The organism is Paenibacillus sp. FSL P4-0184 (assembly GCF_038004625.1).
Lineage (GTDB): Bacteria > Bacillota > Bacilli > Paenibacillales > Paenibacillaceae > Paenibacillus_AQ.
On record NZ_JBBORN010000002.1, the window covers coordinates 346030 to 403700 of the forward strand.

Annotated in this window: 35 protein-coding genes (2 of these 35 only partly in view); 26 read left to right on the plus strand and 9 right to left on the minus strand. The window is 45.5% G+C overall.

What is annotated here, in order from left to right:
* From MKY52_RS23290 to MKY52_RS23320, 7 genes are all read left to right on the plus strand, one after another.
* Positions 1-1533, plus strand: the 3' portion of a protein-coding gene (locus MKY52_RS23290; RefSeq protein ID WP_341053783.1) for an AraC family transcriptional regulator. Its footprint begins 768 nt before the window's first position; only the last 1533 of its 2301 coding nucleotides appear in the window; its start codon lies beyond the left edge, outside the window; the stop codon is at positions 1531-1533.
* Between the two features lie 227 nt (positions 1534-1760).
* Positions 1761-2681: an ABC transporter permease gene (locus MKY52_RS23295; RefSeq protein WP_341053786.1), complete on the plus strand. Its 921-nt coding sequence runs from the start codon at positions 1761-1763 to the stop codon at positions 2679-2681.
* A 15-nt stretch (positions 2682-2696) separates the two neighbouring features.
* Positions 2697-3632: a carbohydrate ABC transporter permease gene (locus MKY52_RS23300; RefSeq protein WP_341053788.1), complete on the plus strand. Its 936-nt coding sequence runs from the start codon at positions 2697-2699 to the stop codon at positions 3630-3632.
* Between the two features lie 99 nt (positions 3633-3731).
* Complete coding sequence (locus MKY52_RS23305; RefSeq protein ID WP_341053791.1) at positions 3732-5315, plus strand: extracellular solute-binding protein; 1584 nt, start codon at positions 3732-3734, stop codon at positions 5313-5315.
* A gap of 11 nt (positions 5316-5326) precedes the next feature.
* Positions 5327-5644: a glycoside hydrolase family 30 beta sandwich domain-containing protein gene (locus MKY52_RS23310; RefSeq protein ID WP_341053793.1), complete on the plus strand. Its 318-nt coding sequence runs from the start codon at positions 5327-5329 to the stop codon at positions 5642-5644.
* Between the two features lie 81 nt (positions 5645-5725).
* The gene (locus tag MKY52_RS23315) at positions 5726-7621 is read left to right on the plus strand and encodes an RICIN domain-containing protein (protein ID WP_341053797.1); all 1896 of its coding nucleotides are present in this window, start codon (positions 5726-5728) and stop codon (positions 7619-7621) included.
* Between the two features lie 435 nt (positions 7622-8056).
* Positions 8057-8539: a DinB family protein gene (locus MKY52_RS23320; RefSeq protein ID WP_341053800.1), complete on the plus strand. Its 483-nt coding sequence runs from the start codon at positions 8057-8059 to the stop codon at positions 8537-8539.
* A 131-nt stretch (positions 8540-8670) separates the two neighbouring features.
* Here MKY52_RS23320 and MKY52_RS23325 read toward each other — a convergent pair whose 3' ends face one another.
* Both MKY52_RS23325 and MKY52_RS23330 read right to left on the minus strand, forming a co-directional pair.
* Positions 8671-10281, minus strand: coding sequence for a response regulator (locus MKY52_RS23325; RefSeq protein ID WP_341053803.1), 1611 nt, complete (start codon positions 10279-10281; stop codon positions 8671-8673).
* Between the two features lie 30 nt (positions 10282-10311).
* The gene (locus tag MKY52_RS23330; protein WP_341053806.1) at positions 10312-12090 is read right to left on the minus strand and encodes a sensor histidine kinase; all 1779 of its coding nucleotides are present in this window, start codon (positions 12088-12090) and stop codon (positions 10312-10314) included.
* Positions 12091-12441: 351 nt separating this feature from the next.
* Here MKY52_RS23330 and MKY52_RS23335 point away from each other — a divergent pair, with 351 nt between their 5' ends.
* The 4 genes from MKY52_RS23335 to MKY52_RS23350 all read left to right on the plus strand — a co-directional run bounded on the left by MKY52_RS23335 (position 12442) and on the right by MKY52_RS23350 (position 22465).
* Complete coding sequence (locus MKY52_RS23335) at positions 12442-13785, plus strand: ABC transporter substrate-binding protein (RefSeq protein ID WP_340968788.1); 1344 nt, start codon at positions 12442-12444, stop codon at positions 13783-13785.
* A 72-nt stretch (positions 13786-13857) separates the two neighbouring features.
* Positions 13858-14796, plus strand: a complete 939-nt coding sequence (locus MKY52_RS23340; RefSeq protein WP_341053808.1) for a carbohydrate ABC transporter permease — start codon at positions 13858-13860, stop codon at positions 14794-14796.
* Between the two features lie 15 nt (positions 14797-14811).
* Entirely contained in the window at positions 14812-15651 is an 840-nt protein-coding gene (locus tag MKY52_RS23345) for a carbohydrate ABC transporter permease (RefSeq protein WP_081392974.1), read from the plus strand.
* A 157-nt stretch (positions 15652-15808) separates the two neighbouring features.
* Positions 15809-22465: an S-layer homology domain-containing protein gene (locus MKY52_RS23350; RefSeq protein ID WP_341053811.1), complete on the plus strand. Its 6657-nt coding sequence runs from the start codon at positions 15809-15811 to the stop codon at positions 22463-22465.
* A gap of 104 nt (positions 22466-22569) precedes the next feature.
* On the opposite strand, the gene MKY52_RS23355 is transcribed toward MKY52_RS23350, so the two are convergent.
* Positions 22570-23406, minus strand: coding sequence for a helix-turn-helix domain-containing protein (locus tag MKY52_RS23355; protein ID WP_081392972.1), 837 nt, complete (start codon positions 23404-23406; stop codon positions 22570-22572).
* Positions 23407-23595: 189 nt separating this feature from the next.
* On the opposite strand from MKY52_RS23355, the gene MKY52_RS23360 reads away from it, so the two are divergent.
* The 5 genes from MKY52_RS23360 to cls all read left to right on the plus strand — a co-directional run bounded on the left by MKY52_RS23360 (position 23596) and on the right by cls (position 31403).
* Positions 23596-24741, plus strand: coding sequence for a DUF2264 domain-containing protein (locus tag MKY52_RS23360; RefSeq protein ID WP_341053814.1), 1146 nt, complete (start codon positions 23596-23598; stop codon positions 24739-24741).
* A gap of 38 nt (positions 24742-24779) precedes the next feature.
* Complete coding sequence (locus tag MKY52_RS23365; RefSeq protein ID WP_341053817.1) at positions 24780-26597, plus strand: heparinase II/III family protein; 1818 nt, start codon at positions 24780-24782, stop codon at positions 26595-26597.
* 45 nt (positions 26598-26642) lie between these two features.
* Positions 26643-27779: a glycoside hydrolase family 88 protein gene (locus MKY52_RS23370; protein ID WP_341053818.1), complete on the plus strand. Its 1137-nt coding sequence runs from the start codon at positions 26643-26645 to the stop codon at positions 27777-27779.
* Positions 27780-27787: 8 nt separating this feature from the next.
* A complete protein-coding gene (locus MKY52_RS23375) occupies positions 27788-29668 on the plus strand; it encodes a DUF2264 domain-containing protein (protein ID WP_341053819.1) in 1881 nt (626 codons plus the stop codon).
* A gap of 280 nt (positions 29669-29948) precedes the next feature.
* Positions 29949-31403 carry a cardiolipin synthase gene (gene cls, locus MKY52_RS23380; protein WP_341053820.1) on the plus strand — a complete coding sequence of 485 codons (1455 nt, stop codon included), beginning with the start codon at positions 29949-29951 and terminating at the stop codon, positions 31401-31403.
* An 86-nt stretch (positions 31404-31489) separates the two neighbouring features.
* Here cls and MKY52_RS23385 read toward each other — a convergent pair whose 3' ends face one another.
* Complete coding sequence (locus MKY52_RS23385) at positions 31490-32278, minus strand: YheC/YheD family protein (protein WP_341053821.1); 789 nt, start codon at positions 32276-32278, stop codon at positions 31490-31492.
* A gap of 164 nt (positions 32279-32442) precedes the next feature.
* Here MKY52_RS23385 and sbnA point away from each other — a divergent pair, with 164 nt between their 5' ends.
* A complete protein-coding gene (sbnA, locus tag MKY52_RS23390; protein WP_341053822.1) occupies positions 32443-34656 on the plus strand; it encodes a 2,3-diaminopropionate biosynthesis protein SbnA in 2214 nt (737 codons plus the stop codon).
* Positions 34657-34687: 31 nt separating this feature from the next.
* Positions 34688-35653, plus strand: a complete 966-nt coding sequence (locus tag MKY52_RS23395) for a 2,3-diaminopropionate biosynthesis protein SbnB (protein WP_341053823.1) — start codon at positions 34688-34690, stop codon at positions 35651-35653.
* 265 nt (positions 35654-35918) lie between these two features.
* On the opposite strand, the gene MKY52_RS23400 is transcribed toward MKY52_RS23395, so the two are convergent.
* Positions 35919-37661, minus strand: a complete 1743-nt coding sequence (locus tag MKY52_RS23400) for an SGNH/GDSL hydrolase family protein (protein ID WP_341053825.1) — start codon at positions 37659-37661, stop codon at positions 35919-35921.
* A gap of 238 nt (positions 37662-37899) precedes the next feature.
* Here MKY52_RS23400 and MKY52_RS23405 point away from each other — a divergent pair, with 238 nt between their 5' ends.
* Positions 37900-40755, plus strand: coding sequence for a glycosyl hydrolase 115 family protein (locus tag MKY52_RS23405; protein ID WP_341053827.1), 2856 nt, complete (start codon positions 37900-37902; stop codon positions 40753-40755).
* Positions 40756-40810: 55 nt separating this feature from the next.
* Here MKY52_RS23405 and MKY52_RS23410 read toward each other — a convergent pair whose 3' ends face one another.
* The 4 genes from MKY52_RS23410 to MKY52_RS23425 form a co-directional block, all read right to left on the minus strand.
* Positions 40811-41590 (minus strand): helix-turn-helix domain-containing protein, encoded by a 780-nt coding sequence (locus tag MKY52_RS23410; RefSeq protein ID WP_341053829.1) that lies wholly within the window; start codon positions 41588-41590, stop codon positions 40811-40813.
* A 94-nt stretch (positions 41591-41684) separates the two neighbouring features.
* Positions 41685-42305: a TetR/AcrR family transcriptional regulator gene (locus MKY52_RS23415; protein ID WP_052404243.1), complete on the minus strand. Its 621-nt coding sequence runs from the start codon at positions 42303-42305 to the stop codon at positions 41685-41687.
* A gap of 44 nt (positions 42306-42349) precedes the next feature.
* Complete coding sequence (locus tag MKY52_RS23420; protein WP_341053831.1) at positions 42350-43540, minus strand: pectin acetylesterase-family hydrolase; 1191 nt, start codon at positions 43538-43540, stop codon at positions 42350-42352.
* Positions 43541-43708: 168 nt separating this feature from the next.
* The gene (locus MKY52_RS23425) at positions 43709-46840 is read right to left on the minus strand and encodes an alpha-mannosidase (protein ID WP_341053834.1); all 3132 of its coding nucleotides are present in this window, start codon (positions 46838-46840) and stop codon (positions 43709-43711) included.
* 247 nt (positions 46841-47087) lie between these two features.
* On the opposite strand from MKY52_RS23425, the gene MKY52_RS23430 reads away from it, so the two are divergent.
* The 7 genes from MKY52_RS23430 to MKY52_RS23460 form a co-directional block, all read left to right on the plus strand.
* Entirely contained in the window at positions 47088-48902 is a 1815-nt protein-coding gene (locus MKY52_RS23430; RefSeq protein ID WP_341053836.1) for a sensor histidine kinase, read from the plus strand.
* Positions 48902-50470 carry a response regulator transcription factor gene (locus MKY52_RS23435; RefSeq protein WP_341053837.1) on the plus strand — a complete coding sequence of 523 codons (1569 nt, stop codon included), beginning with the start codon at positions 48902-48904 and terminating at the stop codon, positions 50468-50470. Before MKY52_RS23430 ends, MKY52_RS23435 begins: the two co-directional genes overlap by 1 nt.
* A gap of 327 nt (positions 50471-50797) precedes the next feature.
* The gene (locus tag MKY52_RS23440) at positions 50798-51679 is read left to right on the plus strand and encodes an ABC transporter permease (protein ID WP_445667164.1); all 882 of its coding nucleotides are present in this window, start codon (positions 50798-50800) and stop codon (positions 51677-51679) included.
* 19 nt (positions 51680-51698) lie between these two features.
* Positions 51699-52622 (plus strand): carbohydrate ABC transporter permease, encoded by a 924-nt coding sequence (locus MKY52_RS23445; RefSeq protein ID WP_341053840.1) that lies wholly within the window; start codon positions 51699-51701, stop codon positions 52620-52622.
* A gap of 85 nt (positions 52623-52707) precedes the next feature.
* Positions 52708-54225 carry an ABC transporter substrate-binding protein gene (locus MKY52_RS23450; protein ID WP_341053842.1) on the plus strand — a complete coding sequence of 506 codons (1518 nt, stop codon included), beginning with the start codon at positions 52708-52710 and terminating at the stop codon, positions 54223-54225.
* A gap of 123 nt (positions 54226-54348) precedes the next feature.
* Entirely contained in the window at positions 54349-55668 is a 1320-nt protein-coding gene (locus MKY52_RS23455; RefSeq protein WP_341053844.1) for a glycoside hydrolase family 125 protein, read from the plus strand.
* A protein-coding gene (locus MKY52_RS23460; protein ID WP_341053846.1) for a beta-galactosidase crosses the window boundary here: on the plus strand, positions 55665-57671 show its 5' portion. It continues 1143 nt past the right edge of the window; 2007 of the gene's 3150 nt are visible here — the first part of the coding sequence; it begins with the start codon at positions 55665-55667; its stop codon lies off the right edge, out of view. The genes MKY52_RS23455 and MKY52_RS23460 overlap by 4 nt, the downstream gene beginning before the upstream one ends.

Genomic DNA, 57671 nt, shown 5'->3' on the forward strand with positions numbered 1-57671 from the left:
TTGCGAGATCCGGAGGGTTCCGGGTATTTTGCTGCTGAGGTCGATCATGTCAAATCTCTGATCACCTACAGCAGGTCTGACTATCTAGGCTGGAGGTATATACGCATTGTGCCTTATTCGGTAATCAGCCAGAATATCGACAGTATGCGGACCAAGACAATGATCGTTGCCGGAGGCATCCTGCTCGCCGGACTTGCGCTGTCTTCTCTGCTGTCCCGTCGGATTTTCAGCGGGCTGAACCACAAGCTCTCCCGGCTAGGTAAGCTGGAGACAGAGCAGCGGGAGAGTGTCCAGGCCATGCGCATGGATTATCTTCGCAGCCTGTTGAAGGGATATACACAGATGACCGCCCCGCATGCAGCCGACCGGTTTGAACGGTACAGCATTCCGCTGGATCCTTTACAGCCTGTCCGTGTCCTGCTGATCATGGTAGACGATCACCTGCTGTTCGTGAACCGATACAAAGAGGAGGACCGCAAGCTGCTGATCTACGGAGTGCTCAACATTGCCCAAGAGCTGTTCGCTGCCGCTGGCATTCCCGCCACCGCGGCGGATATCGGAGATGAACAGGCGGCGGTGCTGCTTCAGATGTCCGGCGATGCCGAAGGTGACCGGGAGCGGTGCAAGGAGTTTGCTTCCTGGATTCAGACGGCAGTCAGCAAATATTTAAAGCTGTCAGTCACTGTTTCCTCGAGCCTGAGCGGCCCGGGTATTGAAGCGGTGCACGGCTTGTATCAGCAGGCGGTGGAAGCCTCATACAGCTGGGTGTTCAGCGGAGCCGGCAGCCATATCGAAGCCGAGGAAGTGGAACAGAACAAGACCAAACGTTATGAATATCCACTGCATAAGGAGAAGCAGATGATTGATGAGCTAATGCTGGGGCGGATAGCTGATGTAAGGCAGCTGTTCCGCGAGATCATTGTAGATACGGCTGCTTATACCTATATTTCCTACCAGTTTGCCGTTTCACATCTGACCTTTGCGCTGCAGAACGCGCTGCGGATTATCCGGTCACATTCACTGTCGAACGAGGACTGGGAGTTCATTAATCTGCAGCTGTATATGCCGCACTCCCGGACGGAGACGATGGAGCAGTTCATTGAACGTTGTATGTTACTATTTGATCAGTTGGAGAATCAGATGAATGAACGGAAGAAGAGCCGGCAGGATGAATTGCCGGGCCGGATCAAAAAAATTCTCGATGAACGTTATGCCGATCCGGATCTGTCTCTGGACATGCTGGCAGAGGAGCTTGGCATGTCCGCCACCTATATCGGGCGCGTGTTCAAACAGCATACGCTGCAGACGATACTAGGTTATATCCAGAAGGTGCGGATGAGCAGAGTGCGCGAGCTGCTGCTGCATACGGATGCTCCCGTCGGAGAAATCGCAGAACGCGCCGGCTTCTCGAACAGCCCGTACTTTTTCAAAGCGTTCAAGAAGTACAACGGTGTAACGCCTGCGGAATACCGCAGAACGGGCCGAGGGCGAACAGATGATGACGGCGTAGAAGCAGGCATTGCAGCAGATTAGAAGAGAAGGCGATCCACGGCGATAAAATCGCGTAGGATCGCCTTTTTTAACATACAGAGGTAGCAAATAAGCAGTCAGTTCGGAAAAAATTAGTCTGCTTTTTAAGCAAAAAGTGAGTCATATCGCATATGGTAAGTTGCCCGGAAAGAGGCTGTCTCCTAGTATTGACCTTGAAGCCGGAAGTACCGGCGGAATATTCCAAACAGAAGGAGAAGGAGGCTGATTCGATGTCCGGAAAGGGCGGGATCATCCGGGAACTGCGTCAGAGCAAGACGCTTCTGCTGATGATTGCACCAACAATTGTGTTTTTCATTGTGTTTAGTTACATCCCGATGATTGGCGTGTATTACGCCTTTACGAAGTTTGATTTTGACGGGGGGCTGTTTGAAAGCCAGTTTGTCGGGATGGAGAATTTCAATTTCCTGTTTAAGACAGGAGTACTGTGGAATTTGACCAAGAATACCGTACTGTATAATCTGGCGTTCATTATACTGGGCAATATCATGCAGATTATTTGTGCTGTATTCCTTGCTCAGCTGTCCGGCAAGCTGTTTAAGAAGACGGCCCAGTCGCTGATGTTTCTTCCCTATTTTCTGTCCTGGGTGCTGGTAGGCGCGTTCGTCTACAACCTGTTCTCAGACCTCGGAGTAGTCAACAGCGTACTTAAGCAGATTGGACTTCATCCCTATGATTTCTACCTACATACGGCGCCTTGGAAGTTCATTATTGTGTTCTTTAATATCTGGAAAGGGCTCGGCTACGGCACCGTCATTTATTTGGCAGCCATTATGGCGATCAGCGATGAATATTACGAGGCGGCGAAAATCGACGGGGCGACTATTTTTCAGCAAATCCGCAATATCACGCTGCCGTTACTGAAACCTACCTTCATCCTGCTGATTCTGTTCAGCCTAGGCGGCATTATGAAGGGGCAATTCGATCTGTTTTATCAGATTATCGGCAGCAACGGTATGCTGTACGATGCCACAGACATTATCGACACGTATGTGTTCCGTTCCCTGACGGTCAATTTTGACATCGGTATGGGTACGGCAGCCGGCCTGTATCAATCCTTTTTCGGCTTCGCCTTGATCATGATCGTCAATTTCATCATCCGTAAGACGAACAAGGACTACTCCTTGTTTTAGAAAGGAGGTATACGCTTGAGTACTCAAGTCAATCAACTGGCCAAAGCGGATGCCTTCAAGGGCAGCCGGATCAAGCAGGATAAGGAAACCATCGTTTTTAATATCATCGGCTACACACTGTTGACATTCGTTTCCCTGATCTGTCTCATCCCCTTCTGGCTGATCGTTGCCGGTTCTTTTACCGATGAGCTGGAAATTATCTCAAAAGGCTTTCAATTTTTCCCGAACACGCTCTCGTTTGAGGCTTATAAGTCCGTATTCAGTACGCCGGAGCAAATTTACCGGGCTTACGGTGTAACGATCGGTGTGACCATCGCCGGCTCACTGCTGGGCATTTTCCTAACCTCGATGGCTGGATATGTCCTCTCCCGCAAGGATTTCGCAATGCGTAACGGCATTTCGTTCTTTATTTACTTCACGACTTTGTTCAGCGGCGGCCTAATTCCCTGGTATATTCTCATGACCAAAAATTTGGGGCTCAAAGACAGCTATTGGGCGCTGATTCTACCTCCGCTGCTGAGTGCCTGGAACATTATCCTGATGCGCAGCTTCATGAAGTCGATCCCTGAATCCATTGTAGAGTTCGCCAAAATTGATGGCGCCGGTGATTTCAAGATCTACCAGAGGCTGATTCTGCCGCTGTCGACGCCTGGACTCGCCACAATCGGGCTGTTTCTCGCACTCGGCTACTGGAACGACTGGTTCAATGCCAATATGTTCATTACATCGGATAGTAAATATCCGCTGCAATTCCTGCTCTATAAAATCCTGTCCAGCGCAGCGGTGCTGCAGACGAACAACGGAGCCTACCTGGCCGCTAATGTCGTGCCGCCAACGGAAACACTCAAAATGGCCGTTGCTGTGGTGGCGACTGGGCCAATTATCCTGCTGTATCCTTTCGTCCAGCGCTACTTCGTGAAAGGGCTTACTGTTGGAGCGGTCAAAGGTTAGAACCGGCTTGCCGGCTAACATAGTGTTTTTTTATAAGTAATAAAGGGCAAGGTCAGACAGGCTCGAAGCATTTAGCACATTAATAGAGGAGGAATCAAGTTGGGAAAAATCAAAAAAAGATGGACACTGCTCGTCTCGCTCTCCATGCTGGCATCGTTGCTGGCAGGCTGCGGCGGATCGAATAACGGTGCGGCGGAAAAGAACAATCCGGCTACGTCCGGAGGCAATGCCAGTCCATCGGCAAGTGAGGCCACATCGTCGAAGGAACCGCTCGAAAAGGTAAAGTTAACCTGGTATCTGGTCGGCGATACGCATAAGGATATGGACAAGGTGTTGGCCGAATGGAACAAAATGCTGGAAAAAGACCTGAACACTACGGTCGATCTCAAGTTTACCACTTGGAACGACTGGCAGACTAAATATAATCTGCTGCTAACCTCCGGTGAGAAGATCGACATGATCTTCGCATCGAGCTGGGCAGATTTCTACAAGCTGTCCAAGCAGGGGGCGTTCCTGGATCTGACGAATCTGCTCCCTGAATATGCACCGGAAACTTGGGGCAATGTGCCGAAGGATGACTGGGGCTCCGTCACGGTCGGCGGCGGTATTTACGCGGTGCCGAATACGGTTCCGGAATACACGCCAGCCGGCTACGTCTACCGGGAGGACTGGCGCAAGGAATTGGGCCTGCCGGAGTTCACCGACCTGAATTCGATTGAGGCTTACATGGATGCCGTGAAGACGAAGAAGCATGTTACCCCGATCAATGGCTTGGTCTATGATAACGTGAAATTCCTATCCCAATACTGGAATGATTTCCAGATGATTGGCGGAAGTGAGGTGATCGCGGCCACTTCTTACGATACTCCGCGGGACATTCAAATCGTACCGTTTACCGACAAGTACGAAGCTTGGGTCAAGAAGATGAAGGAGTGGGCAGACAAGGGCTACTGGAACAAAAACTCGCTGTCCTCAAAGCAGGAAGCCGGCGATTTTATCAAGACCGGACAAGGATCGATCTACTGGCGCAACCCGTCCAGCGCCGGAGGCTTTATTAATGAGGTGAAGTCCAAAAAACTGAATATGGAAATCAGCTACTTCCCATTCACCCGGTTCCACAATTATGTACTTCCGACGCTGCCAAGCTCGAACGCGATGGCTGTTCCGAAGAGCTCGAAGAATCCGGAGCGCTCGCTGATGGTGCTCGATAAGCTTCGCAACGACCCTGTTTACTTTGATCTGATGACCTACGGGATCGAAGGCAAGCACTGGGCCAAGGGCAAGGACGCCAAAATGATTGTCATTCCGGCACCGGGTGTCGATCTCAATGTGACGCCGCGTTTCGATATCGCAAGCTGGGGCTGGCGCTATGAGCCCAACATGCTGAAAGAAGAAGGAGGCTGGGATGGCCTCGATAAGCTGAAGGAAGAATTCAAGCCGATCAGCAAACCGGATATTTTCGGACCGATTTATATGGATTATGATCCGGTTAAAACCGAGCTTGCAGCGGTCAACCAGGTGTTTGAGCAATACGGTAAGCCGCTGATGCTCGGGCTGATGCCTGATGTGGACGCTGCACTCAAGACCTACCGCGACAAGCTGAAAAGTGCCGGTATCGAAAAACTGCTGACTTATGTGCAGGAACAATCGAATAAATATTTTGACGAAAAAGGTATCCAATAGAGCTTGAAATTATGAGGAAAAGCGGCGGAGGCAATTTCGCCGCTGTTCCAGTTCCTATTCAGAAAAGAAAGGGGAATGTGGCAAAGCAGATTACGGGATCTGCTCTGGACCGAGTCGAAGTCCGGCGAGGCGCGGTAAGAATCGCCAGCAGCGGAGGTATGGACAGCGTGACCCCTATCGTCTTCCGCAAGCCGGATGGCGGGTACATGGCGGTAGTGGTCAACTGTACTGACCACCGTGATCAGGACTTCCGACTGCTCTGCGAAGGAATGCAGTTCACAGCCTCTCTGTCAGCTGGGACCTATTGCTGGGTGGTTGTACTGGACTAATCCCACGTTTTCGTTACGTTTGTTGTTAGCTCTATAAGGGAATTTTGAAAAGTTCATATAATATCGGGAGAGTGAACTGTTATGGCAATCAAAAAAATGCTGACTTTGGCAGTTGTTCTAGCCATTGCCGTGCCTATTGGGTCGGTGTCCGCACCGCAACAGGCGCAGGCTACAGGGGAAATCGTACAGGTATGGCTGTCCAACCCGAACACAAATACTTGGCTGGCAAGACAATCGGATGTCAATTTTTCTGCATCCGGCGGAGGTGCCGACTATACGATTACTGTCAATGAAGGAAGCACCTATCAGACGATGGACGGTTTTGGAGCTTCACTCACTGATTCATCCAGCTGGCTGCTGCAAAACAAACTGTCTGCAGCCAAAAGAACCGAGATCATGAATCAGCTGTTCAGCGCCAGCGGCATCAACATCAGCGCCCTCCGCCAGCCGATCGGCGCGAGTGACTTCAACTGGGAAATGTGGACCTATGGTGATACGAGCGGGAATAGTGATGATATGAATCTGAACGCTTTCTCGTTATGGCGGGAAGATGCCTACATCCGTCCGATGCTTAATCAGGCCTATAAGGTTAATCCGGGCCGGATCAAGCTGTTCGCCGCCCCGTGGAGTCCGCCAGCCTGGATGAAGACGCAAAAAAGCCTCTACGGCGACACGGGCGGCACACTACGTACCGATAGCTATGATGCCTATGCTAATTATTTGGTGAAATATCTGCAGCAGTATGCCGCACTTGGAACACCGGTCTATGCCCTCTCCCTGCAGAATGAACCGAAATTTGCCCCACACTATCCCGGATTGCAAATGTCTGCCAGTGAACAAATCAATCTGATCAATGTGCTGGGTCCGAAGCTGGCACAGAACGGACTTAACACTCAAATTATGGCCTATGACCACAACTATGACGATATCAGCTATGCCTCGTCGGTGCTGGGATCCAGCGCATCTGCCTATACGCAGGGCAGTGCTTTTCATTATTATTCGGCCCTCAGCCATTCCAATCTGACTACGCTGCATAACGAGTATCCGGCCAAACGGATCTGGTTCACGGAAGGCGGCAGCGGAACGTGGATTGGCGGCGGCACGAACATGGGAATGTTCCAGGATCTGATGATGCATACGATCCGATTTCCCAGAAACTGGGCAAAGTCCTATATCATGTGGAATGTCGCGCTGGATCAGAACGGCGGTCCTGCTCTCGCCGGAGTTGATGCTGCCAACCGCGGCTTGCTGACCATCCGCTCTGACACTATGGACTCAGTGACCTACAACCCGCAATTTTACGGTCTGGGGCACAGCAGCAAATTTGTCGACCTGAATGCGTCCCGCATCGATTCGAACACGTTTCAGGACAGCATGGAGGACGTAGCCTATAAAAATCCGGACGGCACCATTGCTCTTGTGCTGTCCAACCGGCTCTCCAGCGCTAAGACCGTCAAGATTCAGTGGAATTCGCAGTCATTCACGTACATGGTTCCTGCCGGAGGCGCGATCACGTTCAAATGGTCGTCCACCTCGGCACCGGTGACCGGCGGCACTTATAAGATCTTGAGCAAAGTTAGTGAAATGGCTCTGGATGTGACTGACGTTTCTACGGCGGATGGAGCGCTTGTCCAGCAATGGGAGTATACAGGCGGAAATAACCAGCGATGGACGATCCGCGATGCAGGAAATGGGTATGTCAATATCGTTAACGCAGCCAGCGGCAAAGCCCTGGATGTGATAAACGGCTCCACCACGGACGGTGCGGGCGTTCAGCAGTGGGCACTTACCGGTACGGGAGGAAATAATCAGCAGTGGAAGCTTGAAGCGGCAGGTGGGGGCTATTATAAGGTTGTGAATAAGAATAGCGGTAAAGTGCTGGATATTCCAGGCGCTTCAACCATGAACGGTACCAAAATCCAGCAGTGGTCCTATACCGGAGCGGACAATCAGTTATTCTTCTTTGTGGCACCGTGAGGTTTGATTTGTACACCAAAAAGCCCGCACAATTGCGGGCTTTTTGGTGTGTATGAAGACTGGATGCTCAGTTTAAGGCAGCCATCCCTCAGACTTGTGCTCATCAGGATTTCCGGCTGCTGTGCGAAGGACAGATTGGCCTTTCTCTATCAGCGCCTGAAGTGCATTCTGTATATAACTTCCATTGGCAATGAATAGCTTATGGTTGCAGGTGCTCAACAAACAGATAAAGCAAGATCGCCTTGATTTTACTTGTGTCTTGATGTTTCGAACTAAGACCTTCCATTCATGGTGCAGCAACTTAAACTGATATTTTATTATAGAGGTTTTATGTCATCCATTTTCAGACTATTTGTAACAGGCCCTGTGACAGGTTATAATTTAATTGGTATGACTAAGTAATCGTTATTTAACGACCAATAAAGGGGATTTCAAATGTACAGAACAGTTCAAGATTTTCTAGGAGAATGGGCAAGCGCTTCTGCTGGGACAATTCGCGTTCTTGAATCACTTACCGATGACAAATTAGATCAGGTAATTGTTGAAGGTCACAACTCATTGGGATGGTTAGGTTGGCACTTGGCAACCTGTCCGATGTTTTTTGGTGGTCAGGTAGGGTTAACACTTACTCCAGTAGGCAATCCGAAGGATGTTCCGGCTCATGCGGCTGTGATTGTTGAAGCGTATAAGAATATCGCGGCTAATATTGCTTCTGAGGTTGAGAAATTAACGGACGAGCAAATGGTTGAGAGTGTACAGACCTTTGCTGGATTAATGCCTCGTGGTGCAATGCTTAGATCGCTTATAGATCACCAGACACATCATCGTGGTCAAATGACTGTTCTCTTACGTCAAGCAGGTCTTCGTGTACCTGGCGTAATTGGTCCTACTAGAGAAGAACAAGCTCAAATGAAATAGTTACTTGTATTTACGAAAAAAATCTCGTTTCCTAGACATTTGTCTTGGAAACGAGATTTTTTTTGTCGGACGGAGTGTCACTATTATCGCTAAAGAATGCTGTTGCTTTTTGGAGGGGCCGGCGATCACTATCAGCCTGCTTCAATTTGTTGCATATATTCTCTGGGTGAGATCCCCGTCACTTTCTTGAAGACCTTACTGAAATAGAAGGCACTTTCATAACCGAGTTTTTGGGAAATTTCGTAAATACGACCTTCACCGCGCATCATCATTTCCTTGGCCACAGTGATTTTAGTCTCCGTGATATATTCTACATAATTGACCTTAGCGACTTTGGAGAACAGATGGCTTAAATAGTTTGGACTGAAATTGAAGACATCTGCTACTTGATTCAGTGAAAGCTTAGTGCCGAGATTTCTTTTGATATATTCCTGGACATTTTTGACGATTTGTTCTTTATAGCTTTGTCTTCGAGTAGAGAGAATTTCCGAGCAGCCATCACGGAACTGAATCAACCAGCCGGCGATCTCTTCAATCGTATGCATCTGATAGATGGCCCGGTATCCTTCCGGCTCATTTTCGAAGATATGCTCTACAATGTTTTCTCCATCCGCAAGAAGCGAAGTGGCCATATACAGAATATTGCAGGCAGCATCGGTGGCGGGCACCAGTAAGTCAGGTCGGTCTTCGAAGATTTCAATCATTTTGGAGATGATGGTGTATAAAGCAAGGGTATCTAGTTCTTCAAAAGCACGGCGGATCTCCGAACGAGATTCAGAGAAATCAAACAACGGATGTTCCTGCTCTAGAGGTTCATTCTCATCGAAGAAAACAAAAGACCGTTCTTGCAGGGCAACTGGCAATGCCTTTCGAGCTGCTAGGTAGCTCTCCCGCATTAAATAAGGGTCCTCGACGGCAAACCCTATGGCACCAATAATCGTTACATTGAAATAGTTATGTAATACGGATGCCATGTCGGTAAGTTGCTTCTCAATGTCAGACATCCAGTGACGGGGATCGACTTCGGGGACAGGTAGAGCAACGGCGAAATTACGTAAGTCAAGACTGGTTACATAACAGGGTTGTATAGAAGTAAGCGTATCCTTTGCCATTTGCACAGTGCTTGAGCATAAGGCAACCAGCTTATCTCCACGGGGAGGAACAGTGTCTGGGCCCAGAATGCGGCAAGTACAGACTAGGTAGGCGGGCTCGGAAAACTCTAACGCCAAATCCTCTTTCTGCAGGAGATACTGGTTCTTATTCTCGAACAGGTTATTGAACAGACGAATGAAGAATTTATCACGCTGCGCCTGAAGGTTGCCACGGTGAACCAGCTTTGGGTAGCTTTCCATCGTCTGGTAACTCTCTAGAAAGGAAATAGCCTTTCGGATGGATTCGGCCAGTGCTTCCGGAGTGAGTTCCAGCTTTACTAGATAATCCGTGGCCTGCACCTCTATAGCTGCGCGTGCGTATTGAAATTCTTCATAACTAGTCAACATAATGAATAGCGGAAGTCGACCATATTTTTGGCGTATCGAAGCGGCAACCTCTAAACCGCTCTTGATTGGCATTTTGATATCGCTGATTACGATGTCCGGGCGGAGAGTGTCAATCATCTCTTCTTCTTGAGCACCGTTGTGCGCGATACCGACAATCTCTATATTATATTGCTCCCATTTCAGCATAGACTGCAAGCCGATACAGACAAGAGCTTCGTCGTCGGCAATTAATAATTTAATCAATTTGACCACATCCTTGCTAGATTTGCCATTCTACTCTTTTTGTATAAATGGTAGAAGGATTTTCATTAGAGTATACTGCCCCATTTCACTCTCAATCGAAAGACCGTAATTCTCCCCAAAGGCTAGCCGTAAACGCTCATTTACACTATGGAGTCCAACGTTCTCGAAAACTCCCCTAGTTCCATCCTCCGAATCACACAGAATGGTGGAGATTTGTTCTTCCTTCATGCCTACACCGTTGTCTTCAATCGTGACCAGGATATCGGCAAAGCCGCTTTTTTTCACCGTGATGAGAATATCTCCTCTACCTTTGGGCTCGATGCCATGGAAGATAGCATTCTCAACCAGAGGTTGTAACGTGAAACGGGGAATCAGGCCGGAGAGCAGTTCCTCATCTTCAATTTCCTTCACCATCGAGACTGTACTGCCATACCGGTATTTCTGAATCAGAAAATAGTCATCGAGCAGGCTTAACTCATCATTCAGTGGCATTAGTCTCCGGTTGTCTTTGGCGATGCTCCGCAGCAGTCTGGAGAGTGAAGTAGTCATTTCTGCAATGCCGGTAGCATTCTGAATCGTAGCCATCCATTTGATCGAATTCAGTGTGTTGTACAAGAAGTGGGGATTGATCTGACTTTGCAGCATCCTGTACTCTAGCTCCTGTTTCTGCTTCTCGTCAGCGAGCCGGCTATCCATGAGCGCAACAATGTCCTGTGATAGACGGTTGATACCTCGACCAACATCACCTAGTTCACTGTTCCATTCGATATTGCGGTCCAGCAAGAAGTTGCCCTGGGCAATCTTATCAATTCGCTTCTTTAATTTCTCTACCGGGAGACTGATGTTACGGGTTAAGTACAAAGTAATAATGCCGCTTAAGACGATGACTAGTAAACAAACGCCAAGCATTACCAGAATCCATAGATTTGCTTTGGGAGCGAATTGATCATTGGATAAGGTCTGCGACAGAATCACTCCACTCCGCACGGGATAAGAGACCACAATTTGGCTTTCTTCATCCTCCAGCTTGATCATGGACAGCTCGGTTTGTGGACCGACAGGCTTATCATCGGTATAGGCCACAGGTTCATACGGCGTAGTCATTGCAGTCACTTTATCGCCAATGAGCTGATAATGATGATTGCCGAGCGTCAACAGCATTCGGGAGTTCTTTGGCAGGGAATACCCCTTCAACTTGTCGGTAATTAAGGAAGTATTGGCGAGTAAGTAGACCGTTCCAATCCGGGCAGCCCCATCTCCGTAAATAGGTAGAACAAAAGGAATTCCGTTCGTGGTGGAGAGCGGGTCCTTAATTACTTGTTCCCACTGCTCCACAGCATCTTTATTTAGTCCGGGAATTTGACCGATATTGTGTACAGTAAGTGGAATTGAAGTGCTGACGGAATTATCCACCTGCAGGAACTTTCCGTTGTTACCCGTAACAATCAAGCGGCGGACATAGCTATTGGACCGATTGATCCGAAAGTCCTCCTGCATGGAGTTAAATACATTAACAGCATCCTTGGCGCTTGCCTTCGGAGATACAAAATAATCAGTGAGTAATGTATTGGTGGACGAGTTGGTGCTATTGGTCATCGCTAATGAGGAGAGATTAATCAAATCTTGTTCAATAATATGGGAAACTAGCTGCAGGTTGAACTCAGTCGCCTGGATGGTTGTTTTACGCTGATAATAGGTAATCAATTCATAGCTGAAAAAGGATAGCAGAGCGGCGATTAGTAGCGCAAAGATGGTCATGATCAGAATAATGCGGCTCTTAATGGTTGATTTTCTTACCGTATTGAACACTCCTCTACAAAATGCAGAAAAATATAAAGCGGTTTCAAAAATATCTTTCAATTAATGCATATTCAAAGTTAATCTTCTATTTATAATATGCTTAACTAGTTTACCGATATCCATATTAACACCATAGCATATTCCTGTGATTCCATACAGTGGAAGGCAGAGGAGCTGAGAAATTTACATGTTTTAAATAGGATTTTACAGGTTTGAAGCAAGGAGGAAGAGAAGAACAAAGAAAAGTGAATGAACTGAGTTTGAAAATACATGCCATTCTAGATGGGAAAGTCTTAAACTTTGAAATAGATCGGATGAGCCGATCAGTGTAAACAATCAGAAGGAAAAGGGGATTTTTATATGAAATTGAAAAGATTCTATGGCATGACTTTTGCCACAATACTCTCCCTAAGTGCGCTAGCCGGATGTTCCGGTAATAACAACAACGAAGGCAGTGCTGCAACAGCTGCTCCAGAAACGGGCAATACTGCAAACGCTTCCGCTGAACCGAAACAGGACCCTGTGACCTTGAAATGGGCATTGTGGGATTGGGAAGCCACAGCATACTATCAGCCGTTGATCGATGCCTATAAAGCTGAGCATCCGAATGTAACGATCGAATATGTCGATCTTGGTTCCACTGACTATATGACAATGCTAAGTACACAGTTGTCCGGTGGTGCAGATCTGGATGTTCTTACGATTAAGGATATTCCTGGATACTCAAACCTTGTGAAACAAAATCACTTGGAGCCGCTCAAGGGATTCATGGGAGACAAAAACATTGATCCATCCGTCTATGGCGGTACTGTAGAACAGATCGAAGTGAACGACGAAGTGTATGCGCTTCCTTTCCGGAGTGATTTCTGGGTTGTCTACTATAATAAGGATTTGTTCGATAAAGCGGGAGTGGAGTATCCAAGTAATGATATGACATTCGACCAATATGATGAACTTGCTAGAAAAATGACCTCGGGCAGCGGTTCTGAAAAAGTATACGGAGCCCATTATCATACTTGGCGGAGCGCGGTTCAATTGTTCGGTATTCTTGACGGTAAGAACAACGTTGTCGGTGGAAACTACGATTTCCTGAAGCCAACCTATGAACGGATCTTGAAAGAACAGGAAGATGGTATCGTTATGGATTACGCCACACTAAAGACTTCAAGCACGCATTATTCCGGTGTGTTCTACAACAATTCCGTTGCGATGATGAACATGGGCAGCTGGTTTATAGCGACTCAAATTGAAAAGGTGAAGAGCGGCGAGTCTCAATCAACCAACTGGGGAATTGTGAAATATCCTCACCCGGATGGTGTGGAAGCCGGTACAACACTGGGTACAATTACTTCCCTGGCTGTAAATCAGAAATCCAAAAATAAAGAAGCGGCACTTGATTTCATGAACTTTGTGACTGGTGAAGAAGGTGCAAAAGTCATTGCTTCCACCGGAACCATTCCAGCGATTAAGAACGATGAAGTTATCAGTTCCATTACTTCGATTGACGGTTTCCCTACGGATGATAACAGCAAAGCGGCACTGACTACGGTTCAGACTTATTTGGAAATGCCAATGCATGAAAAGAGTGCGGACATTGAAGTAATTCTAAACGAAGCCCACGATAACATTATGACCAAAAACGCTTCGATCGACGAAGGCTTGAAGGATATGAATACGCGCGTACAGCAGCTCTTGAACAATTAACCTGAAGAGAGTTGGTGAATTCTAAGGGCGGGTGAAAGCCCGCCTTTTATAGAAAGGTTTGGAGGAGAAAGAATGCAGAACGAAACCATATTGGATACAAAAAAAATTTCTAAACGTCATTTGTCAAAAGGTGTCCGGGAAAACCTGGTAGCGTACAGCTTCATTGCGCCGAACTTTATCGGATTTGCCGTGTTTACACTTGTACCCATGTTTTTCGCCTTTATCCTAGCTTTTGTGAAATGGGATGGGGCCAATCCAATGAAATATATCGGATTGGACAATTTCACCCGGCTTATTAAAGATACAACATTTCATAAAGCATTATGGAATACCATTGTTTACACTATTGGCGTAGTACCGTTCACCATGATTGTTGCGCTGGCGCTGGCGATTTTGCTTAACCAGAAGATCATGGCCCGCAATTTCATGAGAACCGTATTCTTTTTCCCATATGTGGCATCCTTGGTAGCCGTTGCTGCCGTATGGAACTTTATCTTCAGCCCTACGATGGGGCCGATCAACAATATTTTGCATACCCTTACCGGTATCCCACTGGAGGATCTTCCTCGCTGGGCGGCGGATAAACACTGGGCGATGTTCACAGTAATACTGTTCACTGTGTGGAAAAACATGGGTTATTACATGGTCATTTACTTGGCGGGTCTACAGGGGATCAACCCTGAGTTGTATGAGGCTGCTGAACTTGATGGTGCTAACGCCTGGAGAAGATTCCGCAATGTGACGGTCCCTCAACTGGCGCCTACATCCTTCTTTGTGCTGATGATTCTAGTCATCAATTCGTTCAAAGTCTACGATATCTTTATCAACCTATTTGCCGGCGCTGATAACCAGTTGAACGATTCTACAAGGGTTATGGTTTATCAAATCTACAATACGGCGTTCCGTTCGCTTGATTACGGATATGCCAGCGCCATGGCCATTGTGTTGTTTCTGCTGGTACTTGGCATCACCATCGTCCAGTTCCGCGGCGAGAAGAAATACGGACAATAGGAGGATTCAAAAGATATGGTGGGTACAAATAAAGGAATTAGAATCGGCACGATGGTGCTAGTGTATATTTTGTTGTTTGCTACGGTGCTCTGTATGCTTGTTCCATATATATGGATGTTGTCTTCTTCGCTCAAGCTGAACAAGGATGTGTTCTCATTCCCGATGCAATGGATTCCGGCGAATCCGCGCTGGGGAAATTTCGTGGATATCTGGACCCGTATTCCACTGGACCGCTTCATTTATAACACGGCGAAATTATCAATTATCGTAACGATTTTGCAGCTATTGACTTCAAGTTTTGCTGCGTATGCATTCTCCAAACTGCAATTCAGAGGGAAAAATGTTTTATTCCTTGGATATATCGCTACGATTGCGATACCTTGGCAGGCATATATGGTGCCGCAATTTATCTTGATGCGTTACATGGGACTTAACAATACTCATCTGGCAATCATTCTATTGCAGGCATTCTCGGCTTTCGGAGTATTTCTGATGCGCCAGTTCTATCAGGGTGTCCCAGATGAATTATGTGAGGCGGCCCGAATCGATGGCTTGAGCGAATATGGGATTTGGGCGAGAATTATGCTGCCACTATCCAAGCCGGCTTTGTCCACCTTGACGATTTTTACCTTTGTTGCCACTTGGAATGACTTCTTGGGGCCGATGATTTATTTGACGGATACGAAACTCAAGACTATACAGATTGGACTACGAATGTTCATTTCGCAATATTCCGCCGAGTACGGTCTGATAATGGCTGCAAGTGTGGTTTCCATTATTCCGGTTGTGATTGTTTTCTTGGCACTTCAGAAGTACTTCGTTCAAGGCGTCGCAGCATCTGGTATTAAAGGCTAGACAGGTTTGAACTTGGCAGTTGCAGTTTTCGCATGCTGCCAGTTTTTTTTTAGCTTATCAATAAAATGAATGCGCTTTCTTTGTTTGCTGGGCGATAAAGTCAAATCAAGCATGAAACATGCCGAGAGACCATTTATAGCAAAAGGAGGATTAAAGAATGAGCAGAAAACACTCCGTTAGAAAAAAGCTATTCTCAATGATGATGACCACTGCGCTTGTAGTTGGAATGTTTCCGGCACTCCATATGCCATCTGTATCTGCGGCTACGGTGAATACTATTTTCGCAGCCGCCTTTATGGGGGCGAAGACATCTGCTGACACTACTTTGCCTGCTAGCATTGACATTGGAGGCCAGTCTGCGACTGTGAAATGGAATATAGGTGAAGATACCTTTGCCGTTCCTTATGACACAGTGACAGTCACGGGTACAGCGAATGGTGGTCCGGTTGTTGCCAATGTAGAAGTTATTCCACCTTCAAGGAATCCATTGGTTTACTTTGTGGATAGCGGCAGGGGGGGCGATTCCGTAGGTAATGGTCCTACTTCTTCGCCACTGTACGAAGCAGTCAATACGCTGTCCGGTAGCGCGTTGCTCAACCAGTCACCAGATCAGAAATATATCAGCGGAACGACTGCCTGGGGATTTGATGATTCTATAAACAAGGTGAAGAACTCCAAAGACGGAGGACTTACCGATCCTGCAACTGATCCATCCATATGGACAGTAGGACTTCGTGCCGACCCTACTAGCAGTCATATTGTATATAAATTAATGGCTCCAGAAGCTGGAACCTATACACTCAGTAGTGGTTTCCATGATTGGTATGGCAGCCGCACTCGAGTAATACAGCCTCAGATCGAATATAAGGATACAAATGGGGCAACAAAGACGATCTCGTTTGCACAACTCAATACTAATGTGACTCCGCTTATTTCCGGCGAATTCACTATTCCCGGTGATATCGACGCTAGTAGCCCTATGACATTGACCTATGCCTATGTTTCCGGTGAGAAACCAATCTTGAGCTGGTTCGCCGTTGCCAAGGGCGGGATTCAAAAAGAGATCGAAGATGCTCGGCAGAACGCAGCTTCCATGGTCAAGGTTCTACTCGACGGCAACGATATTAAAGCGGACAATGTCAACGGCCTAACGTTCAAGGGATTTGGCGTACTAAGTGCCAACAGCACCAGTGCACTGTTGATGGATTATAAGGCTGAGCATCCGGAAGCTTACGCAGAAATGTTGCGGATTCTGTTCGGTGGAGAGCATCCCATTATGACGCATGTAAAAATAGAGATGGGCAATGACCGTAACAACTCTACCGGCCCGGACCCGGCTACTATGCGTACGGCCGATGAAGAAGCCAATGTCACTAGGCATCCCGGATTCCAGCTTGCGGCTGACGCCAAGGCTACGAATCCGGATCTCAAGGTCAGCATCCTGCGATGGAGTGCTCCGGCCTGGGCAAGCAACAACGATAAAATCTATACCTGGTATAAAGATACAATTCTTGCTGCTTACCGTGAGTATGGCTATATGGTCGACTACGTCAATCCCCATATCAACGAACATACGCCGGATTTGACCTGGACCAAACAGTACGCTGAGCGTGTTAAAACAGATAACGAAGGTTTTACAAGCCCAGAAGAGCAAGCGCTCTATAACCAGATCAAAGTTGTGATCTCTGATGAAGTAGGGATTGGTTCATTTGGCGGCAGTATGGTAAGCGACGCTTCTCTAAGGGAGGCGGCTCCGATCGCCGGATATCACTATAACACTGACGACGACAGCGCAGGCAATTTCAAAAAGCTCGCGGAACAATATGATATTGAAGTATGGAACAGTGAGGCGCAGTCCACCTTCAGTAACTCTGCCTTCCGTCCCAACAATAATGTGAAGGACCCTACAGTGGAAGGAACCGGCATCGGCGGTGTTGGCAGTCCACTGGAGATGAGCAATACGATTATTAAAGGATTCGTCAATTCCCGCCGGACGCACTTTATTTATCAGCCGGCCATCGGCTCCTTCTACGAAGGTGGACAATATTCGTTTAAGGAACTACTTAGCGCACGTGATCCGTGGTCGGGATGGATTCATTATGATGCAGGTCTTGTTGCTCTGCAGCATTACAGCTGGTTCGCCAATGTGGGCTGGGAGAACGAAGATAATACGGTAGGGATTTGGAGAGCAGTTCCTAAGGCTAGCTCCACGGGTGCAACAGGCACTAACCCTGTTAGCGGTCGCAACGGTTCTCCTAGCTATATGACACTTGCTTCACCTGACAGAAGTGATTTTTCAACCGTTATCGTGAACGATAGCGAATATGCCAAAACCTATAAGCTTCAGACGGTAAATATGAACTTTGTGGGTAATCCATCATTGGAAGTATGGGAGACTCGTGCGGCAGACGCGGGTGAAGCTTTCAACAGCAATTATATGAAATATCTCGGGGATGTCGCTGTTGATGGCAGTGGGGTTTATACCATTCATGTCAAACCATATTCGACATTGACTGTGACCACTTTGAAGAACAAGGATAATGAGGTGTATCAAACACCGTTACCAGTAGAAGGCGACCGCATCGTGCTTGATACCGACGCCACAGGGAGGATTCAAAATACAGCGGACAATATCCTGTATGCCGATGATTTTGACTACTCCTATCAATCCGTTGTGAAGATCGGGGCAGGTGGGCAGAATGCTGGCACCCAAAGCTATATTGAATCCCGCGGCGGTTCCAAAAGTGTGATACCACGCTATACGCACGACCGCAACGGTGCATTTGAGGCGTATCTTCCGGACGGTTCTGACAACTATGTTCTGCGCCAACAGCTGGATACGGAAATTATGGGGCTGGGTGGCACTTGGAACGGTGGAGATCCCGTAACAGCTATAGGTGATAACCGGTGGACAAATTACAAGGCCAGTGTAGATGTTTCGTTCGAGACGAACAGTACGCAAGGCGGAGCCAATTATGCTGCGATTGGCGCACGGTATCAAGGAGGCGGCAGCTCTCACACTATAAACGGCACACCTTATGTACTGAAGTTCTGGTTTGACGGAGGTTGGCAGCTGCTGGTCAATAATAGCGCAGTAGCGAGTGGCAATGTAGTGAGCGGTTCCGGTGGAGTAAAGCTGGATGGATTTAACACCGCACATGATGCCTGGCATAACATTGCCATTCAGGTTGCAGGTGATAAAGTGATTGCCTATTTGGACGATGTGAAACTGGCTTCTTATACTGATCCGATCCCTGAATTGTCTGGTCGGGTAGATTTAGCCAGTGGATATTATCATGTTCGTTTCGATAATCTGAAGGTCGAGACGATTGACGGCTATACGCCATACTATTCCGAATTACTGGATAATCTTGAAATGTATGATCTGGCTGCTACACCAAACCCTAAATTAAAATACGGCGGTTTGTGGAGTCATCAAAACGGGGCTGGTATGTATATTTATCAGCGTTCCCTATCTACCAGTCAAGGTGCAGCTGCTACGATGGAATATTCTTTTGAAGGCACCGGGTTAGATATTCTGGGACCGAATAATGGATCGGCTAAGTTAGAAGTGACTGTTGATGATGAAATTGTCACACTGTCAGCCGATACGATGGCCTCCAAAGAACTCTACCAAACGTACACGCTTCGCGGACTTAAATATGGACAGCATAACGTTCAGATAAAGGTATTAAGCGGTACTTTGGTTGTTGACGCGGTGGCCGTTGTTTCCGGTGAAGTAAAAGGTGCAGCGGACACAGCTGCTCTTCAATCAGCGGTAATAGCGGCGAAAGAATTTACCAAACTGGATGAATATTCGGATAGAGACTGGCAGCTTTTTGCAGCTGCACAGAACACCGCCCAAGAAGCACTAGACAATGCTGCTGATTTCAGACTGGATCAGGAAGGAACTGTGCAACTCGCGGGACGTCTGACCTCTGCCCAGAACCAATTGACAACAGGGGATATACGGGAGCTTGCTGCTCCTCAGGATATTGCCACTTATGTCGGGAAACTGCCGAATCTTCCAGATAAGTTGGAGGCTACCCGAGAAGATGGATCCAAATTGCAGGTGTCTGTGAAGTGGAATTTAGACGCGGTCAGCTTCAACACACCCTATGAAAGAGTAGCTGTAACCGGCACTTATGGCAATCTAAAAACTACTGCTAATGTGGAAGTAGTGCCAGAAGGTCTTGTGTACTTTTTGGATGTCGGTGTTTCGGCGGATATCGTCACACCACCCTATACGGTGATCAAGAATTTCGTGGGCGACAGCCTTCTGAATAGCACCGCGGATCAACTATCAACAGGCGCTGTGTGGGGTCATATCAATACAGGGGCAAATTATAATCTCAAAGGGCTCGGCGGTGCCGTAGTTATCACGGATAAAACTCAGACAGGTGTCTACAGCTCGAATACAAAGAATACACCTCTGATCTACACCCTCCCTCTGAGCGCAGGAAAGTACACGATTACATCGTTCCATCGGGACTGGTGGAATATGAGCAACCGCACGATGGATATCGCGCTTAGCTACACTGATGCTGAAGGGAAGATAGTAAACGAAACGGTCAAGACCGGTGTACTCGCAGGTCCTAATGGCATCACGATCACTCATGACTTTACGCTGCCGGTGAGCGGCGTCGTGAAATATTCGATAAACAATACGAATAGTCAGGCATCTGTGATCAGTTACTTAGCAGTGGCGAAGGACAGGTTCAGCATTGTCAATGAGCAGGCTGTAAACGAGGCTAAAAGTATTATAGAAGGTGCTGCATATAGCGTGCAGAAGGAAACAGCTAACAGCGAAGACGGAGTCCGGACTTGGCTGCTCCAAACGATGAACGGTTTAATCGGGTTCAGTGATACGGGGGTTACGATGGGTGATATCACCCTATCTTCGTTCCAGGAAGCTACTGATGACACAGAAGGCAGCTTCAGCTTCACAGTATTACTGAACAAGGGCGAATCGAAGGCAGAAGCTGCGGCCAGCGGAACGATTAAGCTATCGGAGCCAGATATGAAGCAGCCGGAGATTACCTTGATAGGTGAAGCCATAGTCAATCTGCAGATCGGTTCTGAATATACGGATGCCGGAGCCACTGCGTATGACGACCAAGACGGTGATATCACAGACCGCATCAATACAACGGTCAGCAGTGAAGTGTATGGTCTGACTGAGTTAGATACAGCGCAAGCGGATATCTACACCTTCCATTACAATGTCAGCGATGCCGCAGGCAACACGGCTGCGGAAGTCACCCGAAAAGTAATCGTATCGGAAGATCCAGATGTACTGAAGCCGGTCATTACACTGCTTGGTGAACCATCTGTTCAACTGGACAATGGCGCAAGCTATACAGATGCCGGAGCCACCGCAATGGATAACCGCGATGGCGATATTACAGAACGTATTGTGGCGACGATTACGAAGGATGGAAATCATACGGAGACGCTAGATACCTCATCAGCAGGCACTTACATTTATCATTATAATGTGAGCGATTCCGCGGGCAATACGGCTGTTGAAGTTATAAGAATAGTTACAGTGGGAGAAGCACAGCAACCGCCGACTTCAACACCAACGGTAGAACCAACACCGACAGTTGAACCCACAGCAAATCCTACACCAACACCTGTACCTGAAGTAACCTCAGGGCCGGTGTCGACCACAGCACCGACGGTATCACCAACACCGCTGCCGCGGACCACGCGGATTCTTAACAGTGACGATTTCACGGCTCCAGTTGGAGGGGGAATAACAGTTCAGCTCACAGAAGCTACTGATTCTGTACTGCTTCCTGTGGGAGTGTCAAATATCATCGGAGTGAACACGCTGCGTCTCGTATGGAATACATTTGCTATCCAACTGACCCCAGAAGCGCTAAAGAGTATCCAGGAGAAAGCTGCAGGAGGTCAAGTGGATGGAGCACGAATCAAACTCTCGGCCGTGAAGGCATCCAGAGTTGCCGTGGAACAGCTTATGAATAACCCAGCTGTCAACGGCTCGGTTCAGTTATCTGCTGCAAGTGATGTAATTAACTTCAGTTTGGAAGTTATTAGTACGAATGGCACTGCCGTACCGGTAGCCCGTTTTGACAAGCCACTGACGCTTACCTTCATAGTAGATTCAGATTCCAATCCTAATTTGCTCGGCATCTACAATATAGCCGGGAACGGAGCTCTTGAATTTATGGGCGGAACGCTAGCTGATGGAAAATGGAGTACGGAAATACAGCATTTCAGCCAGTTTGCAGTCCTGGAATATGACAAGACATTCTTGGATGTCAGTACGGATAGCTGGGCTAGCGATGTTATTAAGATAATGGCGGCTAAACATATTATCCAAGGTATTTCCGATACTGAATTTAATCCGCAGGGGAAAGTGACAAGAGCACAATTCGCGACCATGATTGCAAGAGCGCTAGGCTTAGAGGCGGGAAGTCATTCAACGTTTGTTGATGTGGACTCCAGTGCTTGGTATGCCGAATCCATTGCAGCCGTAAGCGAAGCGGGTATTGTGCTCGGACGTAGTTCGGATTCATTCGCACCGGACCGCAGCATTACCCGCGAGGAAATGGCCGTAATGATCGTTAGAGCTTATGAATATTTACAAGGCAGCAAGGTAAGTGAAGTTTCCGCAGGCTCGTTCAGTGATTATTCCCTGATTCATGTCTGGGCACAGAAATCAGCAAGTTTCGCTGAGCAGGCAGGGCTGATAAAAGGACGAGGCAATATGCAATTCGCACCGCAAGAGATGATGACCCGTGCCGAAAGTGCGCAAGTCATCGCCAATCTGCTGGGATATTTGTAAGCCGCACTTCCATGAACCTGGCAGCTGCATTTAGCGGGTGCCAGGTTTTTTTATAAGTTCAAAGAAGGGTTTATACAATTGCGAGGCGTCGATAAGTGGCAATGTCAGCTTTTTTTGCCGTATTTTCCAGGTGGAATGCCCGTGATATTCTTGAAAGTACGTATGAAATTGGCATAGTCATTGAAGCCGGATAGATAACAGGTATCGGATACGGAGTTTCCGGCGGATAGGAGCTGTTTGGATAAAGCAATTTTTTTAAGCAGGACGTAACGGTAGATCGTTCCTCCTGTCTGCTGCTTGAACAGGTGACTAAGATAATATTTATCGATGTTTAATTCACCAGCGATCTGCTCTAGCGACAGATTCAGATGCAGATGGTTATCGATATAGCGCATGGCCGATTGAATATGCGATGAAATAATACTGGGTATGGTGGAACTAGTACGGCTATATAGCTCATTAATGAGGACCAGAATCTGGATCAGATAAGTTAAAGCCAGAACCTCACTGCCGTATTGAGGATTCTCCAAGATTGCAATCAGGCGAAAGGCAAGGGCCATGTACTCTGCAAGCAGTGTTTCATCCATTTGAGCGAGATTCTGCTCTCCGGGCTGACGGTTCTGGAAACAGGCGAGCAGATTTGTGGTTGCGGTGCAGAAGGGATATACAAGTGGAGCTTTGAAATGAATAGTTAATCGTTCGTAAGGCTCCGGAGATAAATTAATGATTTTATGAATCTCGTGATTGTTGAATAAGAGCACATTGCCCCGTTGAAGCGGATAGCTGTACTGATCCACAAATCCGTTCACCGTGCCGCCTAAAAATAGGAAGATTTCAAAGTGATCATGAATATGAAAATCTTTGGTGGGTGAGATCGGTGAATTGCCGATGCCCGCCAGTATGTCGCCTTCGAACGGCTGATAATACTGGGCATGTTTCATCCGGATAACCCCTTTCAGATTAATAGCAATAAACGCAATAAATAATCATTAATCGCAAAGACATTGCAATAATACAACACTAAACTATAGAAGAAGATTACGCAATAAACCAAGTATACAGCTGGTCTGAACATGAGTAGTAGGGCTCTGCATCTGCTGAATAGACGCAATTGAAAGGGTGGATGGTGTATGAATAGTACGAAACACCGCAAATATTGGCTGGATACGATGCTACAGATCGGGAACCCAGTACTTGACGCTTTGTCGCAAAGAAAATTAAAGGAACGGCTGCCCACCGAGTTTCATAGTGACAGGAGCAAGTTTGCGCATTTGGAGGCATTCGCCAGGTTGGCCTGTGGAATGGCCCCATGGCTAGAGCTTGAAGGGCTGGAGGGTGAAGAAGAAGAGCTCAGGGCTCGTTATGTCATATTGATGCTGGAATGCATCGATGCCGCTGTTGATCCATCATCACCTGACTATATGGATTTTAAGTCCGAAGGCCAACCGTTGGTCGATGCGGCATTCCTCGCTCATGCGTTGGTGCGTGCACCGAAGCAGCTTGCCTGGCGGCTGAATGAGCGGGCCAAAGGTAATTTAATAACAGCCTTGAAGCGAACACGCCGGACTGCACCCAGCGGGAGCAATTGGCTGCTGTTTAGCGCAATGGTTGAAGCAGCTTTGTATATACTCGGCGATTCAGAATATGACCGGATGCGTGTTGGTTATGCGATCCACATGTTCATGGATTGGTATAAAGGCGATGGTATCTACGGGGATGGCAAGGACTTTCACTGGGATCATTACAATAGCTTTGTCATTCAGCCGATGCTTGTGGATGTGGTTACACTTTTTGAACGGGACTCGGAGCAATACTCCGTATTGAGGCCATTGATTCTGGAGCGGGCACAAAGATACGCAACTGTTCTGGAACGGATGATTGCGCCGGACGGAACGTATCCGTTTATAGGGCGCTCTATCGTTTACCGTTTTGGTGCGTTTCAGCTGCTATCACAAGCGGCGCTACAGCATTTTCTGGAGGATGCACTATCACCCGCACAGGTACGCTGCGCCTTGACCGCTGTAATCACACGGACTATGGGGTTTCCAGGGACGCTGGATGAGGACGGGTGGCTACGTCCGGGGGTGTATGGTTACCAGCCCGAGCTTGCGGAGAGCTATATCAATACGGGAAGTCTCTATTTATGCGCTTCAGTATTTCTTCCTCTGGGGTTACTTCCTTCAGATCCTTTCTGGGCAGGGACAGAACTGAAATGGACAGCACAAAGAATCGCAGCCGGAGAGGATGTTATGAGAGATCATGCCTTGAGTAGATAGGGCGATCTGATCTAATCGGTCAAAGGGAGGGGAAAAGCATGAACAGACAGGAGCTTTTCGGAATTGTTCAAGAAATGAAGCCAGCAAATCTGAGCTTGTATTATCCTGATGGAGAATCGGATGCTTTTTGGAAACAGGCCTTATCATCCGAGACATTAAAGGAAGATATCAGCGAAATTCGCGAGGAGGCTCAAAGATTAGACAGCCAACCTATATCAGAGCTGACGGATACGCTATTTTCAATTTTTGCGCGTACGGGTTCGAGGTTAGAATATGAACGGGTCTATTTCGAACGGAGAAGAAGGCTGAATACATATGTATTTATGACCTTGCTTGAGCCGGATAATGTCAGACTTCTGGAGAACCTGGAAAATATCCTATGGTCTATATGCGAAGAGTACACATGGTGCCTGCCAGCCCATCTTCCTGTAGATCATAATACAGAGAATATTGATCAGTTTATTGATCTGTTCTCCTCGGAGACCGCTTTTACCCTTGCCGAAATTTCTCTATTACTGGGAGTACGACTTCCGCTGCTTCTTCGATCCCGAATCAGACATGAAGTAGAAAAGAGAATATTTCGACCTTTTATTGAATGTAGTCCTTATGAATGGGAGACTGCACGTCATAACTGGGCAGCAGTGTGCGGAGGGTCGATCGGGGCAGCCGCCTTATTGATGTTGGATGATCCTGCTGCGCTGACGAATATCCTGCTGAAGACAGAGCGCAGCATGAGCTACTATCTGGAAGGCTTCGGGGATGATGGGGCCTGCCTGGAAGGTCTGAGTTACTGGAACTACGGATTTGGCTATTTCACGTATTACAGCGATCTTCTCCGGGTTAGAAGTGAGGGAAGAGTAGACTGGCTTGCAACGGACAAAGTGCGAAGTATCGCTCAGTTCCAACAGAAAATTTTCATCGGTGGCAATTTTGTCGCCAATTTCTCTGACTCAGAGCCTCGAATTCACATACATATGGGCTTGTCCCATTATTTAGCTGATACCTATCCAGAAGTAGAATGTCCTCCGCCTGTGCTTCGCACTCCTTACGCTAAGGATCACTGCAGCCGCTGGGCTCCGGCTTTTCGAAATCTCATCTGGAGAAGGACCGGCGATGAGAAACAGGATCAGGATTGGGGAGCCGCCAGTTATTATCTTCCTGATGCGGGATGGCTTGTCTCGCGTTATCAGTCCGGAGGAAGTTCGTTCGGCTTTGCGGCTAAGGGAGGGCATAACGCTGAACCTCATAATCATAATGATCTGGGACAGTTCATTCTGTCAGGTGGAGGCGAAATCTATGCAGCTGATCTCGGCTGTGGAGAGTATACGGCTGAATATTTTGGGGCTGGCCGTTATCAATATGATTGTAACGGCTCGCAGGGACATTCGGTTCCGATCATCGGCGGCCAGTATCAACTGGCTGGCAGGAAGCATAGTGCTACAGTTCTGTACGCGTTGGCTACGGTTGAAAAAGATGAACTGAAGCTGGAGCTGTCTCAGGCATACGAAGTGGAAGAGCTTCAATCCCTGATCCGCTCTATGGTTTGGTACAAGGGGCAGCATCCTCGCTTGGAGTTAATGGACGAGTACCAGTATAACGGTAAGTCAGTGAGCTGGACAGAGCGGTTCGTTACCTTGCGTCGTCCGAAAATGCTGCGTTCTGGTGTTGTGCTGCTGCCCGGAACTGGAGTAGACGGAGTGGAACTGACTTATGATGTTCAGATCGTTGAGCCAGAGATTACTGCACGTGAGTACCGGGATCATTTTGGCAGGGATACGGTCTGGTATACGCTAGACTTTCATGCTCTTCAGCCCGGTTCTGAAGGAAAATTAGTATTCACCTTTCAATTTATATAAATGATGAAAGAAATAGTGAACCATTCTAAGAAGGCGGTGTTTGAAATGAATATAACGGAAAACCCAACTTGGCTGGATGAAGCTTGGAACAAGGCACTTGAAAAGACAAGATGTAACAGTGGAAAGATCGGTGCAGAATTTCCACACGCGAGTCAAGATGGTAAATACTTGCTTGAAGCGCCGAACTGGTGGACAGCAGGGTTCTGGCCGGGAATGCTTTGGCAGTTTTATTCTGAAAGTGGGGACGAAAGCCTTAAAATGATCGCAGAGCGCTGCGAAGAGAGACTCGACGAGGTACTGGACGGCTACGTTAAGCTGGATCACGATTTAGGTTTCATGTGGATTCTTACCAGTGTGGCAAATTATAAGTTAACGGGTAGCGAAGCGTCGCGAATTCGGGCATTAAAGGCGGCCAACTATCTGGCAGCCCGCTTCAATCTGAAAGGGCATTATATTCGGGCTTGGAATCCATGGAGTGAAGGGGAGGACAACAGCGGAGTTGCTATTATCGACTGCTGCATGAACACCAGCCTGTTGTTCTGGGCTTCCGAGACAACGGGTGATCCCCGCTATCGTCATATCGCAGAGGCGCATATGAATACTGTGCTGGAGCATTTTATCCGACCGGACGGCTCCGTGTACCACATCGTCAAATTCAACCCGGAGACGGGTGAAGTGGTGGAGAAGCTTGGTGGGCAAGGCTTTGCGCCCGAATCGGCTTGGTCACGCGGCACGGCTTGGGCTATTTACGGCCTAGCACTTGCCTATCATCATACGGGAAAGCAAAGCTACTTGGATGCAGCCAAGCAGGTAGCGCATTTCTTCTTGACCCGACTGCCGGATGATCACGTTCCACATTGGGATTTCCGCGCTCCCGGTGAAGTCGGCGAGATACGTGATAGCTCCGCTGGTTCCTGCGCAGCGAGTGGATTGCTGCTGCTAGCCGACCAGGTGGATGATTCGGAGTCTCATGTGTACCGGAACGGGGCTATAAGAATAGTGGAATCTCTCTACAGGAATTATGGCAGTTGGGACAATGCGGACGAGGAAGGGTTGCTGCTTCATGGTACAAGTAACTACCCTGAGAACCGGAATATAGATGTTCCGCTTATCTACGGTGATTTTTTCTATGTCGAAGCACTGGCTCGGATTAAAGCCGTAGGACCGTTCTTTTGGGAGTAGGGGTGATTATGATGAACAATGAGAAATCATTTTCTCGGATTGGCGGTAATCCGCTGAAGACCCGTGAGGATCTGGTGATCGCCCTTGAGCAACTAACGGATCCGCTTCGGCCGTACTACAGCAGAGGCAGCGCACGACTTAAAATCGGTAGAACAGGGGCGAGCTATTCGGCAGTAACTGCTGAAATGGAAGGTTTCTCGCGGGTGTTGTGGGGTTTGGTACCCCTGCTCATTGGTGGTGGAGACAGCGAACTCTGGGACATCGTGCTGGATGGCATTCGGCATGGCACCGATCCTTCTCATGAAGAATATTGGGGAGAGGTGAAGGATTACGACCAACGTTTGGTCGAAATGGCGGTCTTCGGCTTCGCATTGGCAGCCATTCCGGAACAGATTTGGTTGCCGCTTGCTCCGAATGAGCAGGATCAATTATACCGTTGGCTGAATCAAATAAACGCCCATCCTTGCTATGATTGCAATTGGCTGTTCTTTAACGTTCTAGTCAATATCGGATTCCGCAAAATCGGTCGTCCCTACGACGCAGGACAACTAGAGAGCAATTTAAAGCGCATGGATGATTTCTATTTGGGGGAGGGCTGGTACAGCGACGGGATTAATGGTCACAGCGATTATTACGTACCTTTTGCTATTCATTACTACGCACTGCTGTACGCAAAGCTGATGGAACAGGAAGACCCCGAACGTTCCCGTGTGTTCAAAGAACGGGCTCGATTGTTTGCTGTCGATTTCATCGGCTGGTTCGCACCCGACGGCTCCGCACTTCCTTATGGACGTAGCTTGACTTACCGCTTTGCCCAGTCGGCATTTTGGAGCGCATTTGCCTATGCAGGCGTTGAAGGATTTTCTGCTGGTGTGGTAAAAGGTGTGGTGCTGCGAAATCTGCGTTGGTGGTTCAGCCAGCCGATTGTTGACGCCGATGGCGTACTGACCATCGGATATACTTACCCGAATCTGGTCATGGCGGAGAATTACAATGCTCCCGGATCTCCGTATTGGGCGTTAAAGACTTTCTTGCCGCTGGCTCTAGGGGCGGATCATCCGTTCTGGAAGGAAGAGGAACTGCCGCTACCGTCCATTCCGGCTGTCATGGTTCAGAAATCTGCACATCTTGTCATCGTTCGCGAGCACGCTTCCGGTCATGTAGCGGCCTTCAATAGCGGACATTTATACACGAATGAACATACCCACACCTCGGCCAAATACGAAAAATTCGTGTATTCAACAGGCTTCGGCTTCAGCGTGCCCCGCTCCGAATGGGGGCTCTCCCAAGGAGCGTTCGACGCTATGCTTGCGCTGAGCGAGCGCGGAGACAACTTATACCGGGTACGACGCCAGAATATAGAGTCTGAGATGATAGACAACGTCCTTCGTTCCGTCTGGAAACCGTGGGCCAATGTCGAGGTTCAGACTTGGGTTGTCGCCGGACTTCCTTGGCATATTCGGATTCATCGAGTCGAAACTGGACGGTCGCTGGATACCGCAGAGGGTGGATTCGCACTTGGCCAAGAGAATGAAATAATATCGAAGATCGATGTGGCTGGTGCGATGGCCTCCACTGCTTGGGGAACCAGCGCAATCAAGGATTTGCTAGGTTGTCGGAAGGGTGAGCTGGTCTGGCCGAACGCCAATACGAACCTGCTTTACCCTCGAACGGTGCTGCCGATGCTGACGAGCACCCTTGAGCCGGGAATTCATTGGCTCGCTTCGGCCGTCTATGGTTGTCCTTCAGAGGGGGCTTTGGATATTCAGGCTGATCAAGCTGATGAGGTCCTCAAGCATTCACCTGAGCAAGATTTGAAAGTTAAGTTCAGCGAGGGAACGTTAACCATTGTCACTCATTTTGGGAGAGAAATCGTTCTTAATATATAATGAGTTGGTTGAATATTTCTCACACTAATTGAAAAGTCACAACAATAGCCCTGATGCAGAACTGCTGCACTAGGGCTATTGTTTTTATGTGGATTTTTATGATTTTATCTTTTAATTATTGAGTTTTTTATCAAATGTTTTCTTAGATGGACAATTATGCTATAGTACTCTATCTAGTCATTTACAGAAGTATTGATTTATCAGACGATGAATAAACTGACTTTTGGCAAAACTAGAAATACCGACATCTATAGAAAGATAAGAAAGGCAGGAACTCCTTATGGACAACGGCAGTCTGGTCACGTGGATACTTTCATTTGTTATGATTATAAACATATTGCTCTCTGCTGGTTTTTTATTTTTTGAGAGGAGAGATATTGGTTATACGTGGGCGTGGCTTATGGTTTTTTATTTTATTCCCATTTTGGGTTTTATTATTTATCTCTTTCTTGGTCGTAATTTAGCAAAAAAGAATTTCTTTGGCCTTTCAGCTGAAGAAAGTAAATATCTACAATCAACTGTAGATCATCAATTGGCTACATTAAAGGATCAACGCGAGAATCAGAACGCTTTGTTAACGAAATATGCTGATTTAATTCATATGAACCTTGTTTCATCGAATGCGCTAATGACAACAGATAACGAGATAGCTATTTTTAACGATGGTAAACAAAAGTTTGACTCTTTATTTAATGATATTAGAAATGCCAAAAAAGAGGTCAACATTCAATATTACATCATCCAGCCTGATGATTTAGGGACAAAATTAAGAGATGAATTAACTAAAAAAGCCAAAGAAGGCGTAAAAGTGAGGGTTCTTTATGACGAAATCGGCTCCAAGAGACTTTCTCTTAAGTTCTTTAAAGAACTACTTTCTGCTGGTGGAGAAGTAGAGGTATTCTTTCCATCACTGCTTAGACCGATAAATTTTCGGATGAATAATCGAAATCATAGAAAACTATGTATCATCGATGGGGAAATTGCTTATATTGGTGGATTTAATGTGGGAAATGAATACTTAGGGATAGATAAAAAGTTTGGATATTGGCGGGATACACATTTTAGAATGAAGGGTGGTTCCGTTAATCAAATTCAAGGCAGGTTTCTTCTGGATTGGAAACATGCCCGGAAACACGAGCAGGTAAGCTTCGATCAATTTTCCTTTACTACTGGAAGTCATGCCGGATCAAGTCCCGCTCAAATTGTGTCTAGTGGTCCTAACTCGCTAGTTGAGCATCTGAAAAACATGTATATTAAGCTGATCTTGAACGCCAAACGGAGTGTGTATATTCAGACGCCATACTTCATTCCAGATAGTAGTTTTATGGATGCATGTAAAATTGCACTCCTATCCGGTGTGGATGTACGGATTATGATTCCAAATAAGCCTGACCACCCTTTTGTTTACTGGGCAACTTGGGCGTATGCAGGTGAATTATTGAATTATGGAGCGAAAATTCTGTTATATGAAAATGGTTTCTTGCATGCCAAGACGATTGTGGTAGATGAAGAAGTAGCGTCCGTAGGGACAATGAATATTGATTCCCGGAGCTTTAGACTCAATTTCGAAGTTAATGCAATTGTTTATGATGAGCAAGTTGCTAAACAGCTTCAAGAATTGTTTCAGGAAGATAGCCAGTTAAGTACAGAGCTTACCCCTGAGCGTTATAAAGAAAGGTCCCTTATAATCAAATTTAAAGAGGGGATTTCTCGTCTTTTTTCGTCTATCCTCTGAATACACAGACCCTATACTCCGTACAAAAGGCGAGCTGTGGACTTGTAAATGCACAGTTCGCCGCGGCACATAGATTCTACTATGCTTCACACCATCCCTTGTTTTGATTTCATGCACTTAAGATTGTATGTGCGACCGTATACTTTTGCATATCTTACAATTCGGTTAATCATACGGGTGTCTTTCAGCTTAGTAAACGGGCACGGATCAGGAGCGGTATTCACTTCCAAGATCCATGGCTTGAGACGTTGATCTAAGGCAATATCTACACCGATTTCCTGAAGGCCGGGATAGACAGTACTAAGCTGCCTTGCGGACTTCACTCCAATTTGCTTCAGGGATCGGATCAATATTTTACAATTTTCTGCGCTTGTGTAGCCTTTCAATAATTCCTCAATCGGATAAATCGTTCCTCCTTGACTCCCGTTTGTAACCACTTTACGAGGATGCGCCAAGCGTCCTGCAACCCCTGTTGCTTCCCACCCACCCTTAGAATTTCGCTGCACCATTACCCGAATATCGAAGGGGCGGCCATCGTAAACCAACAGCCTAATCCCCTTTTGTACTAAATAGGATTTTCCTTGGGTCTCTCGTAAGATTGCTCGATATGCCGTGTCGTAATCAGAAAATTTGTGTACGTGGGTACCGGATTGATAGCTGTATTGTGCGCGTGCAAGTTCAACCCGTATCACGCCCTGTCCTAAAGATCCGCAGCAAGGCTTAATGTACACCATTTTATATTTTTGTAGCATCTCATATAGTGTGTTCTTATTCATTTTTCTCGTAAGCGGGATATGTTTATTTAACTCTTGGTTTCTAACCAGCACCCTTGTCTTCGTCAGCTTATTAGATACACGACTTATCTGCTTCATCATTTTGTCCCTCCGTCTCAATATATCCATAGGCTATATTACGAAAATGCCTCAGCTTTTGATTGGGCAACCACCGAATCGTAGAACACACTGAAAGAATTCTACATATGATTATTGTAGGTGTTTATCAATGGGCTGCAGCTTGCGGTCAACAGGAGGCGGCCATCATGCTGCTCGACAAAGACAAATTGCAGGATAAGTTACTTGAAGTAATTGAGGCATTTCCCTGGTATAAGGGGCTGATCGGCGGCGAAAGAGCGAATTATAGCTTAGAGACGCTTCCGCTTATGACGTCGACAACGTTAGATACCTATTATTATAATCAACCTTTTGATCCTTCTTTGACCGTATATAGGACGTCGGGTACAAGCACTGGCCGTCGAAAAGCCATACTTTACTCTAAGGAAGACGATAAGCACTATATAAATATTAAAACGAAGCTGTACGGTGATCTTATTGCGGGAAGCGGATGTGTTAGCGCTTTGGCGGATATGGGTACTGGGCATGCGGCGAACACTGCGCTGTCCATTTTTGAGCGGTTAGGATTGGAACATCATTCAATTCCCTTCGAATTACCGATCGAGCAGCATATTGAACAGCTTCAAACCTTCAAGCCTGACTTACTCTACACAATGCCTTCCATCCTTGATCATATCGTACATGCTACTAGTGATCCGCGTGTTTTTGGAATCCGCAAGATTATTTTGGTTGGGGAAATCGCCTCATTAGGGTGGCAGCGGAATATGGCTCGTCTGTTCGGTCTTGAACCGCGCGACATCATTGATACGTATGGCTCTATTGAAATAGGCACGATTGCTTATTATTCACATGATCTTGGCAGGTATATTTTTGCTGATGGGATTTTTGCGGAAGGGGTCGGGGCGCAGGAGATTGGCGAAGAACTAAGTCCGCTTAGTAATGATGAAAGTGTTCTTGTTCTTACCTCCATGGTTCGCAAAATGCTGCCAGCTATTCGTTTCGTTACCTATGATGTTGTAAGGGACTTTAGGTCTGTGATGATAGATGGTGTGGAGAAGCAGAGCTTTAGTTCCATCGTCAAACGGGTGGGTCGGGAGCTGAAGCACGGGGAGAAAATAAGCCTGTACGATATCGAACAGGTCGTATACCGACATATTGAAGATGCGATCATTCGGGTCAAAGTGAGGAAGAACGCGCTGACCGTTTATATCAAAAGTAAATCTGCGGATAACACCATTGTCCCGAAGATCAAAGAGGAAATTAGGGAATGCATTCCGGAAATCGGCATGATGATTCGAAACCATCTGCTGGATGATATTGAGGTCATTACAGTAGGCAAAGACGAGTCAATGGACAGCGGAAAGGTTAAGAACAAAAAGCTATATTACCAGAAAGATAAAGATCGCGCAGAGATGGACTTCACTGACGGTATTTTGTCGACTATCGGAAATACACCCTTAATCAAGCTGAAGAGCTTGTTCTATAAAAGTGAGTTTGACGTCTATGCAAAAATGGAGCTGATGAACCCGGGGGGGAGCGCCAAAGATCGTCCCGCCCTGCGGATGATTCAAGAGGCATGGAAGGAAGGAACAATAGGCCCGGGAACCACCATCATTGAATCGAGTTCTGGTAATATGGCGATCAGCTTGGCCATGATTTGTAAGTATTTGGGGATGCGTTTTATCAGCGTTATTGATCCTAGAACCACGGAAACGAATCTGCAAATTCTGAAGGCGTTGGATGCCAAAATCGACTATGTCGCCAATCCCGATCCCGTAACAGGGGAGTTTCTTCCTGCTAGACTGAAACGTGTGCAGAAGTTGTTGGCGGAGATACCGGGCAGCTACTGGCCGAATCAGTATGCGAACGCAAATAATTATTTAGCCCACTACCATACGACAATGAAAGAAATCGTGACTGATCTTGAACGAGTGGATTATTTATTTTGCAGCGTTAGTACATGCGGAACCATACGGGGTCTTGCGGAATACGCAAGAGATCACGGACTTCGGACCAAGATCGTGGCTGTCGATGCAGAGGGAAGCGCGATTTTTGGCGGAAATAAGAGTACGCGGCGCTTCCCGGGACTGGGTGCCGGCATCGTGCCACCTTTCTGCAGAACAGATATAATCGACCATATCGTGCATGTCTCGGATTCAGATATAGTAAAAGGTTGCCGGATGTTGGCGCAGAACGAATCCATCCTGGCTGGCGCATCCTCCGGGGGAGTCATTGCCGCCGTGAAGCAGATGGAGCCAGAATTGACTCCGGGAGCTGTCTGCGCAGTCATACTGCATGATAAGGGAGAGCGTTACCTCGATACCGTATATTCTGACTCATGGCTTCAGAACCAATTCGGTCAGGAGCTGTTGGCTGAATGTGATGATCTCACTGAGATGTAAGAAACGATATGTTTCATAAGGAGGTGACGGTATGCTGTACTTAAATGATCGAGATATACGGGCAGTAGGTGTTGATTGGCCTATTCTTGTGGAATCGGTAGAGACTGCTGTGGGTATCATCGATTCAGGTGATTATGTGCAGCCGATAAAGCCTTACCTAAGGTATAAGAGTCCACAAAACCGGATTATTGCAATGCCCGCTTACGTAGGGGGAGAGGTGAACGCGGCAGGGATAAAGTGGATTTCTAGCTTCCCAGATAATATTGAGGCTGATCTTCCTCGCGCGCATAGCATCATTGTATTGAATGAACCAAGTACAGGCCGGCCTTCAGCCGTCTTGAACTCTCCGCTTCCCAGTATTATTAGGACGGCTTCCATCAGCGGACTGATGATTCGTTACTTTTTGCTGGCGCGTTCAGTGGAGCGGATTCATCTAGGCATTATCGGCTGGGGACCGATTGGGCAGTATCATTGTCAAATGGTTACGGCTTTGTACGGGGATCGAGTCGAACGTATCCGGATTTTCGATATCAAGGGAGTAGACTTATCAGGAGTCTCATCTCTCTATAGAGATAGGATGGAAGTGGCTGAGATGTGGGCGGACGTTTATCAGCATTCGAATATCTTTATTACTTGTACTGTATCCGAACATCGGTATATCGATCTGTATCCTGAAAAAGGTAGTCTTCTGTTGAATGTTTCACTGCGTGATTATAAGCCGGAGGCGTTAGCTTCGTTAAAAGCCATTATCGTCGACGATTGGGATGAAGTGTGCCGTGAGAATACGGATATTGAGCAGCTTCATTTGGAGCAGGGGCTCACTCGTGCTGACACCCAGATGATTACCGATGTCGTCTTGCGCCACAGCCTAGCTGAATTCGGCGAAGATGAACCGATCTTCTTTTGCCCGATGGGGATGGCCGTCTTTGATATCGCTACAGCGGTGTATTACGTGAACAAGGCGAGAGAAAAGGGGATAGGGACCGAGCTGGAGTAAGGAGAGCAAGAATGAGAGCGATTCTGTCCATATAACAGCGATAACCCGCTTATTGAGCGGGTTTTTCATTATGTTATGCACTAGTATATTGGTTTCATATGGATATGTTTGCAACATGGATTGCAGTCTATTGTGATTGGTTGATTAAGTCGGCATTGTTTATTTGGCGGTATATTAGTGGGAAATGGACAAAATTCCAAGCGATACAATAAAAACAGCCCCGATGAAGAATACATCGGGGCTGTCTTGCAACTGGTGCAACTGATTAAAGGGTATAACCGAAGCCTAGTATAGTAAAACACTTATCCTGATCTTCGGGTACCATTTTGATTTCTATCTGATGCTCACTGCTAGCTTTGTTTTGATATAGAATTACCGGATTGCAATGTGTCCAGTTGTTCACGTGAGGATCAGCCGTAACTGCAAGGCTGCCGTCTACGAAGATATCCGCCTTGCCGAATTCGCTGCTGCCTGAATCCTTGTATACGAGGATTAGATTTTTACTCGTTATTGTCAGCTTGAAGCTTTCTTCTCCAGACGCTCTTGAATGCATCCAATTATGAGGGAATTCCGGAGTACTGTGAGAGTCAGCATCCATTTCTACCCGCTGCAAATCGGTATCGATCCCCGAAAATCCACCTACTTCGATCTTACCTGCGTCAATATAGTTTTTTCGATCCAGCAGGAGGGTTCCTGCAAAATCATTCCCGATAACCGGTCGTTGATCCAATAAGATCTCATCTTCATTCATTAGTGATTTATGGGTTTCGGTGAATAAATAAGCGAGACAATCAGCCATTACCCGGTGCCCCTCATTTGTCGGATGATAGATATCATAGAAAAATTGCCGTTTAGAGATGATGTTGCCTTCAGCTTTACTCAGGCGGAACTGCTCGGATACGGCATCCTTTACACTAACCATAGGAAGATTATAATGGCGGCCAATGGGGGAGAGCCGATCCTGCAGGTTCCAGTCATTCATAAACACACTGAACAGAAGGATTACGGCTGGCTGATGATCGGCGGAAAGTATTTTTAAGCATAAGCTTTCAAAACAATTGCCCTTCGTTTCATCTCCTTCGTCGTTTACCGCAAATTCCACTACCACGATATCTGGTGTTACGGAACCGTCTCTAAGAATATCTCTTTCATAACGGATGACGCCAAGCTCGGAGGGTGTTCCGCCGACCCCAGCCTTCACAAAATGGATGTTCTCGCCACCATTTGTGCCGAATAAGTCTTTAAATTTTAAATACGACTGATAGGCATAACATTCCGTGTGTATCGGCTTAGCACCGGCTCCTTGAGTAATGGAACCTCCAATATAAGCGATCGTGACTTCCTCGCCCTTTATAGCCTTATTTATGGCAGCTTTTAATCTTTTATTATTGCCAGCGTGCAGCAAGGATTGTGTAATGATCTTTTGGTACTCATTCGATTCAAAAGCAACTGGTGGTTCAAGGATTAGCTCTGGAACAGAATAACCGTCATGCAAATAAAAAATAACACTCGCAATCGCCATTTCGCCTGCGTGATTAAATTCAAAAGCAAATTTTCCGAGCACATCATCTTCTTCAGAACCCGGACAATCTGCTAACCTCAAAATAACCTCTGAACCATCGGCGGGGCAGGGTACACGTAAATAACTGCCGGTTTCATATTTACTAGTTTTGCCCCAGTGCTGCAATAAAAAAGTGACTGGATCTTCCTGCGCATTAGCCCTTCTGACGGATACTCCGATACTATGGACCAATTTGCGAAATCCAGTGCTGCTCCCCAGAAGCTCCAGAATTGCCTCGTCTGTAACACCGCCTATAAATTTGGCCTTATCGATCAGATAGTTACCTTCCAGATAAACTTCCTGTGACGGTTTGCCTTCGGCTCTCGCTGTTGCTTCAATTGCTGTTTCATACAGCACAAAAAAGCCGTTTCTACGATCAGCCGGGTCCTTTGGAGCCTTCGGACCTTCAATCTGTTCGCCTGCAATAAATTCGTTATTCTTTTCCATATGGATCATCCTCGCTTTGTAAGGTTCTCTTATTATGGATGCGCTTGCAAATGAAATGATTCTGCTACAGGGGAATACCTGTTAACAGTAACACCAAATATCTAGATTGTTCAACCGATAAACAAAGTTTCATTTAATAATTACAAAAACTTGCTAGTTTACACATGGAAGTTGATATCGCTTACTTATATAATGTGCCTAGCCATACGAAAATAGGATGCTTAAGGGGAGAATAATCATGCCTACGCAGGAATTAAACCTTGTGAAGCAGGGCAAAGCTGCTAAGATTTACGTGGATCCCAAAGGGAAGGATTATGCCGGTTTGCGCCGCGTGGCTCAGTCTTTTGCAGCAGATGTTAAACAGGTAACAGAGGTTGAACCTGAAATACATACACAATTGAAGACATTAGATGGAACCATTGTAATCGCTGGATCGATCGGCAGTAATGAGCTTATTGATCGTTTAATTGCAGAGGGGACAGTGGATGTGTCTGCCATCCAAGGGAAAAGGGAATGTTATAGGATTCAGGTAGTTGAAGAACCGACAGCAGGAGTGGACAAGGCGCTCGTCATTGTGGGAAGCGATAAACGCGGGACGATGTACGGGATTTATTCTATCTCTGAAAAAATTGGCGTTAGTCCGTGGAAATATTGGGCAGATGTTATACCAGAGAAAAAAGCAGATTTGATCTTACCTGATAGCCAGCTACATATGATTTCCAAAGAACCTTCGGTTAAATACAGAGGGATTTTTTTGAATGACGACTGGCCGTCCTTGGGCTCTTGGGTAACTCAAAGATTTGGTGATTTTAATGAAGATTTCTATGACAAGGTGTTTGAACTAATTCTTCGATTAAAGGGGAATTATTTATGGCCAGCGATGTGGAGTGCCGAATTCAGCCTTAACGGTAAAAGCAATCCAATCGCCAACGCCCAGCACGCACAGGAATACGGCATTATAATGGGAACCTCCCATCATGAACCTTTATTTCGGGCAGGCAGTGAATGGCAGAAGGTATACAACCAATATGGAACGAGTAACTTATGGGACTTTGCCCGTAACAAACAGGCTATTACGGATTTCTGGGATGATGGAATTAAACGGAATCAGGATTTTGACAATTTAATTACATTAGGGATGCGGGGAGAAAGTGATTCTGCGCTGGAGGGCTCCGACCAGGAGAATATTGACCTGCTGAAGGAAATCATCCTTACGCAAAAAGAATTATTAAAGAAATATAATCTTGAGCACTCGCCCCAAATTCTAGCCGTATACAAGGAAGTGGAGAAGTATTGGTATGGCACTGCTGAGGTTGAAGGCTTGAAGGACTGGGAAGTCCTGAATGAGGTTACGATCCTGCTGGCAGATGATAACTTTGGCAATCTCCGCAAAATCCCAACGGAACACGAACGCGATCGAAGAGCAGGGTGGGGGATGTATTATCATTTTGACTATCATGGTGGTCCACATTCCTATGAATGGTTAAACACAATTCCGCTGGAAAAGGTTTGGGAGCAAATGTGTATGGCATTCGACTATGGCATCCGTGATGTATGGATTGTGAACGTCGGGGATTTGAAGCCTATGGAATTGCCTATTTCCTACTTTATGGATTTGGCCTATGACTTTGAAGCTTGGGGTACTGGAGCGATTAACCGGACTGAGGAATATACCAAACGATGGGTAGAGCAGCAGTTCGGATATGCACTGGAACTTGAGACATGCCTGGGCATCGCGCAATTGCTGAGTGAGTATACCCGAATGAACGGCCGCCGCAAGCCGGAGATTATTTATCCGTCAACCTTCAGTCCAATCCATTACAATGAGGCACAGATAGTGCTGAAGCAGGCGATTAGGATGGAGAAAGCCGCTGACCAATACTATGCTCTTATTCCTGAATCATTAAAAGATGCGTACTACCAGCTTGTATATTTCCCTGCTGCTGCCTCAGCCAATGTGCTCAAAATGCAAATATATGCTGGACTTAACGAGCTATATGCTGGACGAGGCAGTGTATTGGCCAATACCTACGCTGCTCTGACTTATGAAGCCATCGATAGGGATAAACACCTGGAGCAGGTTTATAATAACGAAATTACAGAAGGAAAATGGCAAGGAATGATGAGTTCCCCTCATGTCGGGTATATCCACTGGAATGCAGAGGGGTGGAAATATCCAGAGGTAAGCACGTTGATTCCCGCTAAAGGCTCTATATTGATTGTTGATGTTGAAGGTACGGAGCAAGCGTATGTTGCGGGGACGGCAAAGCTTCCGGTATTTACAAATCTGCAAAAAGAAAACTATTGCATTACTATCAGCAACGGTGGAGAAGCGGGCTTTGAATATCAGGCAAGAAGCAGTGTAGCTTGGATCAAGCTTGAGAAAACATCGGGTTGGATCAAGGCTGGGGAGAGCTTACAGGTTTCTGTTGATTGGGAAAAGGTTCGCGAGACATCGACGGGTGAAATAACGATCTCTGGTGCCGGAGGCACCGTTAAGGTTAGTGTAGCTGTGGACTTCACTGACATTCAGGATGTGCCAGCGATGACCTTTATCGAGGCGCATAATACAGTGGCAATTGAAGCGGAGCATACCTCAAGCCGTGTTGCACAATCAGGGGTGGAATGGAAGACCATTGCTAACTATGGGCGTTCTTTATCCTCGGTTAAAATGTTTCCGGATGCTATATCGTTTGAACAACCGGAGTCTGCACCTTATCTGGAATATCAGGTTTTAGTACAGCGGGCTGCAGATTACAGCTTAACCGCGTATATTGCCCCAACGAACAACCTGTCACAGTCCAGTGGATTAAAATATGCAATAGGCTTCGATGCACAGACGCCAGTGATTACGGATGCTCTACCTACGGATTTTGCGGGCGGCAATCATGATAATGAACCGTGGTGCCGCGCAGTTATGAATAATATCCATACGATGACCACCATTCATGCTTTAACAAAGGGGATCCATACCCTCCGCTTTTACGGATTGGATGCGGGCCTGGTCCTGCAAAAGCTTGTGTTGTCCGCTGCGGAGCTGCCGTATTCCTATTTGGGCCCAGAGGAGAGCTTCTATACTAGGGGGACGCACTAATTCATAGTCAGAGCTAATTGAAGGGCTGAATCCCCGAATGGTTCAGGGTCCTCCGTTATTTCAAGGCAGATGACGGAGGATAACCCTTGATATTTTTGAAAACATTACTGAAGTAGGCGACATCTTGATAACCACAGTGCGCTGCTACTTCGGACACATTGAAGCCACCTGCGGACAGAATCATCTCGGCATTGTTCACCCGCACTTTATTTATGAATTCCTTATAGGTGGAACCGGTGTTTTGCTTGAACAGCTTGCCAAGATAGACAGGATTTAAGGCAACCAAATCAGCTAGTTCCTTGATCGTAACTTCCTCCGAATAATGATCCATAATATAGGTCATTACTTTTTGGATTCTCAGATCGATCAGAGGTGTCTCTTGATGGTGGGTTATGCTTAACAGGCGATACACAATCAGTTGAAAAATGGCTCTGGCCTTCATTTTATAAAAGGGCTGTTTGCCCATCCATACATGCGAGAAATCTTTGATGTCCGCTAGGATCTCTTTAGTTCTCCAGTTTTTGGTTACGGTCTCAAAAGGGAGCTGCACATGATTGTCCTCCCCCTCCCAGAAGAAATTAAACGCAAAAGAACGCATGGGTGCCTCCTTAAAAGTCTGCGCTTCCCGAATACTTCCGGAAGGTGCATAGAGCATATCACCAGCTTCAACCGTAAATTTTTCCCCATTAATAAAATAGTTCGATTTCCCTTCCACAATGAAGGTAAGGTCATGGAAATCAATTTTGCTCCTCGTTATCTCCCAATCAGGGAAGGATCTGCGGTCGACGAACAAAAAAACGTTCGGAACTAGATTCTCATATTTGCCAATGTCCATTTCAGCCATTGCTCCTTCCATATAACTAGAGCCGCAGTAATACCGATTGGTATATTATACCGAAATGAAACCTATTACGAAAAGACTCTTTTAATCATCGGGAATGCCGTACGCCATGCATAATGAAATCCTTGAATTGTCGGTCCGTTGCCCGGTCTTCCTCCGTAACCACACCGCCCCGCTGATGCGTAATAATAACGGCTTTTTGTAAATACATGAAATACAGGTGGGTGGACTTCTGCAGAATGTTCAACCACTTATTTTTTTCCTCCGGAGCCACTGCTATTGTGTCAAGCAGTATAAGTCGCGAATACCAGCCTTCCATAGCCTTCTTAAAGTCAGGCAGTTCTGCAGGATTCTTAGAAAGCGTGCTGTAGTAAACTCCAAAAATAGCATCATAGTAGATCAGTGATTCCTGATGATCTCTTAGCGCCAAATATTTATCCAGAATGTTCTCCAGTGATTGTACCGGCTGTTCAAAATCAAAATCAAACAGCAGCTGTCCAAACATCCGCTCCAGGTTAAGGACATAGATTTGAGCGGCTAATTCTTCTTTGTCCTTATAATGATGATACAAAGTGCGCCGAGAGACCCCGGCTTGTTCTGCAATTTGAGCCATATCCGTGCGCTCAATACCTTGAGCACAGAACAAGCTGAGCGCTGTATCCTTAATGATCTCCCTCGTCATTTGCATCTGCTTTTCACGCAAATTCATTAATTTTCTCTCCTGCCTTGTGCGAGTATTTCGCTAATTCTGTGCTATTTCTGAGCTGGCTTCGACGTCATGAGGAACTTGCTGCCCACTGAATAGGGTTTCTGATGGTTGACCGCATCACCTAGCCATTTCAGAAGCTTCACACCATCTTGTTCAGCCTGAAAGAAGGTCTCTCTGGTTGCAAAAGTGTGCGGGGTTGTACCCGTCTTAGCATTTAGCCCATAGTCGGTCAGATAGTAATAATAATTAGGTAAAGTGGCAGCTAAAGAAGATACAGATTGCCGCATTTCCTGTGACCATTCATTAATAATGCGTTGATCTCTTGGCCCCTTGTAATCGTTGATGTTGTTCTGAAAGTGGATCAGAATCTCGTCAAATACCGAGTAGGATTGCAATATTACCGCATTCGCAGGCAGTAGATGACCGTTCGCTTTAAATGCTGCCCCGATGATATCCGCTTCGGAGGTATATCCAAAGTTCTTAACGAAGTCAGCCTGCCATTCCTTATTCACAACATTTGGCCACTTGTCTGATTTCAGGAAGGAACTATCTGAATATTGGAAGATCTCGGAGTCTTTGTAATGAGAGGCGATCTCCGGAGCCCAGAAGGCGGACCCGAATCCACCAGCACTTTCACCTGCAATTAGCAGTTTGCCGGGCTTTTCCACGTTGGCATATATCCAATCAAGGCTGCTTCGCACATTATTGCTGCCGTTATAACGCATTGTAAAGGTACTGCCGTCCTCTTTTTTATATTCAACCGTACGGTTACCGATATGGAAATCACCCGTCGAATAGGGAAGGTAGACCACATTCCATCCATGAAAAGGATTGGCAGGGTTATCCGTATCCATCATGCCTCTCAGCAATGTCAGCATATAGAAGGGGATGTTCTGGAAATAGTTGCCCGTATCTCCACCTTTAATGAAGTTCATTAGCTTGATGGGGTGCGCGGCGCTTTGGGCATCCCAACTGACCCCTCCCCCGGAAAAGAAGATGATCCAGTTATTAGTCTCCCCCTTTTTATTCCAGATAAAATACTCTGATCCATCACTTGAAATGACATTTCCGTCCAGCTTGACTTTATTCCACTCATAAGGCTTCACTTCCGTGATTACGGGGGTGGCGGTGGTCGGTCTCTTGATCACAAAAGCGCTAATCGCAAGAATAGCAATCAAAGCAAGGCTCAATAATCCAATGCATGTGAATATCGTAATTTTCCCCATTCTTCTCATATACATCTCTCCCTTAATTGGAGTATACGCTACGTTAACTCATTGCGCAATGTGTATACTTAAATTCAAAATAAACAATCATAATCCAAAAACGGGGTGTCCTCGCAGCCTTTTATACATGGCTACAGGGACACCCCGTTTTTGTATGTTACTTCATTTAATTAGATTCTACACTTCGATTTCAAATGTTCTTATTTCGTAAGGTTCAAGTACAAAGGTAATGACAGGTTCAGTGTGAACCTCACCTTCAGGACGTTCCATTAGATTACACTCTTGCCACGAAATAATGTTCAAGTCGCTCGTCATATCAATCTGCTGGCGGCTTCCGGAATAGTCGTGAACACGTACGACTAATTTTTGACCATCTTCAGATTTCTTAAGGGCAGATACCATAACCGTATTCGTAGAAAGACGAATCATGGACTTTGTTTCTACTTCAGCTTGCCCCATGGTGCTCCGCAGTGGATTGTTGATGGACCAGGCTTGACGGACGGTATCACCTTGTAGCCAATCCCCAGTATGAGGCAGGATAGAGTAGGTGAATGAATGTTCGCCTTGATCCGCATCAGGGTCAGGGTGTGTTGCCGATTTGATTAGGGATAGACGCATCACATTATCCTTGATGTCGTAGCCATATTTGCAGTCGTTCAGCAAGCTAACGCCATAACCACGATCTGATAAATCTGCCCACTGATGGCCCACAGTCTCAAATCTAGCGTAATCCCAGCTAGTGTTCCAGTGTGTTGGACGCTTAACATTACCGAACTGGATATCATAAGTGGCTTCGGTAGCTCGTATCGCAACAGGGAAGGCTACTTTCATTAGCTGTTTTTTCTCATGCCAGTCTACGTTCGTCACGAAGTCGATACGACGATGCCCAGCGTGTAAGATCATTTTCTGTTTAATCGTGGAATCCATATAGCTCCATGTGAATTGCACAATACAACGCAATGAACCATTTTCTATGACTTCAATGCTAGTGCAGTCGATCACTTCGCGCATTTTTTGCTGATAGTAGATGTCAATGTCCCAAGCTTCATGTGCTAATGGTTTATCCTCAAACACTTGGAACACATTACCGTGACTTCCATTAGCTAATACTTGACGCTGTTCGTGTTTATCATAGATGGATGACAATTGACCTTGCTCGTTCCACGCTATTTCAAGGTGAGGCGTTGAAATTCCTGATTCATTCAGCTTGAATGGAGTGCTTAGTGGCTCAGAATTCACATCTGCCACGAAGGAGATGGTGGTGTATCCGAGAGAAGGAATGTCGGACACTTCAATGATCCAACGGTCACCTTCACGCTGAGCTTGTAATGGTTTACCTTCTGTGTTTATCCAATGTCCTGTTTCCATGCCAGGCTCTATAGTAATTTCTACGAGCTCAGATAATTCCCAAGAAGCATTGTTCCAGATGGTATATTTACCGGCTTCACTTCCGTTCACTAGTGCCTTCGTAGATTGTTCCCATACAGATTGACCAATGGCTTCGGCTTGAGCATATTCAATCGTACTGTCTTCGTACACTTCACGAATTGAAGAACCAGGAATAATATCATGGAATTGGTTACGCAAAATAATTCTCCAACCCTCGTCTAAATCGGTCTGACGATAGTTCGACCAATCTTCAGACACCACACTTTGCAGTGCGTTTAACCATTCCGCCTCGCGGTATAGAAGTTCAAGCTTGCGGTTCATTCGCTTATTGTAGGCTTGGCTAGTGTACGTGCCACGGTGATATTCTAAGTAAAGCTCACCATCCCATACATGGACATAACGATCTGTATTAGCAACAGTTTCTTGCAGATTACGGAAGTAATCTCCTGCTGTTCCTGTTTCAATCTTCGGTAGTCCTGGGAGATCGTTGAGTCTGCGGCGCATCTCTAGCATTTCGCGGTTAACCCCGCCGCCGCCATCACCATATCCGTAAGAAAGTAATAAATTGCGATTCACTTCTTTATCCCGGTACGTATCCCAAATTCCTTTTACAGTCTTAGGAATGATACGGCCATTATAGGTGTAGAACCAAGAATCTTCTTCAGACCAAGGCTCTGGTGTTGTAATGAAGTGTGTTAATACTTCAGTGCCATCAATACCACGCCATTGGAAGGTATCATGTGGCATGCGGTTATATTGATTCCAGCTAATTTTCGTGGTCATAAACGTATTAATTCCTGATTTTTTTAGAATTTGTGGCAAGGACCAGCTGTAGCCAAATACGTCAGGCAGCCATAAATAATCACATTCAACACCAAATTCATTACGCAAGAAGCGAGTACCATATAGCAATTGACGGACAAGAGACTCACCTGAGGTCAAGTTACAATCTGCCTCGAGCCACATGCCACCGCCAGCTTCCCAGCGTCCTTCAGCAACACGTTCACGAATCTTCTCATAGATTTCCGGATAATCATTCTTGATGTATTCATAGAGCTGAGGTTGAGTCTGTAAAAAAGTATAGTCAGGGAACATTTCCATCAGACGGAGTACGGTCGAGAAGGAACGCGCACATTTCTCACGGGTATGCTTCAATTGCCATAACCAAGCTACATCAATATGGGTATGACCAATACAGGTAACAGTAACTGGCGAAGACTTTTCCATTTTATTAATTTCATCACGCAAATAATTACGAGCTTCCTCGATCGAAGCGTAGAAGACCTCTGAACCTGGACGAGACCAGTCAATCAGAAGAAACGAGCGGTCTACTGTACTTAGCAGCTGTGTATATTCTGGTGTTTTTGAATCGAGTACGTTCAGCGTCTCAACTACAGCAAGTGCTGTAAAATAGAAATCATCCGTTGCATCGTCCAGCCAACAAATTTCTGCCATACGAATGCCATGTGTTTGATCTTTTTTAGGACCGCCACCTTCTAGTCCCGACCATAAACGGAAGGTAAGTGGAAGCTGCGTACCTACCGTTTCATCCGGCAAGAACACTTCTGTATGATTGGAATCTACACCTTGATAGGGTTTACCATTGTAAAAGAATAAAGATTCAAATCCGGAGTTGTTTCCGGCACCCGTCTCGCCAAAATCAAATCGACCCAGTACCCTGCGTCCTGCCCAAGAGGCGGGTACGTCTATCTGTGTCGTTAGCCATAAGTACAGATCGCGGCCTTTCCAGGTATCGCCAACCTGTAGCTTAGACCATTCTCCATCCACGGGTGGTTCAGCTGCAATTTCACCTTGTTCGTCAATCATAGAATTGAAAAAAGGAATGTGTATTCGATCCCGGTAACGATATTCGGAAATCTCGTTTAGTTGGGAATTGAGTTTACGTTTGGTTAGAAACATGAGTAATAGCCCTCCATTATCTTGATGGGGACGAGGATTATAAGACTTATAGGGTGATTACAGGTTTGTTTGGGGGGTAGAAACCAACTATAGACGATTTTTAGCGAGATGTAAACTCATGATAAAGAAAAAGGTTGCAAGGAGGAAAGATTTACATCTAAAAATGAATGCGCTCCCATTGCACAAAAAGAAAGGTGGTGTTAAGCTTCTAATCCTAAAGGCTAGATTTTGAAGGAAGGTGAATTTGTTGAATATAAAGAAATTTTATCAAAATCATTTACGGAAAAAACTGTTTAATAAAATTTTAGCTATATATTCATCCATCATCATTATTACGCTTATTGCCTCTTCCATTACCGTTTATAAATACTATGAACAGACGATCACGCGTCAACATGTTGATGCTAATCGAGAGGTACTGGATTACGTGAGTTTATATATGAATCAGCAGTACGAAGGGATCCAATTGGCCATCCAGCAAATTTATAGTGATGCTTCTGTAAGTGAGGATTTGTCCTACTTTTTGCAACATGATTATGGAGATTATCTTAAATATCGTTTAGATCAGTTTGCTGAAATTGGGAGCTTTGTACCCCATACATTCGATACTTACTTCAAAACGTATTTGAATCAGAAAAGTGGTATCTCTGACGTTATCTTATACAGCACTGAGAAAGAATTTTATTATTTATATAAAAATAATACACGACAGCTCTACAAAAGAGATATAGATATTTCGGAGCAAAAATCACCCATACCCAAGAATGGTTGGGTTTCGCATGAAAAAAAATTATTACTTAAGGAAATAAGGGAAGACAATAACAATTTGTATACGATGACTAGGGAGCTTAAAGATCCGATTTCATTGAAAACGATCGGTATGCTCATTATAGATTTTGATGCTGAACTTATTTCAAAATGGCTTGGTACGAAAGGTACAGAGAATAATGGTCAAGTGTTGGTTCTAACACCAAGCGGTGACGTCATATATGATTCCTTAGGAAGGTATATGGGACAGCAGTATCCGCATATCGCTGGTCTTTATTCAGACAACTGGACTGCACTGGATGGATTATCCAAAGTTAACTTAAATACAACGAATAGCTCAGGTCTTATTGTGGCAGGGATCATTCAGAAGTCGCAGGTCAATAAAGAAATGGTGGTAGTACGAAATTGGATTATCGGGATTACGGCAGCTCTAATTGTTGCGGCAATGTCCATTACATACGGAATAATTTTACGTTTCTCTAAAAAAGTGAAGATCATTGTCAAATCTATGAAGCGCTTACAGGAAGGCGACTTAAGCACGCGCATTCATCTTAACCGGGAGGATGAATTGCAGCTCATTGCCAACAATTTTAACTATATGTGTGAAAGACTAGAGCTGTATATTAATAAAGTTTACATTTCAGAAATTACCCAAAAAAATGCAGAACTCGTTGCTCTTCAGTCGCAGATTAATCCGCATTTTTTATATAATACACTTGAAGCTATAAGGATGCGGGCTATTTCGCAAGGTGCGAAGGATGTAGGTCAGATGATTTACATTTTATCTACGTTATTCCGAACAATGATTAAGAAAAGTATGGTTGTTACCATCGCTGATGAGATTGAATATTGCAATCTATATCTTGAGCTGTTTCAGATTAGGCATAAAGATAAGCTTCAAATCGAGTCGCGAATAAGTCCAGTGGCTATGAATTGTTCTATCGTTAAACTGCTGATTCAGCCGGTCATTGAAAATTATATTGTTCACGGATTCAGACCCGAACGCTCCGATAACCTAATCCGCATTGAAGTAACTGAATCAGACGGTAGCATTCAAATTGCTATTACAGATAACGGAAATGGGATTATTCCCAGCAAGCTAACGGAACTTCAAAAAACACTTCAAGTCAGTATGCGAATGGATGCACCACCTTCCTCGCTTGGACTATGTAATGTGAATGAGCGAATTAAGCTTTATTATGGGATTGAATATGGATTATCGATTGCTAGTGAGATCGGTGTAGGAACAACAGTCATCATGAATATACCAGTGGTAAGGGAGAGTATTAAATAATGCACAACATACTTATTGTGGATGATGAACCTCTTATTCTTGAAGGATTACGTTCAGTGATTGAATGGGAAGATTATGGACTGAGAATCGCAGGGCAAGCGAGTAATGGGGAAGAAGCTTTAGAATTTTTGCATAGCCATAACGAAGCCATTGACATATTAATTACAGATATTACGATGCCAAAGCTAACGGGACTTGAACTCATTCAACAAATTAAGTCTTTTGATTCAAAAATGAGATTTATTATCTTAAGCGGCTATGAACAATTTGAGTATTTAAAAGCTGGAATGAGTCTAGGCATTGAAAATTATATTCTTAAACCCATTAACATAAAAGAATTGGAATCGACCATTGAGCAAATTGTTGAGGTCCTCAATCAAGAGGATGTTGAACAATTTCATGCGAAGGAGGATCAGCAAGTTTTACGTAACAATATTCTAAATCGTTGGGTCACTGGAAATATAGATCGACAGGAGCTATTGCATCGTTCAAAAGTCTTAAATATTTCCTTGGACTGTTCATGTTTTACGGTGGCTGCGATTCGGCTTATTACGGAACATGAAGAGGACGAGAGTCAACTACACCCTAATCAACTTATGGAAGAATGTTATCGTATCGCAGTGCAGTCCGTAGCAGAGCGCGGAACAGTTATTGTATTTATAGATATGGAAGGTGATCTTGTTCTTATTGTTGCGGAGTCGGCTGAAGATGAGAACAAAGAAGAAATGTATTGCATGCTGCAACAAGTGCAATGTGAGATTATGCATGAATTAGGAAAGTCTGTCTGGATTACGATAGGAAGTAAGGAATATACTTTTCAAGAAGTACCACAAAGTTATAAAAAAGCGAAAAGTTTATATGTGGATCATCTGATGCTGCCGGGCTATCCGATTATAGATTTGGACCAACTATCAAAGATGGTGTTACACGAGGAAAAGCTCGAAATTGATTATGAAGCATTTACTAAACTATTACTATCTGGCGAGCGTGAGGCGGCAAATCAATTTATCGCAGAAACGTTCCAAAAGCTGTTCGGATGTGGCGTGATTACACGCATTGATAATTATAACGTGGCGATTGAATTAATGCTGATCGCTAAGAATATGGAGAAAAACTGTAATTTCAGTGCTGTGTTTAATCCTTTGCTACGCATCCATACCATTGAGCAGTTGCTTCATCATGTGCAGGAAAGTGTGAATGAAACGCTGGACCAATTATCGCTAGTGAGTGATGAACTCAGTCCGAATATGAGATATATGGTGGATCAAGTGAGCAAACATTATAGAGAAGAACTATCTCTGAAGACGCTCAGTCAGCGAATGAATATGCATCCTACTTACTTGGGACAGCTATTTCAGAAGGAGATGGGGCGAAGCTTCTCTGATTATGTGAACCAATTCCGAATTGAAAAAGCAAGACAACTGCTGCTTCAAACTACGTTATTGACCAATGAAATTGCAGCTGAAGTAGGGTATCTAGATCCAGCGTATTTTTATCGCCAGTTCAAAAAATCAGTAGGCATATCTCCAACAGAACTTCGAAATATGTATAAAAAAGAAAAGGCGTAGGATTTAGGAAATGTTCCCGGGTATCACGTTCAAGTGGAGGGTTCACGAACGTTGGTCACGAGAATGTTTCCTTTTTTTGTTCAAATCTTAAGGAATTTCAAGCCTCACGGAGGTCATTTTTTCTTGCGATCTTTAATTTTTACATATCATTCTGGAGTTTTTCAACTTTATGAAACCGCTTTTATAGCGCAGAATTAAAGATAGTTAAAGGGGCAAGGAAATAAGATCGAAAGGATATTACGGGGATTGTTTGGGGATAGAGAAGGGGGATGTAGAATAGTGTCTGCATTTTTCAAGAGCTTAAATAAGGATAAAGTACTGTGGTTTATGGTATTACCAGGGACAATATGGTTTCTAATCTTTTGTTACTTACCGATGTTCGGAACCATTATTGCATTTAAGGATTTCAAGATTCATCGGGACGGATTCTTTGCAAGCGTTTTTAATAGTAAGTGGGTTGGCTTTGAAAATTTCAACTTTTTGTTCTCGACGGAGGACGCCTATATTATTACAAGAAATACGATACTGTATAACGTGGCGTTGATCTCTCTCGGTTTAGTTCTTGCGGTGGGTATTGCGATCACCTTGAATGAACTTGTGAACAAACGAATGGCCAAAGCGTATCAAACAGCGATGTTTATGCCTTACTTCCTTTCTTGGGTTATTATTAGTTTCTTTACATTCAGCTTCCTAAGTGTAGATAAAGGGATCTTGAACCAAGTGATTGTGTATTTCGGAGGCGATCCTGTTTCCTGGTATGGGGATACTCGCTTTTGGCCATATATCCTTATTTTCATGGGGATTTGGAAATCCATCGGATATTCGAGTGTGGTTTACTTAGCAGCCATTGCAGGTATCGACAAGTCCTACTATGAAGCAGCTATGATTGATGGGGCCAGCAAATGGCAGCAAATTAAGTTTATTACGCTTCCTCTGCTTAAACCCTTAATGGTTACGCTTACTATTCTAGCGATTGGTGGTATCTTTAGATCTGACTTCGGGTTATTCTATCAAATACCTCGAGATTCCGGTGTTTTATACTCCGTAACGAATGTTATCGATACTTATATTTATCGAAGCATGAGTACGACAGGAAATCTAGGGATGAGTACAGCAGCTGGTTTATATCAATCAATCGTTGGATTTATCATGGTGCTTGTAACGAACTCAATTGTGAAAAAGATCAGCAAAGAAAACGCGATATTCTAGAAAGGAGTCAATTGACGTTATGGAAGTATTCAAACGTAAGCCAAAAGAAGTCGACAACAACGCCATTACTCCTTTTTGGAATGTGGTACTCAATATTGTGATTGGAATTTTCGCTTTTACCTGTGTGTTTCCGTTCTTGTTTGTCATAGCTATTTCTTTTACAGATGAGAAAGTACTCGCTTTAAATGGATTTAGCTTAATTCCAGAAAAATTTAGTATGGCGGCGTATCAGTTTATTTTTAACACAGGGGATCAGTTATTTCGTTCCTTTGGAGTTACCTTACTTGTTACTGTACTAGGTACGCTCATTAGCTTATTTCTAATTACAACTTACGCCTATGTTCTTTCTCGAAGATCATTTCGCTATCGTAATTTTTTCAGCTTCTTCGCCTTCTTCACGATGTTATTCTCAGGCGGAATGGTTCCAAACTATATTGTGGCCACACAGTTTTTACATTTGTACAACACGATATGGGCTTTAATATTGCCAATAGCGATGAATGCCTTTTTCATCCTAGTGATGCGGACCTTCTTCCAGACTTCAGTGCCTGATGCACTTATTGAGGCAGCCAAAATTGACGGTTCAGGGGAGTTTCGGACGTTCCTGCAAATTGTACTTCCGATCTCATTACCGGGGATTGCAACGATTGGATTGTTCTGTACGCTGGGCTATTGGAATGATTGGTTTAATGCGCTGCTGTATATAGATGATGCGAGTCTTGTACCGCTTCAAGCGATGCTGATGCGAATTCAGAATAATATGGAGTTTGTTATCCAGAACAGCATGCAGATGGGATCAAGCTTTGAGATTGCTGCGACATTGCCGACAGAAACCGTTCGTATGGCGATGGTTGTACTGGCGACCTTGCCTATAGCACTAGCGTATCCCTTCTTCCAAAAGTATTTTGTAAAAGGCTTAACTGTTGGCTCTTTAAAAGAGTAACACTACTAAGATGTATTTATTCGAATCGCTAGAACAGGAGTCGATATAAATAAAAAGTTAATTAATCTAAAGGGGGAAAATAGAAATGAAAGCGAAAAAAAGTTTAACGCTCGCTCTTGCTGGAACAATGCTTTTGTCTGGCCTTCTTGCTGGATGTGGTTCGAATAATAATACAAATGCTGCTAAAGAAACAAACAATTCAGCGGCAGCAGGGAATTCAGCAGGGAATACATCGGAATTAAAGCCATATGAGCTGAAGATGTATTTAATTGGTGGACCTCAAAAGGACTTGGATCTTGTCTTAAAAGAAGTTAATAAATATACCCAAGAAAAAATTAATGCGACGTTGAACATTACGATGTTCGATTGGGGTGATTACGATAAGAAGATGCAAGTTATTACCGCTTCTGGTGAGCCTTATGACATTGCCTTTACCTCTTCTTGGACAAATGATTTCCGCCGTAACGCAGCGAATGGTACCTTCTTGGGTCTGAACGATCTGTTAGATAAGTATGGAAAGGAAACAAAAGAGGTTTTGGATCCTCGTTTCTTAGAAGGAACTAAGATTAAAGGTGAGATCTATGGTGTTCCTGTAAATAAGGAGCTTGGACAGCAATGGGTATGGCGCTTCAATAAGAAATATGTTGATAAATACAACATGGACATTTCCAACATTCGTACATTGGATGATCTAGAGCCACTTCTTAAAACGATTAAAGAGAATGAGCCTGCGGATATTACACCGCTAGCTGTTCCTAAAGGCTTTAAACCATTCATGCCATTTGACTATGTACTAGGTGATGAGTTACCTATCGGGGTCTATATGGATTCCACAGATGGCAAGGTTGTTAATATTCTGGAGACACCTGAACTTGCAACATCGTTAGATACGATGCGCAGACTTTACACAGCAGGTTACTTACGCCCAGACGTTGCAACACTTGAAGGTATTGATAACATTAAGACCGGTAAATGGTTTGCCGATCGCGAAATTACACAGCCTTATGCAGAAAAAGGTTGGTCTCGTTCAGCAGGTTATGAAATTGTAACTTCGCCTATGCATGAGCCTTATGTGTATACACAGTCCGCCGCAGGTTCGATGCACGCTATTTCCGTAACCTCAGGTGATCCTGAACGGGCTATGATGTTCTTGAATCTTTTGAATACAGATAAGTACTTACGCAATTTGCTCAACTATGGTATTGAAGGCTCTCATTATAAGAAAATCTCCGACAATGTCATTGAAGATCTGCCAGCTATGCAAGATAGCTATGCAATGCCAGGCTTCACGCTTGGAAATATGTTACTGACTTATCTGCATGCTGATGACCCTGCTGATAAATGGGATGCTTTCAAGAAGTTTAATGATTCTTCAAAAGAAGCCCCTACCTTCGGTTTTGCATTTGATCCTACACCTGTAAAAACAGAAGTAGCGGCAATCAACAACGTAACTAAAGAATTTATGCCAGCTCTATACACAGGTTCTGTTGATCCTAAAACATATCTGCCAAAAGCAACCAAGAAATTTAAAGAAGCTGGACTGGAAAAAGTCATTGCTGAAGTTCAAAAGCAGCTTGATGAGTGGAACCAGACAAAGAAATAAGCTTTGAACGTAACAAAACGCCTACGATTAATCTAAAGGTAACGCAAATAGGATTAGTGGAGACGGGCAGCTATGCTGCCCGTCTCTCTATCTATACTCATTTTTATCAAGAGGAGTGGAAATATGGAACAATTCAGACTGCCAACCATCTCAATGCCGAAGCTTCCGCTTCCACAAGCAATTCAAGAAGTATTGAACGAAGCAGAGGAGAAGTTAGCTCATCGGCCTAAACTATTGCAGCTTTTCAAGAACTGCTTCCCGAATACACTAGAGACAACGACTAAGCTCATGGATGATGGAACAACATTCATCATTACTGGTGATATCCCTGCTTCCTGGTTGCGAGATTCTGTGGAGCAGGTTATGCACTATGTGCCATTTGCGAAGAATGATCCGGATCTTCAACGTATCATTAGCGGTTTAATTAAACGACATATTCAGTATATACATATTGATCCGTATGCCAATGCGTTTAACGAAACAGCGAATGACTGGCATTGGAGCACTAGCGATATTACGGAAATGTCCCCTTGGGTGTGGGAACGTAAATTCGAGATCGATTCTCTCTGTTTTTCTATGCGTCTGGCTTATGCCTATTGGAAAGAAACGGGGAAGACTGATATATTCGACGCCGGATTTAAGGCAGCAATGGTCAAAATATACAACTTATTTAGAACTGAGCAGCGCCATGCTGAATTATCTCCTTACAGCTTTACGCGTAATAATGGAATTCCTGAAGATACGTTACGCAACAACGGCCTTGGTATGCCTGTAAATTACACGGGGATGGTCTGGTCCGGGTTCCGATCAAGCGATGATGCTTGCGACTTCCATTACAATATCCCGGGGAATATGTTCGCCGTTGTTGCATTACGTCATATGCAGGAATTCGCAGAATGGGTATTCCGTGATCTTGAATTTCTAAAAGAGCTTAAAGCATTAGAAGCGGACATTGATCATGGAATCAAGCTGTATGGTATTTATCGTCATCCGAAATTTGGACCAATCTACGCTTATGAGACCGACGGCTATGGCAACTACTGCTTGATGGATGATGCGGGAACACCGGGACTCATGTCGATTCCTTATCTCGGCTATGTTACAGCAGAGGATGAGATTTATCAGAATACACGCCGATTTGCGCTGAGCAAGGAGAATCCTTTTTACTTCGAAGGAACAGCAGCGAAAGGGATTGGCAGTCCACATACTCCGAAAGACTATATCTGGCATATGGCATTGTCTATGCAAGGTTTGACGGCTTCCACGAAGGAAGAGAAGCTAGAGATGCTTGCGATGTTAGAGGCAACGGATGCGGGGACTGGTTTTATGCATGAAGGATTTCATGTCGATGACCCGAATATATTCACTAGAAAATGGTTTGCCTGGTCCAATAGTCTGTTCTCCCAACTAGTCTACAAAACTATGAAGGAAGGACTACTATGAGCAGACCTGTAATCATATTCTATGATTCTGATTTCCCAATTTCCAATTCGATTCCTAGTGACGCGATTAAATCCATGCGTGAGTTCGGTATGATCGTGAATGCGAATCAGCTTGCAGCAACGCTTAAGGAAACCGAAGGTGGATGTTTCATTAATCTGCATGCACCCTATTTCCCAAAAGCGGCATGGATAGACATTCTAGCCTATTTGCAAAGAGGTGGCGGACTGATCAGTATCGGAGGTGCCCCCTTCAAACAACCCGTTCGTTGGAAAAATGAACAATGGCATGTGGAAGCGGAGCAGACCTCTTATCATCAAGAGCTGTCTATTCATGAGGTACTGCGTGTTGATTGTTCTCGCAACCAGTCCTTGCTTGCATCAGATATCATTCCTCTGCTTAAGGGGCAAGAAGCTCTTTTTATAGCGAGTGAAGAGACATGGAACCTTGTGCCACATACGACGAAGACGAGTGATTTACCCCATCAAATGGGGTCAGCAGGTGCGATGAGTACACGGATTTACCCGCTTTTGAAGGGAATTACGCATGAGGGGCGGGAAACTGCTGCTCCAGTAGTTCTATGGGAGAATACGATAGGTTTATTTGCAGGCTCCCGCTGGCTGTTCGTAAATACGGCTGCAACGGCTTCTTTATGGAAGGAAAAAGGGCTGTCCGCGATGTCTGAGTGGGTTCGTTTCTGTAGTAAGGGTGTAACGGAAATGTGGGTTAAGCCAAATTACGCGTCATATGAGTCAGGAGAACGCGCTTCTCTGACACTTCAGATTCAGCAGCTTGAGCGGGTAAAACCTTCTTTGCGAAATGAAGACAATTGGAAGTTAACAATGCATGTTGAGCATGAATCCGATCCCTCCTTACGTTGGTCCCATTGTTTGGAGATGAAGGCTAATGCTGAGCTTAACATCGTTCGGGTGTCTATTCCTCTGGAAATTAGGAGTGGTCTGTTCCAAGTGGTCTGCGAAGCGGAAGCCAGTGATGGTGAGGTCCGCATTCTACGTCAAGGGTTCTGGGGGCATGCCCCTGAACTTCTGGCAGCAGGTGAACCGGTAACGAGTGGAAGAGATTATTTCATAAAAGATGGGCGTCCGCTACCTGTTGTGGGGATGACTTATATGACGAGTGATGTGGCACGGAAATTTCTATTTCTGCCGAACGTTGGGGTATGGGATCGCGATATGGGTCAAATGCGGAAGGCAGGGATTAACTGGATCCGAACAGGAATCTGGACTGCTTATCGTAATGTGATGCAAGACGATGGTCATGTTTCAGAAGAGGTACTGCGAGCGATTGATGCCTTTATCATGACGGCGAAGAAGCATGATCTTCAGGTGACTTTCACGTTCTTCTCCTTCACACCGGAAACGTGGGGTGGGGTAAATCCTTATTTGGACCCACAAAGTGTTGAGGCTCAGAAGCGGTTCATTCGTTCTATTGTATCTCGTCATAAAGCGTCTTCGAATGTAGATTGGGATCTTATTAATGAACCGTCGATGTTTGATCCGGCACGGATTTTCTCGGATGGTCCGAGTTCATGTCATGATCGCTTCGAGCAACAAGCTTTCATAGAATGGCTTCGACATAGACATGGGGAAATCGAAGTACTACAGGAACGTTGGAATATGACATCCGCACAGCTTCCGGACTTTGCATCGGCAGGGCTGCCAGAAGCGAAAGAGATGAACTTCGATGTTCAGGATATGCACAGTGCTAAAAGAGGGACGCGTTGGCTTGATTATTGCTTGTTCTCCATGGATATGCATAACCGGTGGGTGAGGCAGTTATATGACACCATTAAGGAGCAATGTCCAGATCAGATGGTTACGGTTGGGCAGGATGAAGGGCTAGGGGCGCAGCGACCTTCACCGTTCTTCTACGAGGAGACGGTGGATTACACCACTGTACATTCCTGGTGGTTTAATGATTATCTGGTGTGGGATGGCATCTTTGCCAAGACGTCTAATAAGCCAAACCTAATTCAAGAGACTGGC

Bases quoted from the DNA above. Each gene is read 5' to 3' on its own strand.
- MKY52_RS23355 (WP_081392972.1), bottom strand. From the start codon at position 23,406: ATGAAACATGCCCAGTATTATCAGCCGTTCGAAGGCGACATACTGGCG.
- MKY52_RS23455 (WP_341053844.1), top strand. From the start codon at position 54,349: ATGGAACAATTCAGACTGCCAACCATCTCAATGCCGAAGCTTCCGCTT.
- MKY52_RS23440 (WP_445667164.1), top strand. From the start codon at position 50,798: ATGGTATTACCAGGGACAATATGGTTTCTAATCTTTTGTTACTTACCG.
- MKY52_RS23295 (WP_341053786.1), top strand. From the start codon at position 1,761: ATGTCCGGAAAGGGCGGGATCATCCGGGAACTGCGTCAGAGCAAGACG.
- MKY52_RS23310 (WP_341053793.1), top strand. From the start codon at position 5,327: ATGAGGAAAAGCGGCGGAGGCAATTTCGCCGCTGTTCCAGTTCCTATT.
- MKY52_RS23350 (WP_341053811.1), top strand. From the start codon at position 15,809: ATGAGCAGAAAACACTCCGTTAGAAAAAAGCTATTCTCAATGATGATG.
- MKY52_RS23405 (WP_341053827.1), top strand. From the start codon at position 37,900: ATGCCTACGCAGGAATTAAACCTTGTGAAGCAGGGCAAAGCTGCTAAG.
- MKY52_RS23340 (WP_341053808.1), top strand. From the start codon at position 13,858: ATGCAGAACGAAACCATATTGGATACAAAAAAAATTTCTAAACGTCAT.
- MKY52_RS23360 (WP_341053814.1), top strand. From the start codon at position 23,596: ATGAATAGTACGAAACACCGCAAATATTGGCTGGATACGATGCTACAG.
- MKY52_RS23385 (WP_341053821.1), bottom strand. From the start codon at position 32,278: ATGATGAAGCAGATAAGTCGTGTATCTAATAAGCTGACGAAGACAAGG.
- MKY52_RS23415 (WP_052404243.1), bottom strand. From the start codon at position 42,305: ATGAATTTGCGTGAAAAGCAGATGCAAATGACGAGGGAGATCATTAAG.
- MKY52_RS23335 (WP_340968788.1), top strand. From the start codon at position 12,442: ATGAAATTGAAAAGATTCTATGGCATGACTTTTGCCACAATACTCTCC.
- MKY52_RS23375 (WP_341053819.1), top strand. From the start codon at position 27,788: ATGATGAACAATGAGAAATCATTTTCTCGGATTGGCGGTAATCCGCTG.
- MKY52_RS23450 (WP_341053842.1), top strand. From the start codon at position 52,708: ATGAAAGCGAAAAAAAGTTTAACGCTCGCTCTTGCTGGAACAATGCTT.
- MKY52_RS23400 (WP_341053825.1), bottom strand. From the start codon at position 37,661: ATGGAAAAGAATAACGAATTTATTGCAGGCGAACAGATTGAAGGTCCG.
- MKY52_RS23435 (WP_341053837.1), top strand. From the start codon at position 48,902: ATGCACAACATACTTATTGTGGATGATGAACCTCTTATTCTTGAAGGA.
- sbnA (WP_341053822.1), top strand. From the start codon at position 32,443: ATGCTGCTCGACAAAGACAAATTGCAGGATAAGTTACTTGAAGTAATT.
- MKY52_RS23345 (WP_081392974.1), top strand. From the start codon at position 14,812: ATGGTGGGTACAAATAAAGGAATTAGAATCGGCACGATGGTGCTAGTG.
- MKY52_RS23410 (WP_341053829.1), bottom strand. From the start codon at position 41,590: ATGGACATTGGCAAATATGAGAATCTAGTTCCGAACGTTTTTTTGTTC.
- MKY52_RS23445 (WP_341053840.1), top strand. From the start codon at position 51,699: ATGGAAGTATTCAAACGTAAGCCAAAAGAAGTCGACAACAACGCCATT.
- MKY52_RS23320 (WP_341053800.1), top strand. From the start codon at position 8,057: ATGTACAGAACAGTTCAAGATTTTCTAGGAGAATGGGCAAGCGCTTCT.
- MKY52_RS23420 (WP_341053831.1), bottom strand. From the start codon at position 43,540: ATGAGAAGAATGGGGAAAATTACGATATTCACATGCATTGGATTATTG.
- MKY52_RS23425 (WP_341053834.1), bottom strand. From the start codon at position 46,840: ATGTTTCTAACCAAACGTAAACTCAATTCCCAACTAAACGAGATTTCC.
- MKY52_RS23365 (WP_341053817.1), top strand. From the start codon at position 24,780: ATGAACAGACAGGAGCTTTTCGGAATTGTTCAAGAAATGAAGCCAGCA.
- MKY52_RS23315 (WP_341053797.1), top strand. From the start codon at position 5,726: ATGGCAATCAAAAAAATGCTGACTTTGGCAGTTGTTCTAGCCATTGCC.
- MKY52_RS23370 (WP_341053818.1), top strand. From the start codon at position 26,643: ATGAATATAACGGAAAACCCAACTTGGCTGGATGAAGCTTGGAACAAG.
- MKY52_RS23395 (WP_341053823.1), top strand. From the start codon at position 34,688: ATGCTGTACTTAAATGATCGAGATATACGGGCAGTAGGTGTTGATTGG.
- cls (WP_341053820.1), top strand. From the start codon at position 29,949: ATGGACAACGGCAGTCTGGTCACGTGGATACTTTCATTTGTTATGATT.